General features: G+C 63.5%; 57 protein-coding genes. 20 read left to right on the top strand and 37 right to left on the bottom strand.

Features of this window, described 5'->3' with window-relative positions; all coding sequences use genetic code 11:
* The coding region (locus tag H147_RS0117055; RefSeq protein ID WP_019956609.1) for an ATP-binding protein at positions 1-184 on the top strand (184 nt) is incomplete at its 5' end.
* A 67-nt stretch (positions 185-251) separates the two neighbouring features.
* Here H147_RS0117055 and H147_RS20025 read toward each other — a convergent pair.
* The 4 genes from H147_RS20025 to H147_RS0117035 form a co-directional block, all read right to left on the bottom strand.
* Positions 252-941 (bottom strand): glycosyltransferase family 2 protein, encoded by a 690-nt coding sequence (locus H147_RS20025; protein ID WP_019956608.1) that lies wholly within the window; start codon positions 939-941, stop codon positions 252-254.
* The gene (locus H147_RS20020) at positions 928-1,746 is read right to left on the bottom strand and encodes a glycosyltransferase domain-containing protein (protein WP_019956607.1); all 819 of its coding nucleotides are present in this window, start codon (positions 1,744-1,746) and stop codon (positions 928-930) included. Before H147_RS20020 ends, H147_RS20025 begins: the two co-directional genes overlap by 14 nt.
* A 294-nt stretch (positions 1,747-2,040) precedes the next feature.
* Complete coding sequence (locus H147_RS0117040) at positions 2,041-3,075, bottom strand: rhamnan synthesis F family protein (RefSeq protein WP_019956606.1); 1,035 nt, start codon at positions 3,073-3,075, stop codon at positions 2,041-2,043.
* 555 nt (positions 3,076-3,630) lie between these two features.
* Positions 3,631-3,945 carry a hypothetical protein gene (locus H147_RS0117035; protein WP_019956605.1) on the bottom strand — a complete coding sequence of 105 codons (315 nt, stop codon included), beginning with the start codon at positions 3,943-3,945 and terminating at the stop codon, positions 3,631-3,633.
* 144 nt (positions 3,946-4,089) lie between these two features.
* On the opposite strand from H147_RS0117035, the gene H147_RS20420 reads away from it, so the two are divergent.
* Entirely contained in the window at positions 4,090-5,256 is a 1,167-nt protein-coding gene (locus H147_RS20420; RefSeq protein ID WP_081625892.1) for a Hint domain-containing protein, read from the top strand.
* Here the strand turns inward: H147_RS20420 and H147_RS0117025 are convergent.
* The 5 genes from H147_RS0117025 to bcoG form a co-directional block, all read right to left on the bottom strand.
* Positions 5,253-6,050, bottom strand: a complete 798-nt coding sequence (locus tag H147_RS0117025; protein WP_019956603.1) for a carnitinyl-CoA dehydratase — start codon at positions 6,048-6,050, stop codon at positions 5,253-5,255. The genes H147_RS20420 and H147_RS0117025 overlap by 4 nt on opposite strands.
* On the bottom strand, positions 6,047-8,047 hold the full coding sequence (locus H147_RS0117020) for an acetate--CoA ligase family protein (RefSeq protein WP_026352641.1): 2,001 nt from the start codon (positions 8,045-8,047) through the stop codon (positions 6,047-6,049). The genes H147_RS0117025 and H147_RS0117020 overlap by 4 nt, the downstream gene beginning before the upstream one ends.
* Before the next feature lie 256 nt (positions 8,048-8,303).
* Positions 8,304-9,467 carry an acyl-CoA dehydrogenase family protein gene (locus H147_RS0117015; protein WP_019956601.1) on the bottom strand — a complete coding sequence of 388 codons (1,164 nt, stop codon included), beginning with the start codon at positions 9,465-9,467 and terminating at the stop codon, positions 8,304-8,306.
* Positions 9,467-10,909: a carnitine 3-dehydrogenase gene (locus H147_RS0117010; RefSeq protein ID WP_019956600.1), complete on the bottom strand. Its 1,443-nt coding sequence runs from the start codon at positions 10,907-10,909 to the stop codon at positions 9,467-9,469. The genes H147_RS0117015 and H147_RS0117010 overlap by 1 nt, the downstream gene beginning before the upstream one ends.
* Positions 10,906-11,814 (bottom strand): 3-dehydrocarnitine:acetyl-CoA trimethylamine transferase BcoG, encoded by a 909-nt coding sequence (gene bcoG, locus H147_RS0117005; protein WP_026352640.1) that lies wholly within the window; start codon positions 11,812-11,814, stop codon positions 10,906-10,908. Before bcoG ends, H147_RS0117010 begins: the two co-directional genes overlap by 4 nt.
* 67 nt (positions 11,815-11,881) lie before the next feature.
* On the opposite strand from bcoG, the gene H147_RS0117000 reads away from it, so the two are divergent.
* The gene (locus H147_RS0117000) at positions 11,882-12,850 is read left to right on the top strand and encodes a GlxA family transcriptional regulator (RefSeq protein WP_019956598.1); all 969 of its coding nucleotides are present in this window, start codon (positions 11,882-11,884) and stop codon (positions 12,848-12,850) included.
* Here the strand turns inward: H147_RS0117000 and H147_RS0116995 are convergent.
* The 4 genes from H147_RS0116995 to H147_RS0116980 are packed head-to-tail and all read right to left on the bottom strand — an operon-like array spanning position 12,837 to position 17,064.
* Entirely contained in the window at positions 12,837-14,381 is a 1,545-nt protein-coding gene (locus H147_RS0116995; protein ID WP_019956597.1) for a 5-guanidino-2-oxopentanoate decarboxylase, read from the bottom strand. The genes H147_RS0117000 and H147_RS0116995 overlap by 14 nt on opposite strands.
* Positions 14,378-15,556 (bottom strand): pyridoxal phosphate-dependent aminotransferase, encoded by a 1,179-nt coding sequence (locus tag H147_RS0116990; protein WP_019956596.1) that lies wholly within the window; start codon positions 15,554-15,556, stop codon positions 14,378-14,380. The genes H147_RS0116995 and H147_RS0116990 overlap by 4 nt, the downstream gene beginning before the upstream one ends.
* Positions 15,557-15,559: 3 nt before the next feature.
* On the bottom strand, positions 15,560-16,189 hold the full coding sequence (locus H147_RS0116985; protein ID WP_019956595.1) for a TetR/AcrR family transcriptional regulator: 630 nt from the start codon (positions 16,187-16,189) through the stop codon (positions 15,560-15,562).
* The gene (locus H147_RS0116980) at positions 16,186-17,064 is read right to left on the bottom strand and encodes a dimethylarginine dimethylaminohydrolase family protein (RefSeq protein ID WP_019956594.1); all 879 of its coding nucleotides are present in this window, start codon (positions 17,062-17,064) and stop codon (positions 16,186-16,188) included. Before H147_RS0116980 ends, H147_RS0116985 begins: the two co-directional genes overlap by 4 nt.
* Before the next feature lie 178 nt (positions 17,065-17,242).
* Between H147_RS0116980 and H147_RS0116975 the strand changes: the two genes are divergently transcribed.
* From H147_RS0116975 to H147_RS0116965, 3 genes are read left to right on the top strand one after another with little or no spacing between them, the layout of a single operon-like run.
* On the top strand, positions 17,243-18,010 hold the full coding sequence (locus H147_RS0116975) for a transporter substrate-binding domain-containing protein (protein ID WP_026352639.1): 768 nt from the start codon (positions 17,243-17,245) through the stop codon (positions 18,008-18,010).
* Positions 18,011-18,024: 14 nt separating this feature from the next.
* Positions 18,025-18,768: an ABC transporter permease gene (locus H147_RS0116970; RefSeq protein ID WP_026352638.1), complete on the top strand. Its 744-nt coding sequence runs from the start codon at positions 18,025-18,027 to the stop codon at positions 18,766-18,768.
* Positions 18,765-19,556 carry an ABC transporter permease gene (locus tag H147_RS0116965; RefSeq protein ID WP_019956591.1) on the top strand — a complete coding sequence of 264 codons (792 nt, stop codon included), beginning with the start codon at positions 18,765-18,767 and terminating at the stop codon, positions 19,554-19,556. The genes H147_RS0116970 and H147_RS0116965 overlap by 4 nt, the downstream gene beginning before the upstream one ends.
* On the opposite strand, the gene modC is transcribed toward H147_RS0116965, so the two are convergent.
* The 4 genes from modC to H147_RS0116945 form a co-directional block, all read right to left on the bottom strand.
* A complete protein-coding gene (modC, locus tag H147_RS0116960; RefSeq protein WP_019956590.1) occupies positions 19,534-20,637 on the bottom strand; it encodes a molybdenum ABC transporter ATP-binding protein in 1,104 nt (367 codons plus the stop codon). The two genes, H147_RS0116965 and modC, sit on opposite strands and share 23 nt — an antisense overlap.
* Positions 20,634-21,344: a molybdate ABC transporter permease subunit gene (modB, locus tag H147_RS0116955; protein WP_019956589.1), complete on the bottom strand. Its 711-nt coding sequence runs from the start codon at positions 21,342-21,344 to the stop codon at positions 20,634-20,636. The genes modC and modB overlap by 4 nt, the downstream gene beginning before the upstream one ends.
* Positions 21,344-22,123: a molybdate ABC transporter substrate-binding protein gene (modA, locus tag H147_RS0116950; RefSeq protein WP_019956588.1), complete on the bottom strand. Its 780-nt coding sequence runs from the start codon at positions 22,121-22,123 to the stop codon at positions 21,344-21,346. Before modA ends, modB begins: the two co-directional genes overlap by 1 nt.
* A 64-nt stretch (positions 22,124-22,187) precedes the next feature.
* Positions 22,188-22,559, bottom strand: coding sequence for a winged helix-turn-helix domain-containing protein (locus H147_RS0116945; RefSeq protein WP_019956587.1), 372 nt, complete (start codon positions 22,557-22,559; stop codon positions 22,188-22,190).
* A gap of 172 nt (positions 22,560-22,731) precedes the next feature.
* On the opposite strand from H147_RS0116945, the gene H147_RS0116940 reads away from it, so the two are divergent.
* Complete coding sequence (locus tag H147_RS0116940) at positions 22,732-23,397, top strand: sugar transferase (protein WP_026352637.1); 666 nt, start codon at positions 22,732-22,734, stop codon at positions 23,395-23,397.
* Here H147_RS0116940 and H147_RS0116935 read toward each other — a convergent pair.
* Complete coding sequence (locus H147_RS0116935) at positions 23,394-24,128, bottom strand: metallophosphoesterase (protein WP_019956585.1); 735 nt, start codon at positions 24,126-24,128, stop codon at positions 23,394-23,396. The two genes, H147_RS0116940 and H147_RS0116935, sit on opposite strands and share 4 nt — an antisense overlap.
* A gap of 127 nt (positions 24,129-24,255) precedes the next feature.
* Here H147_RS0116935 and H147_RS0116930 point away from each other — a divergent pair, with 127 nt between their 5' ends.
* Together H147_RS0116930 and H147_RS0116925 are read left to right on the top strand one after the other, a co-directional pair.
* The gene (locus H147_RS0116930) at positions 24,256-24,513 is read left to right on the top strand and encodes a spike base protein, RCAP_Rcc01079 family (protein WP_026352636.1); all 258 of its coding nucleotides are present in this window, start codon (positions 24,256-24,258) and stop codon (positions 24,511-24,513) included.
* A gap of 3 nt (positions 24,514-24,516) precedes the next feature.
* Complete coding sequence (locus H147_RS0116925; RefSeq protein WP_019956583.1) at positions 24,517-26,121, top strand: hypothetical protein; 1,605 nt, start codon at positions 24,517-24,519, stop codon at positions 26,119-26,121.
* Here H147_RS0116925 and H147_RS0116920 read toward each other — a convergent pair.
* The gene (locus H147_RS0116920) at positions 26,112-28,049 is read right to left on the bottom strand and encodes an AAA family ATPase (RefSeq protein WP_019956582.1); all 1,938 of its coding nucleotides are present in this window, start codon (positions 28,047-28,049) and stop codon (positions 26,112-26,114) included. The genes H147_RS0116925 and H147_RS0116920 overlap by 10 nt on opposite strands.
* A 134-nt stretch (positions 28,050-28,183) precedes the next feature.
* Between H147_RS0116920 and H147_RS0116915 the strand changes: the two genes are divergently transcribed.
* From H147_RS0116915 to H147_RS0116885, 7 genes are read left to right on the top strand one after another with little or no spacing between them, the layout of a single operon-like run.
* Positions 28,184-29,416 (top strand): polysaccharide biosynthesis protein, encoded by a 1,233-nt coding sequence (locus H147_RS0116915; protein WP_019956581.1) that lies wholly within the window; start codon positions 28,184-28,186, stop codon positions 29,414-29,416.
* Positions 29,401-30,741: a hypothetical protein gene (locus H147_RS0116910; RefSeq protein ID WP_019956580.1), complete on the top strand. Its 1,341-nt coding sequence runs from the start codon at positions 29,401-29,403 to the stop codon at positions 30,739-30,741. Before H147_RS0116915 ends, H147_RS0116910 begins: the two co-directional genes overlap by 16 nt.
* Positions 30,734-31,297: an acyltransferase gene (locus H147_RS21515; RefSeq protein WP_019956579.1), complete on the top strand. Its 564-nt coding sequence runs from the start codon at positions 30,734-30,736 to the stop codon at positions 31,295-31,297. The genes H147_RS0116910 and H147_RS21515 overlap by 8 nt, the downstream gene beginning before the upstream one ends.
* Positions 31,294-32,418 carry a glycosyltransferase gene (locus H147_RS0116900; RefSeq protein ID WP_019956578.1) on the top strand — a complete coding sequence of 375 codons (1,125 nt, stop codon included), beginning with the start codon at positions 31,294-31,296 and terminating at the stop codon, positions 32,416-32,418. Before H147_RS21515 ends, H147_RS0116900 begins: the two co-directional genes overlap by 4 nt.
* Positions 32,415-32,954 (top strand): LbetaH domain-containing protein, encoded by a 540-nt coding sequence (locus tag H147_RS0116895; protein ID WP_019956577.1) that lies wholly within the window; start codon positions 32,415-32,417, stop codon positions 32,952-32,954. Before H147_RS0116900 ends, H147_RS0116895 begins: the two co-directional genes overlap by 4 nt.
* Entirely contained in the window at positions 32,951-33,853 is a 903-nt protein-coding gene (locus H147_RS0116890) for a glycosyltransferase family 2 protein (RefSeq protein WP_019956576.1), read from the top strand. The genes H147_RS0116895 and H147_RS0116890 overlap by 4 nt, the downstream gene beginning before the upstream one ends.
* A complete protein-coding gene (locus tag H147_RS0116885; RefSeq protein ID WP_019956575.1) occupies positions 33,850-34,593 on the top strand; it encodes a glycosyltransferase family 2 protein in 744 nt (247 codons plus the stop codon). Before H147_RS0116890 ends, H147_RS0116885 begins: the two co-directional genes overlap by 4 nt.
* On the opposite strand, the gene H147_RS0116880 is transcribed toward H147_RS0116885, so the two are convergent.
* The 16 genes from H147_RS0116880 to H147_RS0116805 all read right to left on the bottom strand — a co-directional run bounded on the left by H147_RS0116880 (position 34,590) and on the right by H147_RS0116805 (position 47,792).
* The gene (locus H147_RS0116880; protein ID WP_019956574.1) at positions 34,590-35,531 is read right to left on the bottom strand and encodes a phosphatidate cytidylyltransferase; all 942 of its coding nucleotides are present in this window, start codon (positions 35,529-35,531) and stop codon (positions 34,590-34,592) included. The two genes, H147_RS0116885 and H147_RS0116880, sit on opposite strands and share 4 nt — an antisense overlap.
* Complete coding sequence (locus H147_RS0116875; RefSeq protein WP_019956573.1) at positions 35,528-36,169, bottom strand: lysophospholipid acyltransferase family protein; 642 nt, start codon at positions 36,167-36,169, stop codon at positions 35,528-35,530. The genes H147_RS0116880 and H147_RS0116875 overlap by 4 nt, the downstream gene beginning before the upstream one ends.
* A 75-nt stretch (positions 36,170-36,244) precedes the next feature.
* Positions 36,245-36,529, bottom strand: coding sequence for a hypothetical protein (locus tag H147_RS0116870; RefSeq protein ID WP_026352635.1), 285 nt, complete (start codon positions 36,527-36,529; stop codon positions 36,245-36,247).
* Between the two features lie 25 nt (positions 36,530-36,554).
* Positions 36,555-37,235 carry a PspA/IM30 family protein gene (locus tag H147_RS0116865; protein ID WP_019956571.1) on the bottom strand — a complete coding sequence of 227 codons (681 nt, stop codon included), beginning with the start codon at positions 37,233-37,235 and terminating at the stop codon, positions 36,555-36,557.
* Positions 37,236-37,338: 103 nt separating this feature from the next.
* Positions 37,339-37,932 carry a TetR/AcrR family transcriptional regulator gene (locus tag H147_RS0116860; RefSeq protein WP_019956570.1) on the bottom strand — a complete coding sequence of 198 codons (594 nt, stop codon included), beginning with the start codon at positions 37,930-37,932 and terminating at the stop codon, positions 37,339-37,341.
* A 74-nt stretch (positions 37,933-38,006) separates the two neighbouring features.
* On the bottom strand, positions 38,007-38,495 hold the full coding sequence (locus tag H147_RS0116855) for a cell wall hydrolase (RefSeq protein ID WP_110571025.1): 489 nt from the start codon (positions 38,493-38,495) through the stop codon (positions 38,007-38,009).
* Positions 38,496-38,518: 23 nt separating this feature from the next.
* A complete protein-coding gene (locus tag H147_RS0116850) occupies positions 38,519-39,748 on the bottom strand; it encodes a mandelate racemase/muconate lactonizing enzyme family protein (RefSeq protein ID WP_019956568.1) in 1,230 nt (409 codons plus the stop codon).
* Between the two features lie 130 nt (positions 39,749-39,878).
* Positions 39,879-40,958 carry a zinc-binding dehydrogenase gene (locus H147_RS0116845; protein WP_019956567.1) on the bottom strand — a complete coding sequence of 360 codons (1,080 nt, stop codon included), beginning with the start codon at positions 40,956-40,958 and terminating at the stop codon, positions 39,879-39,881.
* Positions 40,959-41,030: 72 nt separating this feature from the next.
* Positions 41,031-42,248, bottom strand: coding sequence for a TCR/Tet family MFS transporter (locus tag H147_RS0116840; protein ID WP_019956566.1), 1,218 nt, complete (start codon positions 42,246-42,248; stop codon positions 41,031-41,033).
* A gap of 67 nt (positions 42,249-42,315) precedes the next feature.
* Positions 42,316-42,813: a toxin-activating lysine-acyltransferase gene (locus H147_RS20010; RefSeq protein WP_019956565.1), complete on the bottom strand. Its 498-nt coding sequence runs from the start codon at positions 42,811-42,813 to the stop codon at positions 42,316-42,318.
* The gene (locus tag H147_RS20415; protein ID WP_019956564.1) at positions 42,810-43,769 is read right to left on the bottom strand and encodes a Hint domain-containing protein; all 960 of its coding nucleotides are present in this window, start codon (positions 43,767-43,769) and stop codon (positions 42,810-42,812) included. The genes H147_RS20010 and H147_RS20415 overlap by 4 nt, the downstream gene beginning before the upstream one ends.
* Before the next feature lie 86 nt (positions 43,770-43,855).
* Positions 43,856-44,560 carry an alpha/beta fold hydrolase gene (locus H147_RS0116825; protein ID WP_019956563.1) on the bottom strand — a complete coding sequence of 235 codons (705 nt, stop codon included), beginning with the start codon at positions 44,558-44,560 and terminating at the stop codon, positions 43,856-43,858.
* Positions 44,553-45,338: a 3-oxoadipate enol-lactonase gene (gene pcaD / locus H147_RS0116820; protein WP_019956562.1), complete on the bottom strand. Its 786-nt coding sequence runs from the start codon at positions 45,336-45,338 to the stop codon at positions 44,553-44,555. Before pcaD ends, H147_RS0116825 begins: the two co-directional genes overlap by 8 nt.
* Complete coding sequence (locus H147_RS0116815; protein ID WP_019956561.1) at positions 45,338-46,300, bottom strand: threonine ammonia-lyase; 963 nt, start codon at positions 46,298-46,300, stop codon at positions 45,338-45,340. Before H147_RS0116815 ends, pcaD begins: the two co-directional genes overlap by 1 nt.
* The gene (locus H147_RS0116810) at positions 46,297-47,115 is read right to left on the bottom strand and encodes an alpha/beta fold hydrolase (protein WP_019956560.1); all 819 of its coding nucleotides are present in this window, start codon (positions 47,113-47,115) and stop codon (positions 46,297-46,299) included. Before H147_RS0116810 ends, H147_RS0116815 begins: the two co-directional genes overlap by 4 nt.
* Complete coding sequence (locus tag H147_RS0116805) at positions 47,115-47,792, bottom strand: haloacid dehalogenase type II (protein ID WP_026352633.1); 678 nt, start codon at positions 47,790-47,792, stop codon at positions 47,115-47,117. The genes H147_RS0116810 and H147_RS0116805 overlap by 1 nt, the downstream gene beginning before the upstream one ends.
* Positions 47,793-47,921: 129 nt before the next feature.
* Between H147_RS0116805 and H147_RS0116800 the strand changes: the two genes are divergently transcribed.
* Positions 47,922-48,356, top strand: a complete 435-nt coding sequence (locus tag H147_RS0116800; RefSeq protein WP_019956558.1) for an FKBP-type peptidyl-prolyl cis-trans isomerase — start codon at positions 47,922-47,924, stop codon at positions 48,354-48,356.
* 94 nt (positions 48,357-48,450) lie between these two features.
* Here the strand turns inward: H147_RS0116800 and H147_RS0116795 are convergent, their stop codons facing one another.
* Positions 48,451-49,242, bottom strand: a complete 792-nt coding sequence (locus H147_RS0116795; protein WP_019956557.1) for an enoyl-ACP reductase FabI — start codon at positions 49,240-49,242, stop codon at positions 48,451-48,453.
* 4 nt (positions 49,243-49,246) lie between these two features.
* Entirely contained in the window at positions 49,247-50,476 is a 1,230-nt protein-coding gene (locus H147_RS0116790) for a beta-ketoacyl synthase N-terminal-like domain-containing protein (protein WP_019956556.1), read from the bottom strand.
* A gap of 262 nt (positions 50,477-50,738) precedes the next feature.
* On the opposite strand from H147_RS0116790, the gene H147_RS20655 reads away from it, so the two are divergent.
* From H147_RS20655 to H147_RS0116780, 3 genes are read left to right on the top strand one after another with little or no spacing between them, the layout of a single operon-like run.
* Positions 50,739-51,713: a DNA cytosine methyltransferase gene (locus H147_RS20655; protein ID WP_245541172.1), complete on the top strand. Its 975-nt coding sequence runs from the start codon at positions 50,739-50,741 to the stop codon at positions 51,711-51,713.
* Positions 51,710-52,036 carry an NgoMIV family type II restriction endonuclease gene (locus tag H147_RS21605; protein WP_081625891.1) on the top strand — a complete coding sequence of 109 codons (327 nt, stop codon included), beginning with the start codon at positions 51,710-51,712 and terminating at the stop codon, positions 52,034-52,036. Before H147_RS20655 ends, H147_RS21605 begins: the two co-directional genes overlap by 4 nt.
* Before the next feature lie 31 nt (positions 52,037-52,067).
* On the top strand, positions 52,068-53,129 hold the full coding sequence (locus H147_RS0116780) for an IS630 family transposase (protein WP_019955459.1): 1,062 nt from the start codon (positions 52,068-52,070) through the stop codon (positions 53,127-53,129).
* Positions 53,130-53,139: the final 10 nt, after the last annotated feature.

Genomic DNA, 53,139 nt, shown 5'->3' with positions numbered 1-53,139 from the left:
CAACCTGAGCTTCAGCGAATGGGCCAGCGTCTTTGGCGATGCCAAAATGACCACGGCACTGCTCGACCGTCTCACCCATCGCTGCCACATCCTCGAAACCGGCAATGACAGCTACCGCTTCAAGGCCAGCTCCGAAACAGCCAAGAAAAAGCGAAAGGAGACACCACCATTGACGCCATCATAATACGCAGATCATAACGACTGGGTGGGTCAGATCTCGATGAAAATGCCGGGTCAGTTCTCAGTGACAATCAACAGCAATCAAGCGCGACAGCGCAAAGAAAACCAGCATTCATCGCTCTGAAGGTGAAATCGTTCTCCTCCCCATAACCCATAGGAAAATTAACCTCGTCGAACAGACCAATCCTGTTCAGTACATCGCGACTTACCCCGAAACAGAAACCATTGATCTGTTCTACGATCGGAGGACATAAATTTCCGGCGAATCTGGCGCATTGCTCGTGTATCTCTTCCAACGTCGCAAGATCACTTCTCACGCGGTTGCTTGAGACGGTTGCAGTTGGAAGCTCTGGAATAGACTGCCATCCTCCCGCATTTGACATTGGCCCTACTATACCGATCCTCCAATTAGCAGACATACAAGCTGTGATGCGCGTGATCCAGTCACCGACGACTATGGTGTCGCTATTCAGAATGATCACCGTCTCGCACGACGTTGCCTTGAGTCCGGCGTTTGCGGCTTTGCAAAATCCACTTCCTTCTGGCCGCCGGAGCAGGATACATTTTTCAATTCCCAATTCATGAAAGACTGTCTGACAAAAATGCATCGTTTCGGTGCCAGAGCCATCATCGACAATCACAAGCCTGTCGTGATCTCGCATTGTCGCCATCAGACTGGTCAGGCATTTGCGCACGTCTTCAAGACCGTTGTGAACGCACACAACGATTTCGACGGGCGACCGAGGGTCAGCGTTGCTCATTCTTATGCCTGACTTTAGCGAACCACGCGCTTTTGATGATCCTGTCTGGCAAGAACCCATACCTCAATCGCGGGATATCATAGACTGCGATAGGCAGCGACAACTGATCCCTTTTCGACCCATTCATGATTTTTTCCCACCAGACAGAGCACATGTTTTGAACCTCTTGATCGCCTGGCCGCATCGCGCACACATTCGTTTCAAACAATAAAGGTTCGAGTTTTCGTATTGTGGGTATGTTGCGTTTGATGTGATTACCTATTGCGCCGATATCGTCCTTATCAAATCGCAGACAAGCCTCCGCCTCTGCGATTATCGTCGTGCGATCAGGGTGTCTGAAACTTGCGAAGTCAACTTGCTGCGCGTCGAGTGCACGAGCAATAGTTGCGGGGTCAGTACAAAGCAGAATATTCCCATCAATCCAAATCACCCACTCATAGTCGGAAAAATACGTGGGCAAATTGACCTTGACAAACCGGGCGCGGCGGCGACTGTCATGGTGATCATAATTGCAATGCACAGGTTGCCAAACGCGTTGCTGATCAAAGACTTGATCTGAGAACAGGAAGAAATCCGTATTCTTAGCCCATGCAGGATCGACGGGGAGCAATCGGTCAAAGTCGCCAAAGATCGCTGTGACGACAGCGATCCGTTTTCCAGCCTCGTTCCTGATCGAGAATGGGCAAAGGGCTGCGGGATCGTCGGGTGTCAACGGGCGCGAGCCATTGCTGCCAAGCTGGACGCCCGACCTGACCAATAGCTCGGCACCCCAATGCGTTAATGTGACACCGTCTTCAGCTGCCAACGATGAGTGTGGCGCATAGCACAGAGGCAAGCCAAGCTGAGAAAAATGTGCGTGTGCATCATTTGGATGCCCAAGCCCATGTACGGATGCATACCAATCTGGCTCCAGCCATTTTGCGTACGGCTTCGCGTCGGCCCGGCTTGGATCTCGTTTCGCGGCTGATCGTCGAAACTTTTCGCGTCTCTGAGCTGAGAAGAATATCTCCTGTTTAGCCAGTTTCTGAAGGATAGAAAAGACGATCCGTCGGCGGAGGCTGTGTTTCGGACCAGTTTGAGTGGACAAATCAGTGCTTCTTCATTTCTGCGGCTGGCCATGTGCGCTAATAGCCTTGCGCGCCCGTCGGCGTCGACGGGCATTCAAACGAACACGGTTAATGTCTTTTAATATCATGCGCCACTCAGACCGATCTTGCAGCGCCATCGCTGATGAACTATACGCGCTTCTTTTGCGGATTTTGATGTGCTCTTCAGCAAGATCGACACGTGCGCCATACGCCTGAAAAACCGATCTCCAATGCAAAATGTTCAAGTGCAAGGGGTTGTCGCGCAAGAGTTCCACCTTCACAAAGGGCATTCCAAGTGTAACCAAGTGCTCCCAATAGGAATGGGTTACATTAAAATTGGCACAGTCAAGATTAGAAGCAAAAGGCAGAATTTTTTTGAGCGAAAACATGACATTGCTGGTTAAGCGCCAGTCGTCGGTCACATGTTGCAGCAGCTTAACCTCATATTCTTTGATGACATCTTCTTTGTTTTTGAACACTTGGACCGAGGCCCAGAAGTTTTGCAATTGTGGATTTAAAAGGGCAGGCCCCTGAAACTGAAAGAAGTAAGTCTGCACGTGTGGGCTGATGGCGAGCGAGTCTGTAAGACCTACAAAGTCGGCGGTCTCCGAGCGTAGCTTTTCGATAAAAGGACCGATCAGATTTGGCAGCATGAAGACACTGTCGTTAGTAAAAACCAAGCGCGATGCGGACCAGCAGTCCGGCAAAAGGCGCAGCGCGCCCGCCCAAGCGGCAAAATCCATGCCACCATTTTTATGCACGACGACGCCCGCAGCAGAAGACAGGCTTTCCAATTCAAATCCACTCTCCGGATCGTCTAACGCAACGCAGGCGATCACGGTAAAACCATTTTGTGTAAGGCTTTCCAAATAGACGATAGTAGCGCGGGATACTTTGCCGCCGGGCGCATAGATAGAGAAAAGGCAAACATCCTTATGCGCAATGCAATCCGGGCGACGCAACACGCGGCTTTGGCTGAAGCCCGTTGTGCTCGAATTTCGATCTTGTGTTTGAAACCCTAAAACAGAGCGTAAGAATTTGAACATAAGACAAAGTCCTTTGCGTTATTGACATGCGCTTAGGCTAGAGTTTTCCGGAAGTCGAGCCTTGTGATGTGAGCTACTCCCTCTCGGCTCGACAGGTTCTGGCGTAAATTAAGCTACTTTTTGCACCTGCTGATCGGGTTGGGTTGCGTCTTTTCCCAGCGAATAGAGCACGGCGTGTGTTCGGGATGCGCGCGGCAAGCACCTTGGCGGTGGGCTAATCCATGATGGCGACCAGATAGAAGAACCCAAGCCGCATCGGCAGATTGGTGATGCCCGAGCATTTCTCCCCGACAGTGTCATGCGCGGCATGATCCCGAGAGGAGGACCTTATTCAGGCGATCCCCGCTCAGAGAGCGTCTCGGGTTGGGTTGCAGGCGCCAGTTTGCAATGCCGCAGCTCACACATTGATATCAAAAAAAGGATATGATTGAGCTTTGCAGCAGATTTTGGTCTGAAATCAACAGATGCGCCAGTTATCGTGGGATCGCCACTTGCACGTGCTGCGCGCGGCGGTCGAAATAAAAGGTTTCGGTCCTCGCCCGGCGCAATCGGATGTTATTGGTCGGTGGCCTCAACGGTCAGGTCCGCACAAAGCATCCACCATTGGTCGGGTGCCGCTGCATCCCGCAGGGTGTCGATCAGCGAACTGTCGTCGCGCGACAGATCAAGCAGGCACAGGTCCTGCCCGTCGTTCGACAGGCGCGCAATGCTGATCGGGCGGCAATCGTCGGGCATGATCTCGCCGTTGCTGGTCAGCGCCTGTTCGAGGCTTTGCTGGCTTTGGCACGCGATCACCGGCGTCTGCGCGCCGGCGGGTGTCGACAGGGCAAGCGTGATTGCGGCAAGGGCGATGCGGGGTGTGATGGTCATGATGTATCCTCCAGGTCAGGGACAAGGAACCCTTTGCCGCGCGCATTGTTCCATCATCCGCGCGATTCTGCGCATCTGCGCCGTTTCGGGATCAGCCTAGAAAACGCTTGATCGGCTTGTGTGTCGCGGTCACCATAAGCGCCAATGATGGTTGCTGCGGTGGGTAAGAGAATGGCGTTTCAGGATGTGATCAACAATTACGGCAACGGGGCGAACGGGACCATCACGACCGCAGATGGCGATAGTGTCCGCTATACGATCATCTCGACCGCGACGACCGTGACCACCGCGAACAGCACGGCGGCCGCGCGGATTTCGGCGGACGGCCTGCAATCGGTGGAAGTGAATTTCGACAATTTGGTGCGCGGCGTCACGCTCAAATTTGACCGAGGCAATCCCGGCGAGATTTACAAGATCGAGATCGACGGCGCACTGGTCGATATCCAGGCGCTGATCGCCAGCGGCGACGCGACCTTCGCGTCAATCATCCAAGGCACGACCCCCGTGCAGACAGGCACCCATGTCATCGAAGACGGTGGCGTGACCAGCACCGGATCTTTCGACAACAACAGTCTCGGGTTCCTGACGATCAACATACCGATCGACAGGATCAAGGTCTTCGGCACCGGCGGCAACAGCGGGAATTTCGACATCATCGAGATCGGGATCGATTCTGTTTCCTCTGCGGTGGTGTGTTTTGCGGCGGATACCGAATTGCAGACACCGGATGGCCCGTGCCAGGTGGCCGCGCTGCGCGCCGGTGACGAGGTTCTGACCCGCGACGGGCAGACCCGGCGGATCGTCGCGACCCATGCCCGCCACATCCGACCGATCGAGCTTTACCGAGAGACGCGCCTCCTGCCGGTGACGATCAAGGCCGGCGCATTGGGCGCTGGGCTGCCTACGCGCGACCTGTCGGTGTCGCGCCAGCATCGCATCCTTGTCGCCTCGCGGATCGCGCGGCGTATCTGCGGTGCAGAAGAGGTTCTGATCCCCGCGTTCCGTCTTGTCGGCTTGCCCGGCATCGATGTTGCCCGCACGATCCAGCCGATCAGCTATTACCACATCCTGCTGGACCGCCACGATATCGTGCTGGCCAATGGCGCGCCCGCCGAGACGCTTTTCGTCGGCCCTGTCTCTGCCGCGGCGCTGCAGGATGATGACGATGCGCCTGACGAGGTCAGCCTTGCCCCAGAGCTGCCGCCGATGACGCCTGCGCGCCCCTTCGCCACCGCTGATCAGGCCCGCCAGATCGTTGCGGCACATCTGCGTCACCAACGCCCGCTGCTGGAAGAATTGTCGCCGGTCTAGCGGCCTTTCCAGACCGGATCGCGTTTTTCGGCAAAGGCGTGCGCGCCTTCTTTCTGATCGTCACTGGCGTAAAGCCGGTCCACGCTCGTGAATTGCCGTTTGGTCACCCGGTTCAGCGCGTCCTGAAACCGCATGTCTTCTGCCTCGCGCACGATTTCCTTGATCGCGGCGTAAACCAGCGGCGGGCCGTTCTCCAGAAGACGCGCAAGCTCCCAAGCCTTGGGCAGCAGACCAGCGGGCGTCGTGATTTCGCGTAAAAGACCCCAGTGCAGCGCCTCTTGCGCATCGAACCAGCGCCCGGTCAGCAACAAATCCATCGCGACGTGATAGGGGATGCGTTTGGGCAGTTTGATCGACGCGGCATCCGCCACCGTACCCGACCGTATTTCCGGCAGCGCAAAGGTGGCATTGTCGGATGCAAGGATCAGGTCGCAACTCAGCGCGAGTTCCAGCCCGCCGCCGCAACAGATCCCGTTGACAGCGGCGATCACCGGCTTGTTCAGATGCGGCAGTTCCTGCAAGCCGCCGAAACCGCCCACGCCGTAATCGGCATCGACCGCGTCACCATCGGCAGCCGCTTTCAGGTCCCAGCCGGGGCAAAAGAATTTGTCGCCCGCCGCCCGCAGGATCGCGATGCGCAGGCTGTCGTCGTCGCGGAAATCGCGGAATACTTCGCCCATGATCCGGCTGGTGGCCAGATCGATCGCATTGGCCTTCGGCCGGTCGAGCGTCACTTCCAGCACCGCACCCTCGCGGCGGGTACGGATCGGGCCATCGCTGCGCATTTGCATCATGGGTCTTCCTTCCAGATCACGGCATCCACAGCCACGGCAAAATCGCTGCCGACCATCAGCGGATTGATTTCGATTTCCTCCAGCATCCTGTCGGTTTCCAGCATGTCCTGCAATGCCAGTGCCGCGCGGATAACGGCCCCGATATCGGCGCATGGCCTGCCGCGATAGCCGTCGAGCAGCGGCCAGAGCCTCAAACGGCGCAAACCGTCCGCGATCTCAGTCGCCGTCACCGGCAGGACCAGCGTCACCGTATCGCCCAGCAATTCGGCCGTGACACCGCCGAACCCCAGCGTCAGCGTCGCGCCGTAGACTGGATCGCGGCGCGCACCGAGCAAGAGTTCGGCGATGGCGCCCGTGACCATTTCCTCGGCCAGATAGCCGGCGGCGCCTGGCATCTTTGCTTGCCCGTCAAGCCTGAAGAGGTTCAGACGCACCGCACCTGCCTCGGTCTTGTGGGCGAACCCGAGCCCTTTCAGTGCCAGCGGCGGTATCAGGATCTGCGCCGCTTGGGTCAACGCGGGCAGGGTCGGGGCGGTGACGCCACGCGGCACAGTGATGCCCGCCGATGCGAGTTGCCGCTTGGCATCATCTTCCGTCAGCATCTTGAGCGAGCCATCACGAACGACAGGTGTCCAGTTGCGCCAGCCCGCAGGACCTGCCGTCACCTGTGCGGCCCTGACCGCTGCCAGCGCGGTCTCCAACCCCATCAGCGGTGCAATGCCTTGATCCATCAGCGCGATGGCGCGGTCCTCGTCGAAATTTTCGGGCAAGGACGCGACTGGAAAGGCAGGCTTGCCGGTGGCATGTGCAGCCGACACGATCGCATGCAGGGCAGGGTCGAAACTCGATGGGTCGCAACGGTCGGGGCGTGGCGGGTCGATGATGAAAAGGCCCGCATCAAAGCCGGCGAGCATGGTGCTGAAAACGTCCGTCGTGCGCGGTCCGTCACCCCAGATGAAGGTTTGGTAATCCAGCGGATTGGCAATCGTCACCAGCGCGCCGAGCGTGGCGGCGAGCCGTTCTGCGTGCGCCGGGCCGATTGGCGGAAAGTCCAGCGCGAAGGGCGCAGCAAGATCCGCGACCAGCCCGGCTTCGCCACCCGAACAGGCCACCGCACACAGCCGCCGTCCCAGCCCCGGCCCGTGCAGATGCAGGATCTTGAGCGTCTCGAGCAGTTCCGCGGGTGTGTTCACCTCCGCCACGCCGATCTGGCGCAGAAAGGCAGAAGAGGCCGCGCCGCCACCCGCAAGCGACGCGGTATGCGTGGCGGCGGCGGTCTGTGCCGCTTCGGTCTTGCCGGATTTGATCGCGACGATGCCTTTGCCCACCGCCTGCGCGGCCTCCGCCATCGCGGCAACAGCCGATGCATCGCCCAAACCCTCGATATAAAGCCCAAGTGCGGTGACGCGATCATCGGCGAGCAAGGCACCAGCAAGCTGCGCCAGTCCAATTTGGGCTGCATTGCCCAAACAGGCGACGTAAGCGACAGGCAAGCCGCGCGCCTGCATCGTCATGTTGATGACGATATTCGAGGATTGGCTAAGCAAGGCGACACCCCGGTGCACCCGCCGCCCGCCGTGTTGGTCAGGCCACAGAAGGGCACCGTCAAGGTAATTGATGACCCCATAGCAATTCGGCCCGAGGATCGGCATCGCGCCCGCCAGCGCGACCAGCCGGTCCTGCAAATCTCCGTTGCCGGTTTCGCGCCAGCCCGAGGCGAAACAGATCGCCCCGCCTGCGCCCATCCCCGCCAGTTCGCCCGCGACGTCGATCGTCGCATGGCGGTTGACGCCGATGAAGGTCGCATCAGGCGCGGCGGGCAGGTCGGCCAGCGCGCGGTAACACTGCACCCCCGCGATGTTTTCCCGCGTTGGATGCACGGGCCAGACCGGCCCGTCGAACCCCATACGCTGGCATTGTTCGATCACGTTGGCCGCCCAGCCGGACCCGAGGACAGCGATGCTGCGCGGTCGCAGCAAGCGCGACAGGTCTGTCATGGCCGCACCTGCCTGCATGGCAGGCAGACGGGGGCTTTGCCCCCATACCCCCAGGATATTTTTGAACAAATGAAAGGGAGGCGTCGCCCTGTCCTGCGCGAACAGGACAGGGAAACTTCACCTGTTGCGGTCATCGGGGTCCCCCCCTGTACCGCGGGGTCACTTTGCCATGGATTGGTTAACATATCGTTTCATCTGTTCCCAAATATCCTCGGGGGTGAGGCGCGCCGCGCCGAGGGGGCAGACAGCCCCCTGACTAGCCCTCATGCGGGCGCAGCAGTGCGCGGCTGATGATGTGGCGCTGGATTTCGCTGGTGCCTTCCCAGATCCGTTCGACCCGCGCATCGCGCCAGATCCGTTCCAGTGGCAGGTCGTCCATCAACCCCATGCCGCCGTGAATCTGGATCGCCTCGTCCGCGACCATCGCCAGCACTTCACTGGCCTTCAGCTTGGCCATGGCCATGTCGGCGTCGGTGACGCCGCCTTGGTCGAACTTCCAGCCCGCCTCCCATGTCAGCAATTCGGCGGCTTTCAGCTCCATCGCCATATCGGCGAGCTTGAAGCTGACGCCCTGAAACTTGCCGATCTGCTGGCCGAACTGGCGGCGTTCCGCCGCATAGCGCACGGCAAGGTCGAGCGCGCGGTCCGCACGCCCCAGACAGGTCGCGGCGACCTGCAGCCGTGTGGCCCCAAGCCAGTCATTGGCGACCTCGAACCCTTTGTGGACTTCGCCCAGGATGTTCTCGGCAGGCACGCGGCAACCGTCGAATTCCAGAATGGCGTTGGAATAGCCACGGTGGCTGACGTTGCGATAGCCGTCGCGCACCGTGAACCCCGGCGTGCCTTTGTCGACGAAGAAGGCGGTGATCTTTTTCTTGGTGCCGCGCGGCGTGGCCTCTTCCCCCGTCGCCATGAAGGCGATGGTGAAGCCCGCGATATCAGCATGGCTGATGAAATGCTTGGTGCCGTTCAGCACCCAGTCGCCCCCGTCCTGCCGCGCGCTGGCCTGCATACCCCGCAGGTCGGACCCGGCCCCCGGTTCGGTCATCGCCAGACAATCCCATGTCTCGCCGCGCAGGCACGGGTAGAGGTACTTTTCGCGTTGCGCCTCGGTCCCCGCCAACAGGATGTTCGAAGGCCGCGCCACGCAGGTCCAGTGCAGCGCATAATTTGCGCGACCCAATTCGCGTTCGTAAAGCAGCCAAGACAGGGTATCGAGACCCGCGCCGCCCACCTCTTCGAGCATATTGGCCGCATAAAGACCCGCCGCCATCGCCTTGCCCTGGATTTCGCGGACCAGCTCCATCGGCAGATGGCCCGTGCGTTCGACCAGCGCTTCATGCGGGTAAAGCTCTGCCTCCACGAAAGCGCGGGTCGTGTCCACGATCATCCGCTGTTCATCGGTCATGCCGAAATGCATCAGCTTTTCCCCTGTCCGATATGACGGCCTGCACCAGCAGGGCGGGGCAGCGTCGCATGGGCGTCGCGGATCGCGAAAAGCCGGTCCAGCACGGCGGCGGTGGCGGGGCAGGCCTTGCCAGCTGCCATGTCCACATGCAGCAGCATCTGTTCCAGCGTCGCCACGGCCTGCCCATCCTTGGCGATTGTCATGAAGATGTGCAGCCGCTTGTCATCCGCGCCCAACACCTGCACCGATCCGGTCAGATGGTCGCCCAGTTTCGCCTCGCCCAGATGCCGGATATGGGTTTCGGCGGTGTAATAGCTCTGGCCGCCTGCGACATAATCCATATCCGCGCCGATCAGGCGCAGCAGCGTGTCCGAGGTTTCCGAGCCTGCGAACAGATAACGGCTTTCGGTCATATGTCCGTTATAGTCGATCCAGCTTGGCAGCACCTGCAGGCGGACCAGCGGGGCGTCGGCGTCCGGCGTCTGCACCGTGTCGCGCCGCTGCGCGTCATGCGCTTTGAGCACGCGGCCCGCGCCCCAGTCGCGGTCTTTGAGCACCCGCAGAAAGCCCACCAGATTGCTGTCGCGGATGCGTTCCAACTCGCGGATCGTGTGGTGGCCCGATTGCGCATCGGACTGGCCCGCGATCAGATCGACCAGGTCGTCGTTGAATTCCGGCACATCCATCAGTTTGGTCCATGGCCATGTCAGGCAGGGGCCGAATTGTTCCAGAAAATGCTTCATCCCCGCTTCGCCGCCCGCGATCCGGTAAGTCTCGAACAGGCCCATCTGGCCCCAGCGCAGGCCGAAACCCATGCGGATCGCCTCGTCGATTTCCTCGGTCGTGGCGATGCCATCCTTGACCAGCCAGAGCGCCTCGCGCCAGACCGCCTCGAGGAACCGGTCGGCGATATGGGCGTCGATTTCCTTGCGCACATGCAGGGGGAACATGCCGATGCTGCGCAAGGTATCCTTGACGCCTTCGATCAGGGCTGCGTCGCTGGCGGGGCTGGGCACAACCTCAGCCAGAGGCAAAAGATAGACAGGATTGAACGGGTGGGCGACAAAGATCGTTGCGGGGTTGATCGCCCCTTTCTGCAATTGCGACGGCTTGTAGCCGGAGGTGGAAGAGCCAAGGGGCGTGTCGGGTGCTTCCCTCTGGATTTCGGTATAGACGCGGTGTTTCAGGTCCAGCCGTTCGGAGACGGATTCCTGAATGTATTCTGCATCCGTCACAGCCTCGGCCAAGCTCGCGGCATAGCTGAGGTGCCCCATCGCGGGCAGCGGCACATCGGACAGGGCGGGCAGCGACAGTTTGGCGTTGTCCAGCACGGCTGCGATCTTGCGCGGGGCGTCGGGGTCTGGGTCAAAGACCGCCACATCCCAGCCGTTGAGCAGGAACCGCGCGGCCCAGCCGCCGCCGATCACGCCGCCACCGATGATCGCGGCCTTCATAGCGGGGCCCGTTTCGTCAGATGCAGGCGGTCGCGGACGGCCTCCGGCCCGATCACCCGCGCGCCCATGTTTGCGATGATGGTTGCGGCCTTTTCGACCAGTTGCGCGTTCGTGGCCAGCACGCCTTTTGACAGGTAGAGATTATCCTCAAGCCCAACCCGCACATTGCCCCCTGCCAGCACCGCCGCCGCGACATAGGGCATTTCGTTGCGCCCCAAGGCAAAGGCCGACCAGTGCCAATGCGGCGGCACGTTGTTCACCATCGCCAGAAAGGTGTTCAGATCATCGGGCGCCCCCCATGGCACGCCCATGCACAATTGCACCAGCACGGGGTCGGGGATGATGCCTTCGGCGACGAGTTGCTTGGCGAACCACAGATGGCCGGTGTCGAACGCCTCGATCTCGATCCGCACGCCAGAGGCTACCATCCGCGTCGCCATATCGCGCAGCATGCCGGGGGTGTTGACCATGACGTAATCGGCCTCGGCGAAATTCATCGTGCCGCAATCAAGCGTGCAGATCTCGGGGCGGCAGTCGAGGACATGCTGCACCCGTTCGGCCGCCCCCGCCATATCGGATTTGGGGGACATGCGGTGCATGCTTTCGGTGCCGTCGAACATCAGATCGCCGCCCATGCCGGCGGTCAGGTTCAGGATCACATCGGTGTCCGCGTCGCGGATACGCTCGGTCACTTCGCGGTAAAGGGCCGGGTCGCGCGACGGTTTGCCGGTCTCGGGGTCGCGGACATGGCAATGCACGATGGCTGCCCCCGCCTTGGCCGCGTCGATGGCGGCGTGGGCGATTTGTGCGGGCGAGCGGGGGACATGCGGTGACATATCCTGCGTGCCGCCCGATCCGGTGACGGCACAGGTGATGAAAACCTCGCGGTTCATGGCAAGTGGCATCGGGGTCCTCCTTAACCATGAGGCTAGCAGGGTTGCGCGGGGTGGCTTGGCGATTTACGAAAGATTTATGGCGATATCCGAAACCATCTTTGCGGCCTCCGACCAGCCGCTCGACATCGCGGTGCTGGTGCTGCCGCGCGCCTCGATCCTAGAGGTCGCGTCGGTGCTGGACCCTTTGCGCAACGCCAACCGCCATCTGGGGCAGGACAGGTTCCGCTGGCGGGTAGTGTCGCCCTCGGGGGCGGATGTGCCGCTGACCTGCGGGATCGCCTTGCCCGCCATCGGGCCGCTTGCGGCGGCGGAAGGGGCCGATGCGCTGATCGTCGTGGCAGGCTACAACCAGTCCGAGGTCGCGACGCGCCCCTTGATCGCGGGTCTGCGCCGGATCGCGGGGCGGTTCCGCGCGGTGGGGGCAGTCGATGCCGGGCCTTGGGTGCTGGCGCGGGCGGGGTTGCTAGACGGCCATCGCGCCACGGTGCATTGGGAAGACTTGGAGGATTTCGCCAGCGCCCACAGGGCCGTCGATGTGGTGCCGGACCGTTTCGTCATCTCGCGCAACCGCTTCACCGCGGGTGGTGCCGCCCCTGCTGCTGACCTGATGCTGCATCTGATCGGCGCACGCTGTGGCGCGGGTCTGGCAGGGCAGGTGGCGGCATCGTTCCAGTACGAGCCGCAGGCCGATGGCAGCCGCCCGCAGCGCCCCGGCCTGTTGCCTGTCGCCCGCGATGCGCGGCTGGCGGGGGCGCTTGCGCTGATGAATGCGCATCTGGAGGACCCGCTACCGCTGGAGACGATTGCCCGTACTCAAGGGCTTGGTCTGCGCCGGATGGAGCAATTGTTCCGCGAGACCTTGGGGCAGGGGCCGGGGGCCGCCTATCTGGACCTTCGGCTGCAGATGGCGCGGCGGATGGTCACCGACACGCGCCACGATCTGCGCGATATCGCGCTGCGCTGCGGGTTCGTCGATCCGACCAGCTTTTCGCGGGCATTCCGGCGGCGGTTCGGTGTGCCGCCCAGCCGGATCAGGTCGTCGTGACAGGCGGCAGGGTGACTTCGATCATGCGGGGGCCGCGGGCGGTCGCGTCTATTGCAGCGGGCGTTGTGCGGGTAAACGGCAGACCGCAGGCGCGTGCGAGGTCCGCAAAATCCGGCGGGCGCGGGGTGCAGCCTAGCACCTGCGCGCCTGCGGCTTTCATCGCGCTGGCGATTTCGCCGTAGCCTGCGTTGTTGAAAACGATGAAGGTGATGTCGAGGTTTTCTTCGAACGCTGTCAGCATCTCACCGGGGCTGAACATCAGCCCGCCATCCCCGATCAGGCACAGGATGCGTGCGTCAGGGGCCGCCAGCGCCGCGCCCACCGAAGCCCCCGGCGCATAGCCAAGTGCGCCGTAGCCTGTCGCCGCGTTGAACCAGCCGCAGGGCCGGTCGTGGTCGTAATAGAGGTTGCCCGCATAGATCGCCTGCGTGGAATCCCCGACCATGATCGCACCGGGACAGCTGTCGCGCAGGCGGTCCAGCACGGCGATCTCGGCGGCATAGCCTGCGGGCAAGGCCGCAAAGGCCGCGTTGCGCGCTTGGGCCGCGCGCTCTGCACCATCGGCGCTGGTTGCACCTTCTAGACGCGGCAGGATCGCGGCCAGATCACTTTGCAGCATGACGGCGGCAGGGTGGCGGGCCAGTTGCGCGGCATCGATATCGACGCGGATCATCCGTGTAAGGTCCGGCAGGCCGCCATCGTCATACATGTCCCAATCGGTCGGCCCGATTTCGGACCCCAGTACCACGAGCTGATCCGCCGAGGCGATCAGATCGCGGACGGGCGCTAGGCTCGGTGACGCAGGCACGACCAGCGGATGACCATGCATCAGCCCGCGCGCATTGGTGGTCAGGATCACCGGCGCGCCAAGGCGGTCTGCCAATGCCTGCAGCGCCGCCCCCGCGCGGCGGCAGCCGCCCCCCGCGATGATCACGGGCGATTTTGCGTCCGCCAGCAAGGCATTCGCGGAAATGACATCCGGCACTGACGCAGGCGCGATCACGGGCAGCGGCAGCGCGTCAGGGGCCGTGGCCGCCATCAGGTCGAGCGGGATTTGCAGATGCACCGGCCCGCCGCGCCCCGTGGTCAGGGCAACGGCAATCTGGTCGAGGATCGCAGGCAGATCGTCGGCACGGTCCAGTTGGAACGCCGGACCCAGTGTCGCGCTCAGCGCCAGTTGGTCGGGCAGTTCGTGCAGATGCCCTAGCCCCTTGCCCAAGCTGTCCCGCCGGTTCACGCCGGAAATCACCAGCATCGGCACGCTATCCGCCCGCGCCTGCGCCATCGGCGTCAGGATATTGGTCAGCCCCGGTCCGGTGATCACCAGCGCCACACCGAACCGCCCCGAGACGCGGGCATAGCCATCGGCCATGAAACCTGCCCCCGCCTCGTGGCGCGGGGTGATATGGCGGATGCCCGCGTCGGGCAGGGCGCGGTAAAGCTCGATCGTATGCACGCCGGGGATGCCAAAGATCACCTCGGTTCCCATCTGCTGCAACCAGCGCACAAGGCTTTGCGCGACGGTCGTCATCGTGGCCAGCCCATCGCAAAGCGTCTGAGCCGCACGCAAGCCTCGCGCGTGGCGTCATCGCTCGCGTTGAGCGCCAGCCGCAGCCAACCCTCAAAAGCTTTGCCAAAGGACGCGCCGGGCATGACGGCGACGGCCTCCGTCTCTAGCAGCGCCAGCGCAAAGGCTTTGGAATCGTGGCTCAGCGCGCGGATGTCGAGCAGGGCGAACATCCCCGCCTCGGGCTTGTGGACATGCAGGTCGGCCACACCGTCAAGGGCTGCGTGGATGATCCCCGCGCGCCGCGCCATACGCCCGGCCATCGCCTTCGCTAGGTCGGGCGGGCTGGCCACCGCCTGCGCCGTCATGTCGGCGATGAAAGGCTGCGATCCGAACAACATGGTTTCGGACAGGGGCAGCGCCTGCGTGCAAAAGGCGGCAGGCCCGCAGACCCAGCCGGACCGGAACCCCGGTGCGGCATGCGATTTGGAAATCGAGGCGGTGACGATCACACGCTCTTCATAGGCGGGATTGGCCAAGGCGGAGGTGAAGACCGCGCCCTCATGGGTCAGGTTGCCGTAAACCTCGTCCGAGACGACCCAGAGGTCGTGTTCGGCCGCCAGCGCACAGATCGCGTCCAGATCGGCAGGCCGCAGGATCGCGCCTGTCGGGTTATGCGGCGTGTTGAGCATGATGACCCGCGTCGCAGGCGTGATCGCCGCCGCCACATCCGCCGCCTGCAGGCGGAACGCATGGGCGGGGTCAAGGCTGACGGGCACCGGCACGGCACCCGACGCACGGATCAACCCCTCATAGGTCGCATACATCGGATCGCCGAGGATTACCTCGCAACCCGGATCGCAAAGGGCTGTCAGCACCAGATACAGCGATGTCTGCGTGCCGGGCAGGCAAAGAAAGCGGTCGGTCCCGATGCTGCGGCCGGTCAGGGCGCTATACTTGCCTGATAGGGCGGCCAGTAACGACGGCTCGCCCCGCCCGTTGGAATAGCCGGTGCGCCCTGCACCCATTGCGGCAATGGCGCTGTCGATCAGCGTGTCAGGCGTCGGTACATCGGGTTCGCCGATGGTCAGGTTGATGATCGCGTCGCCCGCGCGGATGCGCGCATTGGCGGCGGCGCTCAGCACCCATTTATCCGACCCCAGCCCGGCGAGGCGGGTGGTGACATCAGCATATTGCATTGTTTACTCCGGCAGTTTCAGGTCAAGCAGCCGAGCAAAGGCGCGGATCGCGATGGTGCGCATTTCGCCTTGCGCGAATTGGTCGGGCAGGACAGACGCCTCGATCCACAGTCCGTCGAGCAGCGCGTTGCCGGCGATGGCAAGGGCGCGTGTCGCGGGTTTGTCATGGGGTTTGCCCGCCGTACGCAGGGCATCGACGATCATCCCTTCCAGCCGGTCGCGGAACGCCAGATAGGTCGCTTCATGCACGTCGCGCATGGCCGTATCGCGCGGCACCAGTTGCATCGACGCGGCCCACAGTGCCATGGCGCGCGGGTCGACGACCGGCGGCGTAACCGCATTGGCGATGAACCCCGCCAGTCGCGCGATCGGATCGGCGGGCAGATCGTCAAGGGCCGCCGCACTCGCCTCGGTCAGGCGGGTCATCAGGGTTTCGTGGGCGGCGGCGACAAGGTCTTCCTTGGTGTCGAAATAATGCTTGATAAGGCCCGGTGTGACACCGGCCTTCAGCGCAATCGCGCGCACGGTCGCGGCCTGCGGCCCGCCTTCGGCAATGCAATCAAGCGTGGCGTCGATCAGCGCGGCGCGGCGCGCCTCCTCGCCTTCGCGCTTGAAGGTGCGGCGCAGGGTCATGCGCGCAGCACCGGACGGGTCAGGCAGGTGGGGCCACCTTCGCAGGCGATGCAGAGCGCATCGCCGTCGAACACCTGTACATTGCAGCCTGCATCTTGCATCAGGGCGCGGGTCTGTGGGAACCCGTCGACCATCACCACATCGCGCGGGCGCAGGGCGAGCACGTTCAGGCTCAGCCCGTTCGAGGCCATGAATTCATCCTCGGGCGCGTGCAGCAGGGTCCAGCCGCGCGCGCGCATATCCGACCACAGCGCATAGGGCAGCAAGGGCGCATGGATCAGCGCGATATCGGGGCCAAGCGGGGACACAAGCGACATCAGATGCAGGCAGGCGGCGGGGCCGGTCCAATAGGGTAGGTCATAGGCCTGCACAGCGATGTCATAAGGGCGCAGGATATCCGCCAAGGCCATGATGCCTGCCTGATTGGTGCGCACCCCGCGCCCCACGGCCAGCGTGTCTGGATCAAGCCAGAAACAATCGCCCGATTCGACCGTGGCATCACCGGTCAGACGGCCGATCACCGGCACGCCGATACTGTCGTAGAAGGCGGCATGCAGGTCCGGTTCGGCGCGGCGCAAGGCCTTGCCCATGTTCAGGATCACGGCCCCGTGGTGGGTCACAAACGACGGGTCCTGCACGAACACCGCATCCGACAGGCCGTCATCGGCGGATGGCATCCAATGCACCTCTGCCCCGCTGGCGGTCATGATCCGTGCCAGTTCCGCATGCTGGATTTCCGCGCGGGCAGGGTCAAACCCTGCGCCGTAATGCCAGTCCTGCGGGCGGGCCTTGGCCATGGCGGGGCCGGGGGCGCGCATGATCACGGCGGCAAGAGGTTTTGATCGGTCTTCGGCACCAAAGCGCATGTCGTCCATCTTCTGCTGAAATTATACACTTGAATAATTGCTGCCATTTTGGCCAGATACAATCACAAAAATGTTGCGATGCACTTTGGCGTGCCGCAGCGTTGGCGAACGCTGTGCCGATGCGGGTGCTGCGGGATGATCAAGAAGCGCGCAAAGCGCTCTTATGTTCAACAAGGAGAAAGATATCATGAAGACACTGACCCTTCTCGCGACCACCGCCCTGATCGCTGTCGCCGGTCTGGCGCAGGCCCAAGAGGTCCGCGTCGGTATCGCGGCCGAACCCTATCCGCCCTTCGCCTCGCCCGATGCGGCGGGCAATTGGGTCGGCTGGGAGGTCGAGATCATCGACGCCGTCTGCACCGCCGCCGAACTGGATTGTGTGCTGACGCCGACCGCATGGGACGGGATCATTCCCGCGCTGGTGTCCGGCCGGATCGACACGATCATGGCGTCGATGTCGATCACCGCCGACCGGATGCAGACTATCGATTTCTCGGACCCCTATTACAACACGCCCACCGTGATCGTGGGCCAGCGTGACATGGAAATGGACGCCTCCCCCGAAAGCCTTGCGGGCAAGGTGCTGGGTGTGCAGGTGTCGACCATCCACCAAGCCTATGCACAGGCCTATTTCGAAGGGGCGACCGAACTGCGCACCTATCAGACGCAGGACGAAGCCAATCAGGACCTCGCTGCAGGCCGGATCGACGCCACACAGGCCGACAGTCTGGCCATGGATGATTTTCTTGCCACCGAAGCTGGGGCCTGTTGCGAGGTCAAGGGTGCCGTCGCCCCGGATGAAGCCATCCTCGGCGCAGGTGTCGGCGCAGGCATGCGCAAGGGCGAGGACGACCTGCGTGCGGCGATCAACGCAGGCATCGCCGCGATCATTGCCGACGGCACCTATGACGAGATCACGGCGCGCTATTTCGCCACCTCGATCTACGGCAACTAAGCCCGGCGCACCGGGTGTCGGACTGGCTATATGCCCTCTGGCCGGGGCTGGAAACATCGGTCGGTCTTTTGTCCCTCCAGCCGCCGGGCTGGGGGGGTAACCTTTTGCGCGGCGCTTGGGCGAGCCTGCAGATCGCACTTGGCGCTTTTGCGCTGGGCCTGCTGATCGGCACGGCGGGCGCGCTGGGCAAGCTGTATGGCGGCCCGGTCACGCGCGATCTGCTGTCGGTCTATACGGTCGTCGTGCGGGCGGTGCCTGAACTGATCCTGATCCTGATCCTCTATTACGCGGGCACGGACCTGCTCAATCAGGCCCTGCGCGCGATGGGGCAGCGGCCTGTCGAAATTTCGGGCGTTGTCGCGGGTATCGCCGTTCTGGGCATCGTGCAGGGCGCCTATGCGACCGAGGTGCTGCGTGGCGCGATCCAGTCGGTGCCGCGCGGCCAGCACGAGGCGGCGCGCGCCTATGGCATGGGTGCGGTCCAGACGTTCTGGCGCGTGACCATTCCCGCGATGCTGCCTTTGGCGCTGCCGGGCCTGTCGAACCTCTGGCTGATCGCGACCAAGGATACCGCCCTGCTGGCCATCGTCGGCTTTTCCGAACTGACGCTGGAGACGCGGCAGGCGGCAGGATCGACGCGGGCCTATTTCACGTTCTTTCTGGCGGCGGGCGCCATCTATCTGGCGATGACGCTGCTGTCGGGCCGCATCTTCGGCTGGATCGAGGCGCGCTACCGGCGCGGGCAGGCCGCGCAATGAACCACCAGAGGATCGCAGAAGAGGTCTTTGTGCCGCACCGGATCGTCATGGTCGCGGTGGCGCTGGGCCTTGTGGTCTGGGCAGCGCTGGCGCTGCGCTGGGACTGGATTCCGCGCTATTATGATCTGGCGGTGCAGGGCATCTGGCGGACATTGTGGCTGCTCGGCTTGAGTTGCCTGATCGGGTTCATGCTAGCGGTGCCTTTGGGTCTGGCGCAGGCGGCAGGGCCACGGTTTCTGGCAGCACCCGCGCGTGCGTTCTGCACGGTGATCCGTGGCACGCCGCTGCTGTTGCAGTTGTGGCTGATCTATTTCGGTGTCGGCAGCCTGTTTCCGCAATTTCCATGGATCAGGGAAAGCGAGCTGTGGCCCTATCTGCGGCAGGCATGGCCCTATGCATTGTTAGCCCTGTCGCTCAGTTTCGCGGGCTACGAGGGCGAGGTGATGCGCGGCGCGTTCAAATCCGTCGCCGGTGGGCAGTTGGAGGCTGCGCGGTCCATGGGCATGGGCCGGTTCGCGATCTTCCGGCGCATCTGGTTTCCGCAGGCGCTGCAACGCGCGCTGCCGACCTTGGGCGGCGAAACCGTGCTGCAACTCAAAGCGACGCCCTTGGTGGCCACGATCACGGTGATCGAGATTTATGCAGTGTCGAGCCGTGTGCGGCAGGATACGTTCATCATCTATGAACCGCTGTTGTTGCTGGCGGTGATCTATATGGTGATCGCGGGGCTGCTGGCGCTGGCCTTCAAGCTTTTGGAACAGCGGTTCAATCGTGGGATGGTGGGCTAGGGCGCCCGGTCCCGATATCGTCCGGTGCCACGGCGACCGTTTTGATCACGGCGTGACAGGTCTGCCCCTTGGCCAGCCCCATCGCCTCTACGGACCGGCGGGTGATGCGGGCAGAGAGCCGATCCTCGTCCACGGCCAGCGTGACCATCGCGCCGGGGCCGTCGCCAAGGCGCAGATCGCTGATCGTGCCGTGCAGGATGTTCAGTGCGGACAAGCCCACAGGCCTGTCGCGCGACAGGATCACATCCTGCGCCATGATCCGCACCTGCAAGGTCGCACCCGCTGCATCACCGATGCGCGGCAGCCAGAGAGTGCCTGCGCCGGTGGCAAGTTCCGTCAACCCATCCGCATGATGCGCCACAACACGCGCTGTCAGCAGCGACGCAGCCCCGCGCGCACCGACGACGCCGACATCGCCTAGCACCTGCGCGGGTGGACCGCAGGCGATGACGCGGCCTTCCCGCAGGGCGACGACCGTGGTGGCCAGACGCGCCACCTCTGCCGAGGCGTGGCTGACATAGAGGATCGGCACCGCCACCTCGTCGCGCAGGCGTTCGAAATAGGGCAGGATTTCCGCCTTGCGCGCCTCGTCCAAAGCGGCCAGCGGTTCGTCCGCAAGGATCAGCCTTGGCCCGGACAGCAGCGCCCGCCCAATGGCGACGCGCTGTTTTTCACCCCCCGAGAGCGTGCCGGGGCGGCGGGCAAGCAAATGGCCGATGCCCAACAGGTCCACCGTGCGATCCATGCTTTCGACACGGGCATCGCGCGGCGCGAACCAGCGCCCATAGGCAAGGTTCTGGCGCACTGTCAGATGCGGGAACAGGCGTGCATCCTGAAAGATATAGCCGATGCGCCTGCGGTGCGGGGCGAGGTTCCGGCGGCCGGTGGTATCCAGCAGCACCCAGTCATCGACCGCGATCCGTCCGTGATCCGGGCGCAGCAGCCCCGCCACGGCGTTGATCAGCGTCGTCTTGCCGGACCCGGACGGGCCGAACAACACGCTGACGCCGTGGGGGAGGTCGATATCGACATCAAGGTCGAACCCCGCAAAACCGTGCTGCACTTTGATCCGCAAACTCATGATCCCGCCACCCGCTTGGCGACGCGGCGCGCGAGGTATTCGGACAAGAGCAGTGCCGCCATCGCGATGATGATCGCGATGATCACCAGACGGGTCGCAGAGTCCTGTCCGCCCGGCACTTGGAGAAAGGCATAGATCGCGGACGGGATCGTCTGTGTCTGGCCGGGGATGTTGGATACGAACGTGATCGTCGCCCCGAATTCGCCGATCGCCTTGGCAAAAGCAAGAATCGACCCTGCGATGATCCCCGGCAGGATCAGCGGCAGGGTGACGGTGGCGAACACCCAAGGGCGCGACGCACCCAGCGTGCTGGCGGCGGCTTCAAGTTTGGGGTCCACCGCCTCGATTGCGAGGCGGATCGCGCGGACCATCAGAGGAAAGGCCATGATCGCGGCGGCAACGGCGGCCCCTGTCCAGCGGAACGACAGGACGATGCCGAACCATGCGTCAAGGAATTCACCCACAGGCCCCCGTCTGCCAAAGGTGATCAGCAGCAGGTAACCCGTCACAACCGGCGGCAGGATCAGCGGCAAATGCACGATGCCGTTCAGGACCTGCTTGCCCCAGAAATCCCACCGCGCCAACGCATAGGCCACGAATATCCCCAAGGGCAGGCTGGCGAGCGTCGCCCAGAACGACACGCGGATCGACAGGCGTACGGCCTGCCATTCCGCCGGGCCGAGCCAGCTTGCCCAGTCAGATCCCATCACTCGACGACGCTGAACCCGTACGACTGCCAGATGGCGCGGGCGGTGTCGGACGCGAGGTAATCAAGAAACGCCTCTGCATGGGCGCTGTCGCTTTGTGCCGTGATCGCGGCGGGATAGATGATCGGCGCATGGCTTCCGGCCGGAAAGGTGCCGATGATGCTGACGTTGTCCGCGACCGCTGCATCGGTCGCATAGACGATGCCCAAAGGCGCCTCGTTCAGCGCGACAAAGGCAAGGGCCGCGCGCACATTGTCGGATTGCGCGACCAGCGGTTCCACGCTGTCCCACAGCCCCAGCGACGTCAGCGCCGCTTTGCCGTAGATGCCCGCAGGCACCGCATCGACCAAGGCCATCGACAGCCGGTCGTTGCCGAGCATCCCGGCAAGATCCAGATTTTCGTCGATTGTCACGGGTGTCACATCCTGACCATGCGCGATCAGGACCAGCGTGTTGCCAAGGATATCGCGGCGTGTGCCTTGGCGCAGATCGCCCGAGCTGTCGACCGCGTCCATCCAGTCGACGCTGGCGGAAATGAAGATATCGGCAGGCGCACCTTGCTGGATCTGGTTCGCCAGTGCGGATGATCCCGCATAAGAGACGATTGCGGCGAGGCCGGTCTCTGCCGTCCATGCCTCTGCCACGCTGTCAAGCGCGTTGGTCAGACTGGCCGCTGCAAAGATCGTCAGATCCTCTGCCATGGCGCGCAGTGGGGCGCCCAGCAAAAGCGCGGCAGTGATGGCCGTGGCGATGGCGCGGCCCGCAGATGATATCGGCATGGGCGTCTCCCTGTTGATATGTTTCGACAAACATATCGCAGCACAAGCGCGTCGCAGGCAAGCGTTATTTTTCTTCGGGAATATCCCCCAGCATGGATTGCAACTGATCCAGATGGGGCGCGCCTGCAGTCGCCGCAGCCTGTTCAAAGTCGCGGTAAAGCCGCAGCACCCTGCGTCCGGTGTCGGTCAGCACAGCGCCGCCGCCGCCCGGACCGCCGCGCGTGCTGTCCACAAGCGGCGCGCCGAACATGGCGTTCAGGGTGCCGATCAACTGCCATGCGCGCTTGTAGCTCATCTTCATTTCGCGCCCGGCGGCTGCGATCGACCCGCAGCGGTCGATGCGTTCCAGCAATTCGGCCTTGCCGGGGCCGATCATCTCGGCCTCGCCAAAGACGATGCGAATGCGCAGGGCGGGTATCTTGGCGGTCTCGGTCATGGGCGCAGTGTCCGGCGCGCCGTGGATAAAGACAAGAGGGATGCTCAATCTGCCATCCGGTGCCGTCGTCCCCGTTCCACTTAACCACTCTTTAACCATGTACCGCCATTTTCGTCCTATGCCGGTCGCAGCATCGCGTCGGCGGGTCAGAATGGCAAAGGCGGTACGCGGTATGTCTGATGTGTCTCACCACGGCGTGTATCTTGCCGATCCTGCCTGTCCGGCTGCATCGGCGTTGTCCCTTGCGCGGACCGGTCTGCCGCCGGTATCAAAGCGGATTTTCGACCGGGCGGTCGCCTTGGCGCTGCTGGTCGTGCTGGTGCTGGTCGGGGCGGTGCTGGTGGTCCTGAACCCGTTCCTGAATGCCGGTCCGCTCATGTATCGGCAGGATAGGATGGGCTATCAGTGCCACCGCTTTGCCGCGCTGAAATTCCGCACCATGCGCGCGGCGACCGGCGCGGCGCGTGGTGCTTTCGACGCGCTGGAGGCTGACCGGATCACCGTGCTGGGCCGGTTCCTGCGCAAATCGCGGCTGGATGAATTGCCGCAGATCATCAATGTCCTGCGCGGCGAAATGAGCCTGATCGGCCCGCGCCCCGACAGCTATGACCATGCCTGTGTGTATCTGCGCGAAATCGCGGGCTATGCCGAACGCCACAGCGTGCGGCCCGGTGTCAGCGGTCTGGCGCAGACCGAGGTGGGCTATGTCGACGGGATCGATGGCATAAGGCGCAAAGTGGCGGCGGACCTGCATTACATCGCCAACGCCTCTTTCCGGCTGGATCTGTGGATCGCGTGGCGCACCATCGTCGTGGTGCTGACGCGCAAGGGGGCCTAGAACGCGCGGACCCTGCCGTCGCCGATGATCACGGCGGTCAGGTTGCCGGTTTTCCACGCGCCGGTGTCGATGGACACCACGCCGTTTCGGATGGTCAGCTGCGGCACGATGCTGTGGCCATGCACGCACCAGATGCCATCACGGCGCGTCACCTGACCGAAGTCGGGATGCCCCCAGGCCATCGCCTTGGGCACCTGATCGGCCAGCGGCAGGGCCGGATCGGCGCCCGCATGCAGGACTGCGACATTGCCGCTATGCCACCAATAGGGCATGGATTTCATCCATGTGACCGTGCCACCCAGCGCGGCCTCCAGCGCGTCGCGTGCGCGGGCAAGGTCGGCGGGGACAAAATCATCTGGCAGATTGTCGATGCCATAGCTTTTCAGGGTCGCCCGTCCGCCATAGCGCAGCCAGGTGCGGCCGGTCTTGCGCGGGCGGCGCAGAAAGCGCAGCAGCAGGTCTTCGTGATTGCCGCGCAGGCAGGTCAGGGCGATCCGCGCCGTGCAATCTTGCAACAGCCGCAGCACTGCGGCGCTGTCCGGGCCATGGTCGATGTAATCGCCCACCAGCACCACGGGCAGGCCATCCGATGCCGCCCGGTCGAGCAAGGGGGCCAGCAGATCTGCCCGTCCATGTACATCGCCGATTGCAACGAACGGACGCTCCGGAAGCGGCGGCCCGCCCTCGAAGTGGTCCGAAGATGTGTCTGACAGGTGGTCGGGTAACGCCATGCTGTGTGCTTTACCGCGACAGAGCCGTGCTTGGCCAGTGCCGTTGCGTGCCGCACCGCACGATGCGGCAACGCGGCTTTCACGCGAACGGCGGATGATGGCGGCTGCAACATATCTGGAGTCCCCGATGCCTGATCCATTCAGTTCCGACTACGTCAACCTGACCTCGCCCGCTGTGGCGCATTATGTCGTCACACCGTCGGACAGCGCGGATCTGCCGGTGCGCCCGCGCGCGATCTTCGTGCAAAGCGCGGGCACCGCGGCCTTGCAGGACAAGGATGGTCAGATCGTTATTTATGACGTGGCGGCCGGTGCGGTCCTGTCGATCCGTCCCGTGCGTGTACGGGCCAGCGGCACGACGGCGCAGCTTGTGGCGTGGTACTGATCCATGATCGGACTGGAGCTTTCGCCCGCCTATGCCGCGGCGGCCGCGCGCGACCCGCTGGCCGCATTTTTCGCCAAGGGCAGCGGCGCGCATGTGGCGCTTGCCCCCGGACCGCAAGGCGGGCTGACCGTCTGGACCGAGACCGGCCCTGCGACGGCTGCCTGCCTACGGCTGGACGGCGTCAATGCGGCAACGCGGCTGTCGTGGCGCGAAACGCTGACCTGTGCCTTGCGCAAGGTCTATCCGGTGGCGGCTTTCGGTCTGTCGGCGGGCTGGTCGCAGCTGCAATCCTCCGGTTCTGGCTTGTCGGGCAGCTATACCGGCAACCGCGCCATCAGTACCTCGTCACTCGCAGCCACGGTCAGCGTGACGGTGGATCGGGCCAAGCCATATGACCTGTGGATCTGTTTCACGGGCCGCACGTCAGGGGGGTACTGCCGCGTGGACATCGACGGCGGGCAGGCATTGGTCGATGCCATCGGTGATCCTGCAGGGCTGGGGTTCAAGGCGTTCAGCACCCATACCGCCACCGACATGCAGCGCCGCCGCAGCATCCGTGTCGCAACCGGCCTGACCGGCACCCATGTCGTGCTTTTGTCGCATGGCGGTGTGGCCACACCCGGCGGCAACAGCCTGATGATCGAGGCGCTCGCGCTCAGCGCCGATCTGTCCGACGACGGCATCCTGCCACCGGTCTGGCAGCCTGCGACCTCTTATGTCATGGGCGACGAGGTCCAGTGGCAAGGCACGTTTTATGCCGCCCGCGCGACCGGCATCAGCGGGACCATGCCGCCTGCGCATCTGTCGGGGATCGGCGGCGACGGCGCATTGGACTGGCGTGCCGACAACCGCCCCACCTATCCACAGTTTCAAGCGATCGACTACGCCTCCGAGCGGGAATATGCCGCCCGTATCGTCATCGACGGTGCCGCGACCGAGATCGGCGGGCAGACACACGGCAACGAAACGCTGGTCTCGCGCAGCGTGACGGTGGATGCCGCGCCATTCGTGCCTGCGATCGTCGGCACTGGCCTGCGCGTCGGCGCCGAGATCGTTTCTGTTGAAAACACCACATGGCAGCGCGGCAGCGGCGGCGATATCGGCGAATGCCAGATGACCCGCCGGATCACGCCCGGAGAGGTGCGCCACGACGTGCAGGTCACGGCAACGGGCCCGGCTGCGACGTTCGAGTGGCTCTATCTCGGGATGTTGCCCCTCGTGCATTGGGACGGAGAAAGCGCGGCCGTGGCGGTCCAGCATGTCAGGGGCCCGGAGAATAGCGTCTCGCTCGCCGATTTTGCAGGCCAGACGCCGGCGAATATCGGCTTTGGAGCGACGACGCGGCTTGGTCTGTCTGGGCGCGGGGTGACAGGCGATCTGGTTTATGGCTGTCAGGCCGCACCATCGCCTGTGCCGGGCAACCTGATCGGTCCGGTGACGACCTTCCTGCGGCCAAATATCGAGGGACACGGCGCAACCGGTTCGCTCGACTGGATTGCAAAGGCCTATGTCGCGGCGGATTTGCCTGCGGAAACGCTGATGCAGGCGGGCGATGTGATCGGGTTTTCCAGCCGCCACATCATTGCGGTCAACCCGGTTCAGGCGTGAAAATACCCCCGCCCGTAGCGGGCAAAGCTGATCCCACCGCGCCGGGCCTGTTTGCGGGTATCGACCTGCGTCAGCGTCAGCCCGCTGATCTGCACACCGGCCGCTGCCAGTTTCTCGGTGGCGGCAAGGACGACGGCGGCTGGCGTCTTGTCCCAGCGGACTGCGACCACCACCGCGTCGGCATGGCGGCCCAGCGCGAGCGCATCTGATACCGGTACAACCGGGGGAGCGTCGATCACGATGACATCATAGGCCGCGCGCGCCTGCGCGATCACTTTGGCCAGCGCTGGCAAAAACAGGGTTTCAGCCTCGTTTGCATCCTGCGCGCCGCCTGCGAGCAGATCAACCCCCGGGATCAGGCTGGGCTCTGTTGCAGCTGTCAGATCGAGATGGCCGAGGATCACCGCAGCCAGCCCATCCGTTCCCGCAAGCGGAAAGTAGCGCCGGAACGATCCTTGTCGCAGGTCACCATCGACCAGCAATACCCTTTTTCCCAGATGCGCCAGCGCATGTGCGAGCCCGATTGCCTGCGTGGTCTTGCCTTCGCCGGGAACCGCCGAGGTGGACAGGATCACCTGCGGTGCCTGCGCGCCCTGCAGCAACAGCGCTGTGCGCAGGTGCCTATAGGCTTCGGTCGCTGCTGTGGCCTGCGCTGCGTCCAGCAGATAAAGCAAGCGCGCCGGCCTGCGTGACGGCAGCGACGGCAGTTGCGCGAGAACCGGCAGGCCGGTGGCGTCCTGCAAGGCGGCCGCATCCGCGAAACTGCGCCGCAGGCTATGGCGCAAGACGACCAGCATCAGCCCGCCCAAAGCGCCGACAAGGGCGGCAAGCTGCAACAGCAGCACCTTTTGCGGGCCGATGTAACGCGCCTCTGTCGCGGCATTCAGCACACGGCTGTCCGGGGCAAGCTGGCCTTGGCGCAAGGCCAGATCCTGCAACCGGTCCTGATACGCCGCTTGCTGTGCAAGATTGGCATCAAGGTCCAACTGCAATCTGTCGCGTGCCTGATTGGCTGCGCTCAGCGCTTGCACCTGTGCTGCAAGATCGTCACGGCTGGCCCCGAGCGCGGTCGTCTGCGCGGTCAGCCGCTGGCGGTTGGCGCTGTCGGCTGTCCGTGCCAATGCGTCCGTTGCCAAGATCAGGCGCGCCTCTGTGTCCTGCAATTGACGGCCCAGCGCGTCGGACCTCGTGGGGTCCTGCAGACCTGCCTGCGCGACAAGATCGGTGATCGCGGCCTCGGTCCCGGTCCGTTCGGTGCGCAGATCGTCCAATCTGGCGGTCAGCCACGCGACGCCGGCCTCGGTCATGTCGCGCTTACGCGTCACCTGATCGGCCAGATAGACCGCCGCCAGCGTGTTGGCGATACTCACCGCCTTGTCGGCATCACCTGTCGTCACCGTGACGCGCAAAAGATCGCTATCGCGTGGATTTTCGACGGTGATCGCGGCGCGCAGGTTTTGCACCAGCTTGGCCGCCATTGCCGCGCCATCGGGCGGCAGTTCGACCTGCCCCATAAGCAGGTTGCGCAGGCTCGTGCGGATGCCCCGCACGGACAAGGGCGGCACCGGGGTCAGGTACCGGTTGAAGGCCGGATCGTCCTGCAGCTCCAATCGGTCGATCACCTGTTGCAGTGTCGCCGTGGCCAGCAGCACCTGTATCTGTGTGCCGGGTTTGACAGTCTCGGCGCTGCCCGCAGGCAGGACGGGCGGAGGCGCGACGCGCATGTCGATCACGGTCACGGCGGCGTGCCGCGGACTGGCAAGCGCAAAGCCGTAGTAGCCCGCGAGCAGGACGGCGACCCCCGTCATCAGTGCGATCATCCATTTCCCTGCCCAGACCACGCGCAGCATCTGTACGAGATCGACCGGCGCCGTCCGGTCAAGCGCGAGAAAGGCAGGATCAGGTGAATACGGAACGGGGCGGGGCATGAACAGGGCTTTCCAATCGACAACGCAACCCGGTCCAGAAACCACAAAGGGGTTAAGACAAAATTAATCACAATGAAGGAACAGTGAGAGCGGCGCGAACATCCTGAACGCGTCGTTAAGGTAGTATCTGCGTCATGATGTCGATCCTGCGGCATTTCCTTCATCATCCCGCCAGCCTTGCGGTTTTTGTCCGGGGTGGGCTGGTGGCGGGCAATGTTGCGGTTCTGCTGGGGCTCGCGTGGCTGCTGGGTCTTGACGGTTTCGGTGCGCTGATCGTGGCCTGGGGGCTGGCGCTGGTCAGCGCCACCGTGCTGGGGTTTGGCGGGCCGCTGACGTTGCTGGCACGGCTTGGCGATGGCGCGGGCATGCACCCGCGCGCGGTGATCCAGCTTTGTCTGGGTCTGCCCGGCTTGACGGCGGCGGGCGCGTTCCTGATCCTGCGTCTGATCTGGCCGGAGATGCCATGGGCGGGCGTTCTGGCCGTCGCGGTTGCGGTCAATCTTGCGTCCTGTCTGGCCAGTATCCTGCGCGTGCTGGGCTCGGTGCATCTGTCGATGGCCTTGCGCGATGGCGCGCCGCTGCTTGCGCTTGGGCTGGCGGGATTGGCGCAGCGCGATCCCGCAGAGATCCTGTGGGTCACCGCGCTGATCCTCGGCGCTGTCTGCCTTGGTGTGGCAGGGCTGGTCGTCCGGCATCCGCACTGCGGCACATTGATCGGTCACGACAAGCCCGCGGGCGTGCTGACCGCGAACCTCTGGGCGGTGGCGGTGCTGGGGATGGTGCTGGCGCAGATCGATATCATCGTCGGCGGCCAGTTCCTGACACCTGAACAGATCGGGGTCTATGCGCTGCTGCGGCGTCTGGCAAACCTTGTGGCCTTGCCGATGTCGGTGGCGACATGGGTCAGCGCGGGGCGGATCAGCGCTGCCCATGCCGCAAGCGATGCGCCCGCCCTGCAGGACGCGAGCGATGCAGGGGCGCGCATCGCCTTGCTGCCGGGGCTGGCGCTGGCGGGGGTGACGCTGCTGGCGCTGCCTGTCCTGTCGGTCTGGCTGCCCGGTTTGCCGGTGCCGATTCTTCTGGTGCTGCTTGGCGGTACGCTGATCCAACTGGCCTTTGCGCAAGGGATGACCGTCGCCACCCTGACCGGGCACGGTCACCTCGCGGCGATCGCCCGGCTTGCGGGTGTGCTGTGTTATCTTACGCCTGTCGTGCTGGTCGCGCCGCAGGGCGCCATGGGCAACGCGCTGGCCTATGTCGCGGGGACCAGCCTGTGTTCGGCACTGCTATGGCTCTGGGTTCTGCGCGGCATGGGGATCAACACGCTGGCCCGCCCAACGGGGAGGCTGGCGTGGCGGATGTCCTGATCATCGCGCTTGCGACGCTCTGCACGCTGCTGCCGTTCTGGATCGCGGCACGGCAAGGGTTGCTGGCCTGGGTGTCGCCCATGCATATCCTGGGCTATTTCTGTGGCCTCGGGTTTCTGGTCAAGGCCGTGGCCTATGCCGCAGCACCCGAGTTGGCGTTCTACGCAAGGTTCGATCCCGCACCCGGGGCCTCGTTGGTGGGCGCGATCTATCTTGGGGGATTCGTGGCGCTGATCTGCCTTGGCTATCTGCTGGCATGCCGGCCGCAATCCGTCGGCGCGGGGGTCGTCGCGGCACGCGGAGTCGCTTCGGGTGTGCAGCATATGGGCGTGCTTGTCGCTGTCGCGCTGGCAGTGACGGTGGTGACAATGGCGATCATCCTGCGCGCGCGCGGCATGGGGATCGGCGATGCCGGCCTGATCGAAGGGCTGAACCGCGCCAAGCAGATCAACGTGAACGCCGATGGCGTGGGTGCCACGCTTGCCGGGATCAAGACGCTGTTCGTGATCCCCAAATTCGCTTTTGTTCTTTGCCTTGCCCAGACGATCCTGCAGCCGCGCCCGATGCGGGTGGTGATGACGCTGGCGCTGGCGGTGGCGTTGCTGGGGATCGCGCTGGTGTCGGGCGACCGGTTCGAACTGGTGGAACTGACTGTCTACGCAATCGCGACCCATGCCATTCTGGGTGGACGGATGGGCTGGCGGCAACTGGCGCTTGGGCTGTTGCCCGCCGCAGGGATCGTGCTGCTGTCGGCCTACATGACCCAACTCCGGCTGGGCGCGGAGGGTGCCACGATCCTGCGCCAGATCATCGGATCGACCTATTTTCTGGATTTCAACGTGGCGGTGATGGTCACGGGCCATGTGGAACCCGCGCAGATGCTGCTGGGGCAAAGCTATGGGTGGTGGGCATTTGGCTGGGTGCCGCGTGATCTCTGGCCGGACAAGCCCGCCATTGATCTGGGCGTCTATTTCAAGCGCGAGATCATGGATGTGGCGACGGGCGGGGCGTTCAACGTCACCGGACCGGGCGAGGCCTTCATCAACTTTGGCTGGGTTGGGCTGGCTGTCGCTCCTGTGCTGGGCTGTGGTTTCCGTCTGGGCGAGGCGTTCCTGCTGGACGCCCGCCGTACGGCACGGACTGGGTCGGCATTCCTCTATCCGATCCTGTTCTACCCCTTCGTGCAGGCCTGCCTGCAATCCTCCTTCAGCGCCTTTGTCGTGGGGGCCGCGGCGCAACTGGTGCTGATCCTGCTGATCCGCGCGCTGTTTGTCCGCCGCCTGCGCTGGCGGGCCGTGCCAACCGAAAGGCTGTCCCATGCATAAATCCGTTCTGCGCGCCCTGCGCATGCCTGCGCAAATCCGCCGCCGGTTGGGGCTGATCGCCGCGACGAAATGGCACCGCGCAACGCTGGCGCAGGTCGGTGCGGGCAGCCGGTTTCAGCCCGGCGTGCGGTTCGACGATCCGTCCTCGGTCACCATCGGCGCGGGATGCTATATCTGGCGCGGGGTCGAGGTGTCAGCCGAGACAGGCCGCGCCGGGCTGCGCATTGGCGACGGCGTGCAGATCAACCGCGATGTGCATCTGGACACAACGGGCGGGCTGGTGATCGGGGATAACACGTTGATCTCCGAAGGGGCGGTGATCTATACCCATGACCACGGACTTGACCCGTGGTCGGTCCCGCAGCCGATGGTCAAGACCATCGGCGCTGGCGTCTGGATCGGCATGCGCGCCGTGATCCTGCCCCAGTGCCGACGGATTGGCGATGGCGCGGTGATCGGTGCAGGGGCGGTGGTCACGCGCGACGTGCCTGCGGGTGCTGTCGTTGCGGGCAACCCCGCGCGGATCATCGGCCAGCGCGCAAGGGTGGCGGAATGAACATCCTGCACGTCACCCCCAGCTTTTATCCTGCGACCTTCTGGGGCGGGCCGATCTTTTCGACCAAGGCGATTTGCGACGGGATCGCGGCGACCCCTGGCTTTGATCTGCGGGTGCTGACGACCGATGCGGCAGGGCCTGCGGTGGCTGACAGGGTACGGCGCGTGCCTTTGGCTTATCGCGTGGATTATGCGCACAGGGTTGCGGGGCATAGCATCGCGCCGGGGCTGCTCGCGCGCTTGCCTGCCGCGATGCTCTGGGCGGATGTGGTGCATTTGACGGGGACCTATTCCTTTCCAACCGTGCCGGTGCTGGCGTTGGCGCGCGCCATGGGCAAACCGCTGGTCTGGTCGCCGCGTGGCGCGTTGCAGGCAACGCAGGACTGGCCCGACGCGCCACGGATCAGGGTCAAGCATCTGTTCGAGAGGGTGGCGCAAGCCTTGCGCCCAACTGATACCGTGCTGCATGTCACCGCCGGTGTCGAAGCCGCGCAGAGTGTCGCGCGCCTGCGCGGTATCCAGACGGCCGTGATCCCGAATTGCGTGACCATTCCCCCCGTTGCGCCGCGCCGGTACCGGCCCGATGGCGCGCTGCGGCTGATGTATCTTGGGCGGCTGCATCCCAAGAAAGGCATCGACCTGCTGATCGCGGCCCTGCCCGCGCAGGCGACGCTCGACATCTATGGCACCGGCACGGCAGCGGATGAGGCGGTCTTGCGCAAAGCCGCCGAGCACAACCCGCGCATCCGCTTCCACGGCGATGTACAGGGCCATGCCAAGGCGCAGGCCTTTGCGCGCGCCGATCTCTTCGTGCTGCCCAGCCATAGCGAGAATTTCGCCATCACCGTGGCCGAGGCACTGGCCCATCGCGTGCCGGTGCTGACCACGACCGGCACGCCGTGGCAGCGCCTTGATCTGATGGGCGCGGGGGCCTGCATCGACGTTGCCCGCGACGATCTCGCCACCGCGATCGCGCAGCTGGCCAAAGGTGATCTGGCGGCCATGGGCGCGCGGGGGCGCGACTGGATGATCCGCGATTTCTCGTCCGATGCGATGGTCGCAAGCTTCAAAGACCTCTACCGCGCCCTTGCCGCAGGCGAAGGAATGATGGTTCAGGCATGACGACACATATCGACATCAGCGCAAACCGGCGCGCGCGCAACTGGTCCGCCAAGGCGCAGGTCGCGCGCATCCTCTGGGGGCTGTGCCAGCCGCTGTTCCGGTTCAGCCCGCGTCCGTTCTGGGTCTGGCGGGTGTGGCTCTTGCGGCTCTTCGGCGCGCGGATCGGGCGCGAGGTGCATATCCATCCCACCGTGCGGATCACGATCCCCTGGCACCTCCATATCGAGGATCAGGCCGCCGTCGGCGACCGCGCCATCCTTTATGCGCTGGGGCCGATCCATATCGGGCCGCGCGCGACGGTGTCGCAGAACGCGCATCTCTGTGCAGGCAGCCATGACTGGCGCGACCCCGCGCGCCGCTTGCTGCGACCAGCCATCGTGATCGGGCCGGATGCGTGGGTCTGTGCGGATGCCTTCGTCGGGCCGGGCGTCGTGATCGGTGCGGGCGCGATCCTGGGCGCGCGGGGCGTGGCGCTGAGCGACCTGCCCGCGCGCCATATCGGGCAGGGCAATCCCATGCAGATCAGACCCCAATGACCGACCTGACCGCGATTATCCTGACGCGGGACGAGGCGCTGCACCTGCCGCGCGCTCTGGCGTCTCTGCAAAGGGTCGCCACCCGCGTGATCGTGGTGGACAGCGGATCGACCGACGCCACGGTGCAGATCGCGCGCGCGGCAGGGGCCGAGGTCTGGCTTCACTCATGGTCCAATTACGCGCTGCAGTTCAACGCGGCACTCGACCGGCTCGGGTCGGGCGCCGGATGGGTGCTGCGGCTCGATGCAGATGAATATGTGACGCCGCAACTGGCCGCGCAGATCGCCGCCGGCCTGCCCGATGTGGCGGGCATCACCGTTGGGCGTAGCATGTGGTTTCAGGGCCAGCCTGTCCGTTATGGCGGTCTTTTTCCGGCGCGGATGCTGCGGCTGTTCCGCCAAGGGCAGGGTCGGGTCGAGGCCCGCTGGATGGACGAACATATCGTCGTGGACGGCCCTGTCGCGCATCTGGCGGGGCAGATCATCGACGACAACCGTAAGCCGCTGGATTGGTGGATCGCCAAGCACAACGGCTATGCCAGTCGCGAGGTGGTGGATATCCTCAACCAGCGGCACGGGTTTCTGCCTGTGCAACCTACACCAACAGGCGCTGCGGGGGTGAAACGCTGGATCAAGGACAACCTCTACGCGCGCTTGCCCGGTGGGCTACGGGCGGGGGCCTATTACCTTTACCGCTACATCCTGCGCGGCGGTTTTCGGGACGGCGCGCAGGCCCGCGCGTTCCATGTCCTGCAAGGATTCTGGTACCGCTACCTTGTCGACGCCAAGCTGGCCGAGGTCGAACGCTGCATGGCGCAGACAGGCGCAGGCCCCGTTGCCGCGATCCATACCGTTCTGGGCATCGACTTGTTCCCCGAACCCCGAAAGGATGCCGCATGAAAATCTCGGTTGTTACTGCCGTGCGCAACGGGGCCGCGACCCTGCCGCGGATGCTGGACAGCCTGCGGGCGCAGACCTATGCCGATCTGGAACATGTCGTGCAGGACGGCGGGTCCACCGATGGTACGGTCGAACTTCTGCACGCGCAGGGGTTGGAGGGGATGGCGCTGGTCTCGGCTGCTGATGGCGGGATTTACGAGGCGATCAACGCAGGGATCAGGCGCGCGACAGGCGATGTGATCGGGCTGCTCCACGCCGATGATGTGCTGGCGGATGCCACCGTTCTGGCGCGCGTGGCCGATGTGCTGGCCGACCCTGCCATCGACGGTGTCTACGGCGATCTGCACTATGTCGCGCGCAATGATCCGGCGCGCGTGATAAGGCACTGGCGGGCAGGCGCGTTCAGCCCACGCGCGCTGGCGCTTGGCTGGATGCCGCCGCATCCGACGCTTTATCTGCGGCGGGACGTGTTTGACCGCGCAGGGCTATACGACACCAGCTATCGCATTTCGGGCGATTATGACGGGATGCTGCGGTTTCTGACCACGGGGCAGGTGCGGCTCGCGTATATCCCGCATGTCATGGTGCAGATGCAGATGGGCGGGGCGAGCAACCGCAGCTTTGCGCAAATGATCCGCAAAAGCCGCGAGGATTACCGCGCGATCCGGCGGCACAACGTGGGCGGGATCGGCACGCTGATGGCCAAGAACCTCAGCAAACTGCCGCAGTTCTGGGCCTAGGTGTAGAAATACCGCGTCAGGTGGTAAAAGATCGGCGCGGCGAAGATCACAGAGTCGAGCTGGTCCACGAACCCGCCCTGACCGGGGATCAGATGCGACCAGTCCTTGACGCCCCGGTCCCGCTTGATCGCGGCGAACACGATGCTGCCGAACATGCCGACCAGTGACGCGGCCCCCGCCATCGCCATCGCGCCAAGAGGCGCAAAGGGCGTGATCCAGCTCAGCAAGCCGCCGATGATCATCGCGCAGGTGACACCGCAGGCGACGCCTTCCCATGTCTTGGGCGACAGGCCGGGGGCGATTTTGGTGCGCCCGATCCGGCGGCCAAAGAAATATTCCAGCAGATCGCCCAGTTGCACCACCATCACCAGAAAGGCGATCAGCAGCACCGCGCGTTCGCTGTAATCGGGCAGGTCCAGCGTCATCAGCGCGGGCACATGGCTGACGCAAAAGACGGTAATCATCAGCGCCCATTGGGTTTCGGCAACCCGCACCAGAAAGCGGTTCGCATTGCCGCGCAGGGCCGAGACGATGGGCAAAAGCAGGAAGGCATAAACAGGGATGAAAATGGCGAACAGCCCGGTCCAGCCCATGCCGACAAAAACATATTGCAACGGCAGCACCACGAAGAACGCGAGCGCCAGTGCGATATGGTCGGCCTGCGTCTTGGCCGTCAGCGTCAGGAATTCGCGCAAGGCGGCAAAGGACACGAAGGCGAACAGGATCATCACGCCGACCTTGCCCGTCAAAAGCGCAATGCCGACGAAGGCCACCATGCCCCACCAGCTTTGCACGCGGGTCATGTAGGTTTCCAGGACCGGATTGGGCATGTCCGCAGGCTGGCGGGCGCGCAGGACCTCGCCCAGCACGGTCAGCGCGATCAGGATACTGAAACTGCCGAAAGCCAGCAGCAGGATATCGGCGGTGGTGCTGGTCATGCGCGCACCTGCGGGGCGAGGGCCGCCAGCGCATCCGCCGCGCGGCGCAGGAAGTCATCCTTGCTTTCGCCGTCCTGCACATGGATCGGCGCGCCGAATGTGACGGTGCAGATCAGCGGCAGGGGGATCACCTCGCCTTTGGGCATGATGCTGGTCAGGTTGGCGACCCATGTCGGCACGAGATCGACGTCAGGCCGCGCGCGCCCCATGTTGTAAAGCCCCGCCTTGAACGGCAGCAGCGGATCGTCGGTCATGTTGCGGTTGCCTTCGGGGAAAATGATCAGCGAGGATCCTTCGTCGAGTGCCGCGAGGATCTTGTCCATCGGTTTGTCGTCCACCTCGGGGCGGCGGTCGATCAGGACGCAGTTGAAAACCTCTGGCCCGACAAAGGCACGCAGTTTGTTCTTCAACCAGTAATCCGCCGCCGCCACGGGCCGCACGTCGCGACGCAAGGCAGGGGGCAGGCAGGACCAGATCATCGGCATGTCTGCGTTGCTGGTGTGGTTGGCGAAATACACGCGCTGGCGCGGCACGGGTTCGATGCCTTGCCAGTCCGCGCGCACCGCGGTGATCGCGCGGGCAAAGATGCGGATGGCTTGGCCTGTGATGCGGGCGGCGAACTGGCGCAGGTATGACATGGGGCTGACTTTGGCGAAGCGTTGCGGTTTTGGAAAGAGGGAACCCCGCCCGTGATCGCACGGACGGGGCGGGGGTCAGATGTCCTTGTCGGCGTTCACGTATTCGGACAGCAGCTTTTCGTTGCGCGCGGCTTCCAGACGGGTGATCCGGTCCTCGGACAGACGGTCGTCAAACCGGTATTTGACGAAATTCACCAAGGCCAACGTCAACAGCAGGATGGCGATGCCCCAATAGCCTTTGGTGGACAGCGGCACATCAGGCGACAGCCAGAGCGAGAGGCCGAGCATGGCATAGGCCACGACGACGGCGGCACCGTTGAAGAACATGATGAGGGCGTTATCGGAACGTGTCGTGTGCATTTTTGATCTCCTTGATTGATATGGATTAGTCTTGTGCGGCTTTCAGGCGGGCCAGCACGTCATCGGGGGTAGACCGCGTGGCATGGCCAAAGCCGGCATCGGCCATCCGGTCGGCGATGCTGCCGCCGTCCAGATCGCGGTTGATATCGGCCAGAATCTCGGACCGCTCGAATGGGTCGTCGCGGCCAAGCACGCGGGCGATCAGCTCTTCGGCCTCGTCCACGCTGGAGGAGGTGACACCGCTGCGGTGCATCCGCATCTGGATATCCTGTTCGCGCCGCACCGCGCGGGCCTGAATGGCCCCCTGTTTGAGGTCGATGATCCGGCGATGTCCGGCCTCGATCGAGGACCGCAAGCGCATCACTTTCTGGTCGAGCCGTGCCAGCGTTTCGGCGCGCAGTGTCAGTTCGTTTTCCATCGCGGCGATGGCGCGGGCCGCCTCGGCCGCCAGATCCTCGCGGTCGCTGGCAAGTGCCTCCTGCGCGCGGCGGGTCAGGTCAGCGATCCGGGATTTGAGGCCCGCGTGCTGCTTTTCCTCGGACCGCTGACGCTGGATCAGGCTGGCAAGCGTGGCTTTCGCCGCGCGCAGGCTGTTGTCGCTTTCGCGGATTTTCTGGTCGATCAGTTCGATCGCGAAGGCGTCGCGCACGCGGTCTTCGGCCCGTGCGTTCTGCCCGTGGATCAGGGTGGCGAGTGTCTTGAACATCTGTCTCTCCGTTTTTGTCAGCGTGAACGCTGTTCATGAAAATGGAGATAATGGGACCCGCGATTCCCGTCAAGAGAAATAATGAACGATGTTCACAAATTTATCAGCTGGTCGCGATCTGCCGCAGCACAAGCGCGATCATCCTGTCGATATCCGCCGACGGCACGCCCGCGCTGGCCCGGTCCAGCCCCAGCAGCACGATCCCGTGCACCGACGAAAACAGCGCCCGCGTCAGCAGTGCATTGGTCTGCGCGTCGTTGTCGGGAAAGATCACCTGCAACGGATCGGCGATATAGGTAAAGAGCTGCCCCATTTCCTGTAGATACCAGTCGGGGGCAGTGGCATCGGGCGCGCGTTCCAGATCGAACAGCGCGCGCCAGCTGTGGTGGTTGGCGGCGGCAAAATGGTGATAGGCCTGCGCCATGACGACCAGTTGTTCGACAGGGTCTTGCGGTGCCTCGGCCAAGGCCGCCGCCACATCCGCACCAAGACGGTGGAAGGTGCGCGCGTTCACGGCCAGCACCAGATCGGTCAGGTCGCCAAACACGTTATAGATCGCGCCCACGGCACAGCCCGCCTCGCGCGCCAGATCGCGGGCGCGCAGCGCGCCCAACCCTTGGGTTGCGATCACGCGCTCTGCGATCTCGATCAGATTTTCCCGCAGTGCCTTGCGCCGTTCCGCTACCTTGCCTGTCATGATGCCTCCTGCTGAACGGGGTTCAGTTTAACGGGGGGCGGGACGGATGGAAAGAGCGGGGGACCGCAAAGCGGTCACCGCCCTGTGATCCCCTCGGTCGCGGGCAACGGTCGGGGCGCTGTCACGTTCTCGGGCCTGCGCCGTTCATAGAACGCATTGCCGCCGGTCGTGACGACATAATGCATGTTGTTGAACGATGCGCGGTAGGTCGCGGCATGAAAGAACATCGCACCCGCGACATCGGGGTGGCGTTCGCCTGCAAGTACGGATTGCGCAGCCGCCCGTGCAAGCGGTGCCGCGCGGCTTTCCATCCGCTTGGTCATCACGCCGGGGGCGAACTGGTTGCGCTGGCTGACCACGCCGCAGACGGTGTTTGGATAGGCGTCGGAGTCGACCCTGTTCATCACCACGCTGCCGACCGCGATCATGCCGTCACGGCTGGACCGGACGGATTCGAAATACATCGCGCGCGCCATGCATTCGATGTCCTCCGAGGGCGGATTGAAAGATGACGACGACGGCCCGCCGCACCCTGCGAGCAGCGCAAGGCAGGCCATAGCCATGGCTGAGAAACCACCTCGCACCATCATATCTTCACGGGCGCACCACCCGCAAAGCTGTTCACCCCGTGATAGCCGATGGCGTCTTCCTGCATCTGCAAATGCAGCCCGTCGCCGGTATAGGGATGCGCGCGGGCCAGATCCTCGTCGAAATCGATGCCCAGACCGGGGGCGGTGGGGACGGGGATATAGCCACCTTCGACGCTCAGGCTGTTCTTGATCAGCGCCATGTGGAACGGCGTCTCGATGGTTTCGGCCATCAGGATATTGGGGATGGACGATGCAAGCTGGATATTGGCCGCCCATTCGACGGGGCCCGCGTAAAGATGCGGGGCGACCTGCGCGTTGTATACTTCTGCCATCGCGGCGATCTTCTTGGTTTCCCAGATACCGCCCGACCGCCCCAAGGCCGGTTGCAGGATCGTCGCCGCCCCGCTGCGCAGAACGGTCGCGAATTCGGCCTTGGTCGTCAGCCGTTCGCCCGTGGCAATCGGGATCGGCACCGCACCCGCGACCTTGGCCATTTCGGCTACATTGTCCGGCGGGATCGGTTCTTCGTACCAGAGCGGGCTATAGGACGCGATGGCCTGGCCCAGTCGGATCGCACCGCCGGTGCTGAACTGGCCATGGGTGCCGAACAGCAGGTCGGCACGATCGCCCACAGCCTCGCGGATGGCTTTGCAGAATGCGACCGACAGCGACAGATCATGCATCGACGGCATATGCCCGCCACGGATCGTATAGGGGCCGGCGGGGTCGAATTTCACGGCCGTATAGCCTTGGTCGACCATGTCGAGTGCGACTTCGGCCGCCATATCGGGGCTGGACCAGAAATCGGGCAGGGGGTGCGACGGGCGCGGATAAAGATAGGTATAGGCGCGGATGCGGTCGTTCGTGCGCCCGCCGATCAGCGCATGCACGGGGCGGTCGCGGTCCTTGCCCAGAATGTCCCAGCAGGCCATCTCCAGCCCCGACCACGCGCCGATCACCGTCAGGTCAGGGCGCTGGGTAAAGCCTGCGGAATAGACGCGGCGGAACATCAGTTCGATATTCTCGGGGTTCTCGCCCGCCATGTGCCGCGCGAAAACGTCCCGAATGACGGCTTTCATCGCCTCTGGCCCGACGGAAGACGCATAGCATTCGCCGTAGCCGACGACGCCCGTGTCGGTGGTGACCTTAGGGATGATCCAGTACCGCCCGCCCCAGCCGGGAGCAGGGGGGGCGGTGACAATGATATCGAGATCGGCAAGTTTCATGGCGTTGTCCCTGATCTGAGGGCGAGGCCCCGGGTCAGGCCCGGGGCGTGGTTTTTCATCGCAATTGTGGTGGTCGGGGCGGGGTTGTGATGCCTCCGGCGGGGATATTTGGGCTTGGAAGATGGGAGGGTCAGTCGAAGATGATCACATTGCGTTTTGCGCCGCCGGTCTTGGTATCGGCAATCGCCTCGTTGATCTGGTCAAGCCGCCAGCGGCCCGAGATCAGCTCGTCCAGTTTCAGCCGCCCCTGTTCGTACAGATCGACCATCCAGGGAATATCCCGCGCGATGACCACGTCGCCCATCTTGGACCCGACCATGCCTTGGCCAGTCGCCGCCAGCATCACGGGCTCATAGGTGGACATGGCGCCCGAATGGGGCATGCCGACCATGATGACCTTGCCGCCATTGGCGAGATATTGCGGCGCCTGATCGTAAGCGGGGATCGCCCCCACGGTCACGAATACCGCATCGGCCCCGCGCCCCATCGCCTCTTTCGCGGCGCGCCAGGGCTTGTCGCTGGTCGCCAGCACCGTATCGGTCGCCCCGAATTCCCGCGCGATGGCGAGCTTTTCGGGGGTCATATCGACCGCGACGATCCGGCGGGCACCCGCGATCCGCGCACCCTGAATGGCGTTGAGGCCGACACCGCCCGTGCCGATCACGACCACATCCTGCCCCGCACGCAATTGCGCGGCGTTCACCACAGCGCCGATGCCGGTGATGACCCCGCAGGCCAGCAGGGACGCGGCCTCCATCCCGATCGTGTCGGACAGTTTCACGACCTGACTTTGGCTCACGACGACACGCTCGGCAAAGCCGCCCGTATTCATCGCCTGATGCAGCGGGCCTCCGTCCGCCGTGGTCAGTGGACCGCTTGCCATATCGCTTTCGCAGGCCACAGGCCGCCCGCCCGCACACGACGGGCAGGTGCCGCAGGACCTGATCAGCGTCACGACCACCGGATCGCCCAAGGCCAGCCCGCGCACCCCGTCACCCACGGCGGTGACATGGCCTGCCGCCTCGTGACCGTAGACCGCAGGCAGGGTGCCGCCCCAGCCGCCGTCGATATAGGTCACGTCGGAATGGCAGATAGCGCAGGCTTTCAGCGTGACCTCGACCTCGCCATGATCGGGTGCGGCAAGGTTGACAGTCTCGATGGTCAGGGGTGCGCCGAAGGCGTGGCAAACGGCGGCTTTGATCTGTGGCATGATGGGTCCTGTGGTCTGGTTCAAAGGCCAACCTGAAGCGGCCAGCGACCGACTGCAAGTCAGAACGCGACCTTATGTGACGCGGGCGCGCTGTGGCCGTGGGGTCTGGATAAAGACCACGATGCAGCCGACGGTCAGCAGGGCCGACAGCAGGAACGGCGCGCCGGGCAGATAGACGGGGGCGGTGGGCGTGGTGAAGAACCAGAAGGTCTGCGTCACCATCAGCGGAGCCACAATCGTGGCAACAGCGTTGATCGACGTGACCGTCCCTTGCAATTCGCCTTGCTGGTTGTCGGCGGCGGTGCGCGACATGATCCCTTGCAACGCGGGTCCCGCGATCGACCCCAAGGCCGTCAGGGGCGTCAGCGCCAGCGCGATCCAGCCGTTGGTCACGAAACCCAGCGCAATGAACGCCGCCACATCGATTCCCAGACCGAGGATGACGGCGCGCCTCTCGCCGATGCGCTTGATGATCGGGCGGAGCAGCAGCCCTTGCACCACGGCGATTCCGACGCCGAAGACCGCAAGCGACAGACCGATCATGCCCGGCCCCCAGCCGAACTGCGCCGCGCCGAAATAGGCCCAGACGCCCGGATAGACGAAAAAGGCAATCGTGTAGACGAAGGTGATGAACAACAGCCGCTTCAGCCCCGGCAGCGACCCGATGTTGCGGAATGCGCCCAACGGGTTCGCCCTCGCCCATGAAAACGGGCGTCGGATGCGGTCGGTTACGGTTTCGGGCAGTACGACATAGCCAAAGACCGCGTTCGCTCCGGCAAGAATAGCCGCCGCCCAGAACGGCGCGCGCGTGCCGTATTCCGCCAAGATCCCGCCGATCAGCGGCCCCAGCACAAAGCCCGCCCCAAAGGCCGCGCCGATCAGGCCGAAATTGGCGGCTTTTTCCTCGGGCTTGGAGATATCGGCCATATAGGCGGCGGATGTCGATTGCGTCGCCGCTGTGATCCCGCCGATGACGCGCCCGATCACCAGCAGCCAGATCGTATGCGCCAATGCCATCAGCACATAGATGCCCGCCATGATCGCCAACGAGATGATCAGCACCGGCCTGCGCCCGTAACGGTCGGACAGGCTGCCCACCATGGGACCGCAGATGAATTGCATCGCGGCAAAGATCGTCGCCAGCACCCCGCCCCAGACAGCGGCGGCGGCGATGCCGTCGCCCTCGACCTCCTGGATCAGCGCAGGCATCACCGGCAGGATGAGCCCGATCCCCATCGCGTCAAGCATCACCGATATCAGAATGAAAGTGACCGGAAGCCGTTTGTCCATGCACGCACCGTTAGACTGTTGGGTTCACTTTGCAAGCGCCATTCAAACCGCGTCCGGGCAGACGCTGCTAGACGAAATCCTCGGGGTGCAGGAACGTCACCTTGGCGTCGGGGCGGTCAAAGTCGACATGCAGGATCTTGCGGGTTTTGTTGCCGTTCATGACGCGCCGGAAAATGAATGTCTTTTCGGCAAAATTGCCCGGTCGCATGATCCAGCGTACCATTGCTGCGGTCATGCCTTTGTAGGGTGCGATCAGGTCGATGAGCCAGAGCCTGTCGCCCGACGTCCAGTCTTGGGCGGTCAATGGCGCACCCGCGACAAAGCGCGCTTCGGCGTCGGGGCTCAGGAAGGCCCATGTGAACATCCCGCGCGGGATGTCGTCGATGCGAAAAATCCGGAATTGCCCCGCGTCGATCGCAGGCTCGAACGCGGCCCGCAATGTCGCAAGCGTCATGCCTGCATGGTGTTGGCTGCGCATGGCAAGAAACAGGCAATCGCCATAGACGCGCAGTTTTTCCTGAGATGGCATTTCGCGGTCCCGCGCCGCCTGCTGTTCGGGGGTCATAGGCTGGCCTGTGCGGTGGCAATGACCTTGGCCTCTTTCACCCGGCAGACATGGTGCGCGGTTGGGCCATAGGCCAAGTGATCCTGCGCCAGCGCCGGAAACAGCGTCAGGACTTCGGCGCGCATATCGGCGTCGATTGCGCCAAGCGTGTAATCGGCCGGATGAAAGCTTTCGGTCGGTTGTCCTTCGGTAAAGATGATCTGATGCCTGTCGAACAGCAGGTGAAAATATTCGACTTCGGTCATTGCGGTATCCACAGTGACGGTCGTGCCGTTGACAAGCCCTTTGGCGGGGACGAGCGTGTCGTCCTGCCCCAGAAAAAGCTGCGCGCGCCAGTCAGACACAAGGATGCGGTGTTGGGGTGAAACGACAAGATCGCGGCGCGGCAGACCAGCGCCCAGCGACCCCACGGCGATCCGCACCGGGCGCAGTTCAGGGTGATCGCGCAGCATGTCCTGCGACAGCAACCGTGACCCGATCCATCTGACCTGTTGCAGGCCCGCGTCCATGGTGGCGACCCAATCGCCCGCTTTGAGATCCTCGATGCGTCGCTGCCCCTGCGCGCAGCGGATGTGGGTTCCGCGGGCCACGCAGATCAGCAGCGTGATCCTCACGGTATCGAGATCCGACGTATTGCCGGATCGCCCGGTGATCTGGAACTGGATGACTTGGTCGGTGCCGCTGGCGATCACCGCCGCGCGGTCGATGTCGAACGAAAACACGCCGGTCGCGGCATTCAACACGAAGTTGTTGGTGTAGGTCCCGAAGTTTCCGCTGAGCGATGTGATCGTGTAGGTAACGCCGCCGTCGCCCTGATTGATGCCAGTTGTTGCGTTAACGGCATCGAAATCGCCTGATACCATCGTCACCGACGGGTCGGAAAGATCGACCGTCAGCGTCCACTGATCAATCCCACCAGCAAAGCCGGTCACCTCGCTGATATTGTTGAACCCCATGGGACCCCTTTTGCCTCACGCAACGCGCGTTTCTGAATACCAAAGGCGTCGTCGCAAGTCCAAGGGTTTAGGCCGGCAGGCCCCTGTCAAAGGGCCTGCGCGATGCGGATCAGATGCTGCGCGAGCAGCGCCGGATCGGACAGAAACGGCGAATGCGATTTGGACAGGTCCGCTACCGTGCCGTCGGGCCAGTCTGCGGTCATCGTTGCCTGAAATGCCGGCGGGATGGTCCGGTCGTCGGTGCAGCGCAGGTAATGCCGTGGCAGCCTGTGCTGGGGCACAAGCGGCGTTTCCTGCGGCAGGATCGGCTGCGGGCAAAGCTGCGCAATCGCCCAAGCGGCGCGGTCGGCAGGCACATCGTGATAGAACTTCTCTGCCGCTTTCGCAGGATCGACGCTGAACGTCACGCGGTCTGCATCCACGACGATCGCATCAAGCAGAGGCTGCGACGGCGCCATCCGCCGCATATCCGCCAGCGACTTGCCCGCCATCGGCACATAGGCGCAGACATAGACCAGCGCGCTGATCTTGTCGGGTGCCAGACCTGCTGCGGCGGTGATCGGATAGCCCGCCATCGAATGACCGACAAGGATGACCGGCGTGTCGATGGCATCCACGATGGCGCGGGCGTAAAGGTCGAGTGTCACATCCCCCGCCGGTGTGCGGTCCTGCCCATGCGACGGCAGGTCGATGGCGCGGGCTGTGTGCCCGGCGGCGGTCAGATGCGGGATCAGGTCATCCCAGCACCATGCGCCATGGCAGGACCCGTGGATCAGCAGGAAATCAGACATGGCCGACAGCTTTCATGAAATCCGCCAGATGCGCGGCATAGGTTGCGGGGTCCTCGACGCAAGGCAGATGGCCCACGCGCCGCATCAGCACGAACTGGGATCCGGGGATCAGATCGACCGTTTCGCGCACAAGGTCGGGCGGCGTCGATCCATCGTCGATCCCCGCGATCCCCAGCGTCGGGATGCGCAGGCCCGCGGTCGGGGTGTAGAAATCGGTGCCTGCAATCGCGGCACAGGTGCCGGTGTAGCCAGCAACGGGCGTGCTTTCCAGCATCGCGCGCCACGGCTGCATCCCGGGCGAGCCGTAGAAACCGCGCGCGAACCAGCGTTGCAGAACGGCGTCGGACAGGGCCGTCAGCCCCTTGGCGCGTACCGTGTCGATCCGGTCCTGCCAGAGTTTCGGGTTCCCGATCTTGGCGGCGGTGTTGGACAGCACCAGCGCGCGGATCAGGTCGGGGCGTTTGACCGCCAGCCCCTGCGCGACCATCCCGCCGACGGACAGGCCAATGAACATGGCATCGCGCGCACCTGCGGCATCGCAAACCGCCTCGGCATCGCTGACCAGCTGGCCCATGCTGTACGGGCCGTCCGGCGCATCGGACGCGCCATGCCCGCGCATGTCATAGCGGATGATCCGCAGACCTGCGGGCAGGTCTGCCACCACCTGATCCCAGATCGCGCGAGTCGTTCCCAGCGCATTTGCAAAGACGACAGGCGCGCCAGTATCCGGCCCGCTGACATCATAATCCAGCGCCACGCCGTCGCGGACGACCTGCATCAGGCGAGCGCCCGCGCGAACATCGCGGGATCGACATTACCGCCGGTCGCCACCGCGATCACCGCATCGCCTTCACTGGCGTCCGGATGGAACAGCGCCGCCGCCAGCGCCACGGCACCGCCCGGTTCTAGCACGATTTTCAGCCGGTCAAAGGCCAGCGCCATCGCTTGCAAGGCCTGATCCTCGGTCACGACAACCCCCGGCCCGCAATGTTTCTGCATGATCGGAAAGGTCAGATCACCCGGCTGCGGTGTGACGATCGCATCGCAAAGCGAGCCGGACAGCCGCGCGTTGCGTTCAATGTGCCCACTTGCAAGAGAGCGTGCCACATCGTCAAAGCCCTCGGGTTCCACCGGCCGCGCGCGCAGGCCGGGTGCATCGGCGGCCAGTGCCAGTGCGATGCCGGAGGTCAGCCCGCCACCACCGCAACAGACCATCACATCGGCGCGGGTCACGCCCAAAGCGGTCATCTCGGATGCGATTTCGAGCCCGCAGGTGCCTTGGCCCGCGATGACTTGCGGTTCGTCGTACGGCTTGATCAGCGTCAACCCCCGATCTCCTGCCAGCCTGTCACCCATGGCGTCACGATCCTCGGTCGCGCGATCGTAAAGCACGACCTCGGCCCCCAAGGCGCGGGTGTTGGCGATTTTTACCGCGGGCGCATCGGCGGGCATGATGATGACGGCGGGCGCACCATGGCTGCGCGCGGCCAAGGCCACGCCTTGCGCATGGTTGCCACTGGAAAAGGCGATCACGCCCTTTTGCAGCGCGGCGGGCGACAGCGCCGAGACCGCCGACCAGCCACCCCGGAACTTGAACGATCCGGTATGCTGCAGGCATTCGGCTTTGACGAACACACGCCGCCCTGCGATCGCATCCAGAAACGGCGAGGTCAGGATCGGCGTGCGCCGCGCATGGCCTGCGAGCCGTTCTGCCGCCGCGCGGATCATCTCGATATTCATTGCATTTTCTCCAGCCATGCATGCAGCGCATCCAGCGCCTGTGGTTCATCCAGAAACGGCACATGCCCGCGCCCCGGCACATCGGCGCGGATCATGTCGGGGCGGCGGCGGGTCATCTCGTCCGCCGTCTGTATCGTCAACAGGTCGGAATTCGCGCCACGGATCAGGGCCAGCGGCAGACCTTGCAACGCGTCGAACAGCGGCCAAAGGTCCGGCACCGGCTGCGCGCCCGCCGCCAGCACCGCATCGCGCAGGCGGGGGTCATAGCGGATCACCAGCCCGTCGGGGGTCTCTGCGTAATGCGCCTGCACCTCGGCCAGCCAGCGGTCCATCGGGACGCCTGTGAAATGCGTCCAGAGCTTTGCGCGCGCTGCGGCGGCCGCGACATAGGTTTTCTGCGCGGGATTGCGGCCGATGTAATCCTTGATGACAGCCAGACCCGCCGGCGCGATGTCCGGCCCGATATCGTTCAGCGCGACCCCGATCAGCCTTTCCTTGGCGGTCACGGCCAGCATCATCGCGATCAGCCCCCCGCGCGAGGTGCCAAGCACCGCCGCCCGGTCCAGCCCCAGATGATCCATCAGCGCCAGCACGTCGGCGGCCTCTTGCGGGATCGTATAGGTCACCGGATCGGCCCAGTCCGATTGCCCGCGCCCGCGATAATCGGGCCGGATCAGGCGCACGGGCAGATGCGGCGCGACATGGTCGAAATCCGCGCCGTTGCGCGTGAGCCCGGCCAGCGCGATGATCGGCAGACCGGTGCCTGCATCGGTGTAATGCAGCGCTGTACCGTCAGGCGTGGTAAAATGCGGCATCAGATAAGCTCCGGTATGGTGACAAGATCGGGAAGGGTATGGTGCGGCCGGGCGTAGAGTCTGTCCATCGGATCGCCGCTGCGGTTGACCCAGACCGTGCGGAACCCATAGGCCGCAGCCCCCGCCGCATCCCAGCCGTTGGAGGACACGAAAAGCACCTGATCCTTGGCACAGTCGAAATGCGCACCGACCAGATCGTAGACGCGAGCATGCGGTTTGAAGACACCCACGCTTTGCACACTCAGGACCGCATCAAGCTGCGGCGCGATGCCCGCAGAGGTGACGGCGGCGTCCAGCATGTCGGGTGATCCGTTCGACAGGATCGCGGTGGCAAACCCCCGCGCCTTGAGGGCTGCCAGCATCAAAGGCACCTCCGGATATGTCGGAAGCTGCCGGTAGAGCGTCAGCAGACGGGCACGCAACGCGGGATCACCCAGCGCTTGCGCCTCCATCGCCCAGTCCAGACCATCCTGCGTGACCTGCCAGAAATCGCAGTGCCTGTCTGCCACGGCGCGCAGCCATGTGTATTCCAACTGCTTGCGCCGCCAGTCGCGCGCAAGGGCGGGCCAGACGGTCGCAAGCCCCGGATAGGCGGGGTCTTCGGCAGCCTTCGCCGCCGCCGCATTCACGTCAAACAACGTGCCATAGGCATCAAAAACGCAAGCTCTGATCGGCATGGCGGCCCCCTTCGGCGCGAACTTGGCACAGCGCGGTCCCAGCGAAAAGAGGCAAAGCGGTTTGCAATCGAAGGCAAGCTTTCCTAGGTTGGGACTGCGATTTATTGAGAAAACGAAAGGAAAGACGCCATGACACAGGCCAAAGCGGGCGATACCGTCCAGATCCATTACACCGGGACCCTGCAGGACGGGGTGACATTCGACAGCTCTGCGGGGCGTGATCCTCTGGAATTCGTGGTCGGGTCCGGCCAGATCATCCCCGGACTTGACGCTGCGATCCCCGGCATGACCGTGGGCGAGAAAAAGACCGTGCTTGTGCCCTGTGCGGACGCTTACGGCGACCACAACCCCGAAGCCCAGCAGGCCGTGCCGCGCGACAATATCCCCGCCGATATCCCGCTTGACCCCGGCACGCAGTTGCAGATGCAGACCCCGCAGGGGCAGGTCGTGCCGGTGACGGTCGCGGAAGTGACCGAGACCGAGGTGATGCTGGACGCCAACCATCCGCTGGCGGGCAAGGATCTGACGTTCGCGGTCGAGGTTGTGGCGATCAAGGCTGCTTGAGGCGGCAGGGGAGGCCCCGGATCAAGTCCGGGGCGTGTCGGGGGCGCCGCCCCCGACACGCCCGCGAGTATTTGGGGAAATAAGAAGCTGCAGGTCAGACCAGATGGTCGGGCTGCGGCATTCCCAAGACGTGGAAACCGCCATCGACGCGGATGATCTCGCCCGTCGTACAGGCGCCCGCGTCGGATGCGAGATAGACGGCGGTGCCCCCCACGGCCTCGAGCGTGGCATTCGCGCGCAGCGGCGTGTTCATTTCCGTGTGCTTGTAGGTCTTGCGCGCCCCGCCGATCGCGGCCCCTGCCAGCGTTTTCATCGGGCCGGGGCTGATCGCGTTGACGCGGATGCCTTGGGGGCCAAGGTCGTTGGCCAGATAGCGGGTCGCGGATTCGAGTGCGGCCTTGGCGACACCCATGACGTTGTAGAACGGGGTGACGCGGTTCGATCCCTGATAGGTCAGCGTCAGCAACGTGCCGCCGTCGGGCATCATCGCAGAGGCGCGTGCCGCCACGTCGATGAAGGAATAGCAGGAGATCGCCAGCGAATTCTTGAAATTCTCGCGGCTGGTGTTGATGAAACGGCCCGTCAGTTCGGTCTTGTCGGAAAAGGCGATGGCATGGACCACGAAATCAAGCGTGCCCCAGCGGTCCTTGAGCAGGGCGAAGGCCGCATCCATGCTGGCATCATCGGTCACATCGACATCGACCATGATGTCCGAGCCTACCGATTGCGCAAGCGGTTCCAGACGCTTGCCAAAAGCCTCGCCCTGATAGGAAAACGCCAGCTGCGCGCCCGCCTCGGCCATGGCCTTGGCGATGCCCCAGGCGATCGAGCGCTCGTTCGCGACGCCCATGATCAGCCCGCGTTTGCCCTGCAATGTGATCGTCATTGTCTTACCCTTGATATTTCGACAACAGCATCGACCCGTTGGTCCCGCCAAAGCCGAAGGAATTGGTCATCACCGTATCCAGCCCCGCATCGTCCACACGTACCGTCGCAATTTCCGCCGGATCAAGCGCGGGGTCCAGTGTTTCCACGTTGATCGAAGGCGCGATGAAATCGTCCTGTAACATCAGGAGGCAATAGATCGCTTCTTGTGCGCCTGTCGCACCCTGGCTGTGGCCGGTCATCGATTTGGTCGAACTGATCGGCGGGGTCGCACCACGGCCAAAGACGCGGCGCACGGCCTCGACCTCGCCCACGTCGCCCACGGGGGTCGATGTGCCATGCGCGTTGATATAGCTGATCTTGCGCCCCTCTGGCAGGGTGCGCAGCGCCCCGCGCATCGCGCGTTCGCCGCCTTCACCGGAGGGGGCGACCATGTCGGCACCGTCGGATGTGGCGCTGAAACCCGTCACCTCGGCGTAAATCTTCGCGCCACGCGCCAGCGCGCCGTCCAACGTTTCCAGCACCACCATCGCGCCGCCGCCCGCGATCACGAAACCGTCGCGGCCTGCGTCGAACGCACGGCTCGCGCGTTCGGGCGTGTCGTTGTATTTCGACGACATCGCCCCCATCGCGTCAAAGAGGCAGGACAGGGTCCAGTCCAGCTCTTCGCCGCCGCCTGCGAACATGATGTCCTGCGTGCCAAGTGCCACCTGCTGCGCCGCCATGCCGATGCAATGCAAGGACGTCGAGCAGGCCGAGGTGATCGAGAAATTCATCCCCTTGATCTGATGCGCCGTCGCCAGATTCGCGCTGACGGTCGAGGACATACATTTGGGCACCGCAAAAGGCCCGATCCTCTTGGTCGCGCCCGTTTCGGTCACGACGTTATGGGCGGCGAACATGGCCGAGGTGGACGGCCCGCCCGACCCCGCGATCAGGCCGGTCATCGGGTTGACGATCTGGTCCGGCGTCAGCCCCGCATCGGCAATCGCCTGGCCCATCGCGATATGGGCATAGGCCGCACCGGGGCCCATGAAGCGCAAAGTGCGCTTGTCCACATGATCGGCCACGTCGATCTTGAGCGTGCCGGCCACGCGGCTGCGAAAGCCGTGTTCGGCCATTTCCGCACTGGCGACGATGCCGGACGTACCGGCCTTCAGCGCGGCGGTGACTTCGGTGGCATTATTCCCGATGGGCGAGACGATCCCCAACCCGGTGATGACAACACGGCGCATGCGGCCTCCCTAACTGGCTTTGGTTGTGTGTAGGGGAGAGGAGGCGAGGGGGCAAGTGGGGGAGGGGGTGGAGACGGTCCTACCCACATGACTTCAATGTTAGTTTTCAGTGATGCACATACCTCGGCCTGCTTGGCGCTTGCTTTATGAAATGTTCAGCATTATCAAGAACATTAAGTGAACATATTGGCGCAGTGCAGCGATATCTTGTGTCTATTGTGGATATGCTACACAGATAAGGTACAATTAGATGGAGCGATCAATGGTTGCTGAAATGACGTCGGTGGAACTTTGCGCTGGGGCTGGCGGGCAAGCTTTGGGATTAGAGCGGGCGGGCTTCAGCCACGAGGCGTTGGTTGAAATTGACCAGCACTGCCGTAATACGTTGCTTTTGAATCGACCTGATTGGAATGTAATTCAGGGCGAGCAAGCTGACCTCGGTAGTTTTGACGGTCGTCCGTTTAAAGGCATTGATTTACTGGCAGGCGGGCTGCCCTGTCCTCCATTTTCAGCCGCCGGTAAGCAGCTTGGTCACGCGGACGAACGTAACCTTTTCCCTGATGCTTTACGCTTGGTTGACGAAATACAGCCTAAGGCTGTCATGATTGAAAACGTTCGCGGCTTCCTTGACGCTGTTTTCGCCGACTATCGGCAGCAGCTTAAGCGACAGCTCAGCAAGCTCGGATACCATGTTGACTGGCATCTTTTTAATGCCTCTGATTTTGGCGTTCCTCAGTTGCGCCCGCGAGTGGTGATCGTAGCGATACGCAAAGAGTTTGCTGACCAATTTTTTTGGCCAGTATCGTCGGGCACCTCACCTCAAACAGTTGGCGAGACATTGCAAGACCTGATGGCTGAAAATGGCTGGAGAGGCGCAGCATGGTGGAGCAGACAAGCTGATGACATTGCGCCTACAGTTGTTGGCGGTTCAAAAAAACATGGTGGTCCAGACCTCGGGCCGACGCGTGCCAAACGTGCCTGGGCGACCCTGGGAGTTGATGGTATGGGGATTGCCAACGAGGCGCCGGAGAGGGATTTTGTCGGTAGTCCACGGCTGACAGTGCGCATGGTAGCGCGACTGCAAGGGTTCACGGACGATTGGAAGTTCTCTGGCAAGAAAACACCTGCTTATCGGCAAGTGGGCAATGCGTTCCCGCCGCCTGTTGCGCAAGCTGTAGCTACCCAAGTCCGCGTAGCGATTTCTGCGCGCAAATCACTGCGGATCGTTGGCAAATGACCGAAAGCGAAGCTTGGCTAACGACTGCACGGCGTGAGTTCCACGCGACACTTCTTGGGGGTATTTTGACCAAGAGTGACTCCGGTGTCCCGAGTAATGCAGACAAGGCATCTAGGCTAAGTCGTGACATTGCAGAAGCTATCCTTGACCAGCTTGGACCCGCGACGACGGCAACGAAGCTACCTGGTCAGACTGCTGGTGCCGATTTTGAAGGTGTATGCGCAAGTTTCGTGCGCGTCTGTTTCGAAAGGATGCATCATCTTCGCCCTGGCGAATTTAAAGTTATACTCCGAGTCCTGCAGAAGCCGAATTTGACGTCTTGACGGCTGGGTTTGAAACGATTCAGCTATGCCTATGATCCGCCCCGGCTTTCTTTCCGCATCAGACCGTATCGAGCTTGAGGCGTGCGTGCGCCGTCAGCGCGAAGATCACGGTATTGCCCGTCGGGCAAATGCGATCCTGCTGCTCGACGACGGTAAATCCTGCCAGGAGATCTCGGATTTCCTGTATCTGGACGACGACACGATCCGGGGCTGGCATAAAACCTACCTGCAAGTTGGCTGGGATTCGCTTGCCCTCGACGGCTGGAAGGGCGGTCAGTCCCGTATGTCGCAGGCACAGGAGGCTGCGTTGTGCGCTTGGCTGGAAGACCGCTTCTGTCGCTCGACGGTCGAGATCCGAGCACATATCTGTGCTGAGTTTGGTCTGGACTACTCAAATTCTGGCTGCATCAAGCTCCTGGCCCGCCTGGGCTTTGAATACCGCAAGCCCCGGCCCCTGCCGCGCGTGGCGTCAGCGGAAAAACAGGCAACCTTTATCGCGCTATACGAACGCCTGATGCGCAAGTTGCCAGCAGATGAAGCCGTTTACTTCGCGGACGCTGTGCATCCGGAATACCAGACCAAGCCCGCATTTGGCTGGGTGAAGGTTGGATCAAATCCAGCGGTTCTCAGCACGGCGGGGCGTGGTCGCGTGAACATTCATGGGGCTGTGAACCTCGAAACCTTCGATGCACCTTTTGTCGAGCCCACAACCGTTGATGGGGTCAGTGCCGCGCAGCTTCTGACCAAGATCGAGGCCCGCAACCCCGACAAGCGCATCATTCATGTCATCTGGGACAACGCCGCCTACCACAAAGGGCCCGATGTCAGGGCTTTTCTTGCCAGGACGGCTTGCCGCATCCATCTGATCCAGCTGCCAACCTACTGCCCCCATCTCAATCCGATTGAGCGGCTTTGGGCCGTCTTGCATCAATACGTCACCCATAATCGATACTACCCAAGTCAGAAACAGTTTGCCGACGCCATTCTTGCATTCATGCGTGAAACCATCCCGCAGGAATGGAAAAACTTCCGCGACAAGGTGTCAGACAACTTCCGCGTCATAACCCACGAGAACTTTCGGGTTTTGGAGTAGAAGCTGTATA

Origin of the sequence: Yoonia vestfoldensis DSM 16212 (assembly GCF_000382265.1) — a bacterium.
GTDB lineage: Bacteria > Pseudomonadota > Alphaproteobacteria > Rhodobacterales > Rhodobacteraceae > Yoonia > Yoonia vestfoldensis.
This window is presented reverse-complemented; position numbering and strand designations above follow the sequence as displayed.

Bases quoted from the DNA above. Each gene is read 5' to 3' on its own strand.
- H147_RS20025 (WP_019956608.1), bottom strand. From the start codon at position 941: ATGAGCAACGCTGACCCTCGGTCGCCCGTCGAAATCGTTGTGTGCGTT.
- H147_RS0117040 (WP_019956606.1), bottom strand. From the start codon at position 3,075: ATGTTCAAATTCTTACGCTCTGTTTTAGGGTTTCAAACACAAGATCGA.
- H147_RS0117035 (WP_019956605.1), bottom strand. From the start codon at position 3,945: ATGACCATCACACCCCGCATCGCCCTTGCCGCAATCACGCTTGCCCTG.
- H147_RS20420 (WP_081625892.1), top strand. From the start codon at position 4,090: ATGATGGTTGCTGCGGTGGGTAAGAGAATGGCGTTTCAGGATGTGATC.
- H147_RS0117025 (WP_019956603.1), bottom strand. From the start codon at position 6,050: ATGATGCAAATGCGCAGCGATGGCCCGATCCGTACCCGCCGCGAGGGT.
- H147_RS0117020 (WP_026352641.1), bottom strand. From the start codon at position 8,047: ATGACAGACCTGTCGCGCTTGCTGCGACCGCGCAGCATCGCTGTCCTC.
- H147_RS0117015 (WP_019956601.1), bottom strand. From the start codon at position 9,467: ATGCATTTCGGCATGACCGATGAACAGCGGATGATCGTGGACACGACC.
- H147_RS0117010 (WP_019956600.1), bottom strand. From the start codon at position 10,909: ATGAAGGCCGCGATCATCGGTGGCGGCGTGATCGGCGGCGGCTGGGCC.
- bcoG (WP_026352640.1), bottom strand. From the start codon at position 11,814: ATGCCACTTGCCATGAACCGCGAGGTTTTCATCACCTGTGCCGTCACC.
- H147_RS0117000 (WP_019956598.1), top strand. From the start codon at position 11,882: ATGGCGATATCCGAAACCATCTTTGCGGCCTCCGACCAGCCGCTCGAC.
- H147_RS0116995 (WP_019956597.1), bottom strand. From the start codon at position 14,381: ATGACGACCGTCGCGCAAAGCCTTGTGCGCTGGTTGCAGCAGATGGGA.
- H147_RS0116990 (WP_019956596.1), bottom strand. From the start codon at position 15,556: ATGCAATATGCTGATGTCACCACCCGCCTCGCCGGGCTGGGGTCGGAT.
- H147_RS0116985 (WP_019956595.1), bottom strand. From the start codon at position 16,189: ATGACCCTGCGCCGCACCTTCAAGCGCGAAGGCGAGGAGGCGCGCCGC.
- H147_RS0116980 (WP_019956594.1), bottom strand. From the start codon at position 17,064: ATGGACGACATGCGCTTTGGTGCCGAAGACCGATCAAAACCTCTTGCC.
- H147_RS0116975 (WP_026352639.1), top strand. From the start codon at position 17,243: ATGAAGACACTGACCCTTCTCGCGACCACCGCCCTGATCGCTGTCGCC.
- H147_RS0116965 (WP_019956591.1), top strand. From the start codon at position 18,765: ATGAACCACCAGAGGATCGCAGAAGAGGTCTTTGTGCCGCACCGGATC.
- modC (WP_019956590.1), bottom strand. From the start codon at position 20,637: ATGAGTTTGCGGATCAAAGTGCAGCACGGTTTTGCGGGGTTCGACCTT.
- modB (WP_019956589.1), bottom strand. From the start codon at position 21,344: ATGGGATCTGACTGGGCAAGCTGGCTCGGCCCGGCGGAATGGCAGGCC.
- modA (WP_019956588.1), bottom strand. From the start codon at position 22,123: ATGCCGATATCATCTGCGGGCCGCGCCATCGCCACGGCCATCACTGCC.
- H147_RS0116945 (WP_019956587.1), bottom strand. From the start codon at position 22,559: ATGACCGAGACCGCCAAGATACCCGCCCTGCGCATTCGCATCGTCTTT.
- H147_RS0116940 (WP_026352637.1), top strand. From the start codon at position 22,732: ATGTCTGATGTGTCTCACCACGGCGTGTATCTTGCCGATCCTGCCTGT.
- H147_RS0116935 (WP_019956585.1), bottom strand. From the start codon at position 24,128: ATGGCGTTACCCGACCACCTGTCAGACACATCTTCGGACCACTTCGAG.
- H147_RS0116930 (WP_026352636.1), top strand. From the start codon at position 24,256: ATGCCTGATCCATTCAGTTCCGACTACGTCAACCTGACCTCGCCCGCT.
- H147_RS0116925 (WP_019956583.1), top strand. From the start codon at position 24,517: ATGATCGGACTGGAGCTTTCGCCCGCCTATGCCGCGGCGGCCGCGCGC.
- H147_RS0116920 (WP_019956582.1), bottom strand. From the start codon at position 28,049: ATGCCCCGCCCCGTTCCGTATTCACCTGATCCTGCCTTTCTCGCGCTT.
- H147_RS0116915 (WP_019956581.1), top strand. From the start codon at position 28,184: ATGATGTCGATCCTGCGGCATTTCCTTCATCATCCCGCCAGCCTTGCG.
- H147_RS21515 (WP_019956579.1), top strand. From the start codon at position 30,734: ATGCATAAATCCGTTCTGCGCGCCCTGCGCATGCCTGCGCAAATCCGC.
- H147_RS0116900 (WP_019956578.1), top strand. From the start codon at position 31,294: ATGAACATCCTGCACGTCACCCCCAGCTTTTATCCTGCGACCTTCTGG.
- H147_RS0116895 (WP_019956577.1), top strand. From the start codon at position 32,415: ATGACGACACATATCGACATCAGCGCAAACCGGCGCGCGCGCAACTGG.
- H147_RS0116890 (WP_019956576.1), top strand. From the start codon at position 32,951: ATGACCGACCTGACCGCGATTATCCTGACGCGGGACGAGGCGCTGCAC.
- H147_RS0116885 (WP_019956575.1), top strand. From the start codon at position 33,850: ATGAAAATCTCGGTTGTTACTGCCGTGCGCAACGGGGCCGCGACCCTG.
- H147_RS0116880 (WP_019956574.1), bottom strand. From the start codon at position 35,531: ATGACCAGCACCACCGCCGATATCCTGCTGCTGGCTTTCGGCAGTTTC.
- H147_RS0116875 (WP_019956573.1), bottom strand. From the start codon at position 36,169: ATGTCATACCTGCGCCAGTTCGCCGCCCGCATCACAGGCCAAGCCATC.
- H147_RS0116870 (WP_026352635.1), bottom strand. From the start codon at position 36,529: ATGCACACGACACGTTCCGATAACGCCCTCATCATGTTCTTCAACGGT.
- H147_RS0116865 (WP_019956571.1), bottom strand. From the start codon at position 37,235: ATGTTCAAGACACTCGCCACCCTGATCCACGGGCAGAACGCACGGGCC.
- H147_RS0116860 (WP_019956570.1), bottom strand. From the start codon at position 37,932: ATGACAGGCAAGGTAGCGGAACGGCGCAAGGCACTGCGGGAAAATCTG.
- H147_RS0116855 (WP_110571025.1), bottom strand. From the start codon at position 38,495: ATGGCTATGGCCTGCCTTGCGCTGCTCGCAGGGTGCGGCGGGCCGTCG.
- H147_RS0116850 (WP_019956568.1), bottom strand. From the start codon at position 39,748: ATGAAACTTGCCGATCTCGATATCATTGTCACCGCCCCCCCTGCTCCC.
- H147_RS0116845 (WP_019956567.1), bottom strand. From the start codon at position 40,958: ATGCCACAGATCAAAGCCGCCGTTTGCCACGCCTTCGGCGCACCCCTG.
- H147_RS0116840 (WP_019956566.1), bottom strand. From the start codon at position 42,248: ATGGACAAACGGCTTCCGGTCACTTTCATTCTGATATCGGTGATGCTT.
- H147_RS20010 (WP_019956565.1), bottom strand. From the start codon at position 42,813: ATGACCCCCGAACAGCAGGCGGCGCGGGACCGCGAAATGCCATCTCAG.
- H147_RS20415 (WP_019956564.1), bottom strand. From the start codon at position 43,769: ATGGGGTTCAACAATATCAGCGAGGTGACCGGCTTTGCTGGTGGGATT.
- H147_RS0116825 (WP_019956563.1), bottom strand. From the start codon at position 44,560: ATGTCTGATTTCCTGCTGATCCACGGGTCCTGCCATGGCGCATGGTGC.
- pcaD (WP_019956562.1), bottom strand. From the start codon at position 45,338: ATGCAGGTCGTCCGCGACGGCGTGGCGCTGGATTATGATGTCAGCGGG.
- H147_RS0116815 (WP_019956561.1), bottom strand. From the start codon at position 46,300: ATGAATATCGAGATGATCCGCGCGGCGGCAGAACGGCTCGCAGGCCAT.
- H147_RS0116810 (WP_019956560.1), bottom strand. From the start codon at position 47,115: ATGCCGCATTTTACCACGCCTGACGGTACAGCGCTGCATTACACCGAT.
- H147_RS0116805 (WP_026352633.1), bottom strand. From the start codon at position 47,792: ATGCCGATCAGAGCTTGCGTTTTTGATGCCTATGGCACGTTGTTTGAC.
- H147_RS0116800 (WP_019956558.1), top strand. From the start codon at position 47,922: ATGACACAGGCCAAAGCGGGCGATACCGTCCAGATCCATTACACCGGG.
- H147_RS0116795 (WP_019956557.1), bottom strand. From the start codon at position 49,242: ATGACGATCACATTGCAGGGCAAACGCGGGCTGATCATGGGCGTCGCG.
- H147_RS0116790 (WP_019956556.1), bottom strand. From the start codon at position 50,476: ATGCGCCGTGTTGTCATCACCGGGTTGGGGATCGTCTCGCCCATCGGG.
- H147_RS20655 (WP_245541172.1), top strand. From the start codon at position 50,739: ATGGTTGCTGAAATGACGTCGGTGGAACTTTGCGCTGGGGCTGGCGGG.
- H147_RS21605 (WP_081625891.1), top strand. From the start codon at position 51,710: ATGACCGAAAGCGAAGCTTGGCTAACGACTGCACGGCGTGAGTTCCAC.
- H147_RS0116780 (WP_019955459.1), top strand. From the start codon at position 52,068: ATGATCCGCCCCGGCTTTCTTTCCGCATCAGACCGTATCGAGCTTGAG.